General features: G+C 68.7%; 54 protein-coding genes and 1 tRNA gene (1 of these 55 running past the window's edge). 28 read left to right on the plus strand and 27 right to left on the minus strand.

Features of this window, described 5'->3' with window-relative positions; translation table 11 throughout:
* Positions 1-17: 17 nt before the first annotated feature.
* The gene (locus QWG60_RS16110) at positions 18-1,523 is read right to left on the minus strand and encodes a YifB family Mg chelatase-like AAA ATPase (protein ID WP_146909403.1); all 1,506 of its coding nucleotides are present in this window, start codon (positions 1,521-1,523) and stop codon (positions 18-20) included.
* An 85-nt stretch (positions 1,524-1,608) separates the two neighbouring features.
* Positions 1,609-1,968 (minus strand): accessory factor UbiK family protein, encoded by a 360-nt coding sequence (locus QWG60_RS16115; RefSeq protein WP_046078812.1) that lies wholly within the window; start codon positions 1,966-1,968, stop codon positions 1,609-1,611.
* A gap of 316 nt (positions 1,969-2,284) precedes the next feature.
* Here QWG60_RS16115 and QWG60_RS16120 point away from each other — a divergent pair, with 316 nt between their 5' ends.
* From QWG60_RS16120 to glnK, 3 genes are all read left to right on the plus strand, one after another.
* On the plus strand, positions 2,285-2,623 hold the full coding sequence (locus tag QWG60_RS16120) for a P-II family nitrogen regulator (RefSeq protein ID WP_016855902.1): 339 nt from the start codon (positions 2,285-2,287) through the stop codon (positions 2,621-2,623).
* 39 nt (positions 2,624-2,662) lie between these two features.
* Positions 2,663-3,985, plus strand: a complete 1,323-nt coding sequence (locus tag QWG60_RS16125) for an ammonium transporter (protein WP_107182182.1) — start codon at positions 2,663-2,665, stop codon at positions 3,983-3,985.
* Between the two features lie 146 nt (positions 3,986-4,131).
* Complete coding sequence (glnK, locus tag QWG60_RS16130) at positions 4,132-4,470, plus strand: P-II family nitrogen regulator (RefSeq protein WP_035594994.1); 339 nt, start codon at positions 4,132-4,134, stop codon at positions 4,468-4,470.
* A gap of 271 nt (positions 4,471-4,741) precedes the next feature.
* On the opposite strand, the gene QWG60_RS16135 is transcribed toward glnK, so the two are convergent.
* Positions 4,742-5,518 carry a ferredoxin--NADP reductase gene (locus QWG60_RS16135; RefSeq protein ID WP_016855905.1) on the minus strand — a complete coding sequence of 259 codons (777 nt, stop codon included), beginning with the start codon at positions 5,516-5,518 and terminating at the stop codon, positions 4,742-4,744.
* Positions 5,519-5,678: 160 nt separating this feature from the next.
* Here QWG60_RS16135 and QWG60_RS16140 point away from each other — a divergent pair, with 160 nt between their 5' ends.
* Positions 5,679-6,605: a LysR family transcriptional regulator gene (locus QWG60_RS16140; RefSeq protein ID WP_035594992.1), complete on the plus strand. Its 927-nt coding sequence runs from the start codon at positions 5,679-5,681 to the stop codon at positions 6,603-6,605.
* Between the two features lie 22 nt (positions 6,606-6,627).
* On the opposite strand, the gene QWG60_RS16145 is transcribed toward QWG60_RS16140, so the two are convergent.
* Positions 6,628-8,481: a methyl-accepting chemotaxis protein gene (locus tag QWG60_RS16145; protein WP_107181771.1), complete on the minus strand. Its 1,854-nt coding sequence runs from the start codon at positions 8,479-8,481 to the stop codon at positions 6,628-6,630.
* 226 nt (positions 8,482-8,707) lie between these two features.
* On the opposite strand from QWG60_RS16145, the gene ftsZ reads away from it, so the two are divergent.
* On the plus strand, positions 8,708-9,829 hold the full coding sequence (gene ftsZ / locus QWG60_RS16150) for a cell division protein FtsZ (RefSeq protein ID WP_046078814.1): 1,122 nt from the start codon (positions 8,708-8,710) through the stop codon (positions 9,827-9,829).
* Between the two features lie 37 nt (positions 9,830-9,866).
* On the opposite strand, the gene QWG60_RS16155 is transcribed toward ftsZ, so the two are convergent.
* From QWG60_RS16155 to QWG60_RS16165, 3 genes are read right to left on the minus strand one after another with little or no spacing between them, the layout of a single operon-like run.
* Positions 9,867-12,389, minus strand: coding sequence for an EAL domain-containing protein (locus QWG60_RS16155; RefSeq protein WP_146910089.1), 2,523 nt, complete (start codon positions 12,387-12,389; stop codon positions 9,867-9,869).
* 32 nt (positions 12,390-12,421) lie between these two features.
* Complete coding sequence (locus tag QWG60_RS16160) at positions 12,422-14,236, minus strand: bifunctional diguanylate cyclase/phosphodiesterase (protein WP_146910087.1); 1,815 nt, start codon at positions 14,234-14,236, stop codon at positions 12,422-12,424.
* A gap of 11 nt (positions 14,237-14,247) precedes the next feature.
* Complete coding sequence (locus QWG60_RS16165) at positions 14,248-15,867, minus strand: methyl-accepting chemotaxis protein (protein ID WP_161796803.1); 1,620 nt, start codon at positions 15,865-15,867, stop codon at positions 14,248-14,250.
* A gap of 255 nt (positions 15,868-16,122) precedes the next feature.
* Between QWG60_RS16165 and QWG60_RS16170 the strand changes: the two genes are divergently transcribed.
* Entirely contained in the window at positions 16,123-16,476 is a 354-nt protein-coding gene (locus QWG60_RS16170; RefSeq protein WP_046078818.1) for a flagellar protein FlaG, read from the plus strand.
* Positions 16,477-16,486: 10 nt separating this feature from the next.
* Here the strand turns inward: QWG60_RS16170 and fliE are convergent, their stop codons facing one another.
* A complete protein-coding gene (gene fliE / locus QWG60_RS16175) occupies positions 16,487-16,816 on the minus strand; it encodes a flagellar hook-basal body complex protein FliE (RefSeq protein WP_035599638.1) in 330 nt (109 codons plus the stop codon).
* A 247-nt stretch (positions 16,817-17,063) separates the two neighbouring features.
* Between fliE and fliF the strand changes: the two genes are divergently transcribed.
* The 13 genes from fliF to fliR all read left to right on the plus strand — a co-directional run bounded on the left by fliF (position 17,064) and on the right by fliR (position 28,187).
* Positions 17,064-18,806 carry a flagellar basal-body MS-ring/collar protein FliF gene (gene fliF, locus QWG60_RS16180; RefSeq protein ID WP_046078819.1) on the plus strand — a complete coding sequence of 581 codons (1,743 nt, stop codon included), beginning with the start codon at positions 17,064-17,066 and terminating at the stop codon, positions 18,804-18,806.
* A complete protein-coding gene (gene fliG, locus QWG60_RS16185) occupies positions 18,796-19,797 on the plus strand; it encodes a flagellar motor switch protein FliG (protein WP_035599633.1) in 1,002 nt (333 codons plus the stop codon). Before fliF ends, fliG begins: the two co-directional genes overlap by 11 nt.
* The gene (gene fliH / locus QWG60_RS16190; RefSeq protein ID WP_046078820.1) at positions 19,790-20,527 is read left to right on the plus strand and encodes a flagellar assembly protein FliH; all 738 of its coding nucleotides are present in this window, start codon (positions 19,790-19,792) and stop codon (positions 20,525-20,527) included. The genes fliG and fliH overlap by 8 nt, the downstream gene beginning before the upstream one ends.
* Positions 20,528-20,537: 10 nt before the next feature.
* A complete protein-coding gene (gene fliI, locus QWG60_RS16195) occupies positions 20,538-21,932 on the plus strand; it encodes a flagellar protein export ATPase FliI (RefSeq protein WP_146910084.1) in 1,395 nt (464 codons plus the stop codon).
* Positions 21,929-22,384 carry a flagellar export protein FliJ gene (gene fliJ, locus QWG60_RS16200; RefSeq protein WP_046078822.1) on the plus strand — a complete coding sequence of 152 codons (456 nt, stop codon included), beginning with the start codon at positions 21,929-21,931 and terminating at the stop codon, positions 22,382-22,384. Before fliI ends, fliJ begins: the two co-directional genes overlap by 4 nt.
* A 21-nt stretch (positions 22,385-22,405) precedes the next feature.
* The gene (locus QWG60_RS16205) at positions 22,406-23,770 is read left to right on the plus strand and encodes a flagellar hook-length control protein FliK (protein WP_222593878.1); all 1,365 of its coding nucleotides are present in this window, start codon (positions 22,406-22,408) and stop codon (positions 23,768-23,770) included.
* Positions 23,771-23,890: 120 nt separating this feature from the next.
* A complete protein-coding gene (fliL, locus tag QWG60_RS16210) occupies positions 23,891-24,370 on the plus strand; it encodes a flagellar basal body-associated protein FliL (RefSeq protein ID WP_046078823.1) in 480 nt (159 codons plus the stop codon).
* Positions 24,371-24,389: 19 nt separating this feature from the next.
* Entirely contained in the window at positions 24,390-25,433 is a 1,044-nt protein-coding gene (fliM, locus tag QWG60_RS16215; protein WP_106488171.1) for a flagellar motor switch protein FliM, read from the plus strand.
* Entirely contained in the window at positions 25,426-25,935 is a 510-nt protein-coding gene (fliN, locus tag QWG60_RS16220) for a flagellar motor switch protein FliN (protein ID WP_106488170.1), read from the plus strand. The genes fliM and fliN overlap by 8 nt, the downstream gene beginning before the upstream one ends.
* Positions 25,932-26,351, plus strand: a complete 420-nt coding sequence (fliO, locus tag QWG60_RS16225) for a flagellar biosynthetic protein FliO (protein ID WP_107181767.1) — start codon at positions 25,932-25,934, stop codon at positions 26,349-26,351. The genes fliN and fliO overlap by 4 nt, the downstream gene beginning before the upstream one ends.
* A complete protein-coding gene (gene fliP / locus QWG60_RS16230; protein ID WP_035594300.1) occupies positions 26,348-27,100 on the plus strand; it encodes a flagellar type III secretion system pore protein FliP in 753 nt (250 codons plus the stop codon). Before fliO ends, fliP begins: the two co-directional genes overlap by 4 nt.
* 16 nt (positions 27,101-27,116) lie before the next feature.
* Complete coding sequence (gene fliQ, locus QWG60_RS16235; RefSeq protein WP_146910082.1) at positions 27,117-27,386, plus strand: flagellar biosynthesis protein FliQ; 270 nt, start codon at positions 27,117-27,119, stop codon at positions 27,384-27,386.
* 6 nt (positions 27,387-27,392) lie between these two features.
* Complete coding sequence (gene fliR, locus QWG60_RS16240) at positions 27,393-28,187, plus strand: flagellar biosynthetic protein FliR (protein ID WP_146910080.1); 795 nt, start codon at positions 27,393-27,395, stop codon at positions 28,185-28,187.
* A gap of 80 nt (positions 28,188-28,267) precedes the next feature.
* On the opposite strand, the gene flgL is transcribed toward fliR, so the two are convergent.
* The 11 genes from flgL to flgB form a co-directional block, all read right to left on the minus strand.
* Positions 28,268-29,158, minus strand: coding sequence for a flagellar hook-associated protein FlgL (gene flgL / locus QWG60_RS16245; protein WP_146910078.1), 891 nt, complete (start codon positions 29,156-29,158; stop codon positions 28,268-28,270).
* Positions 29,159-29,176: 18 nt separating this feature from the next.
* Complete coding sequence (flgK, locus tag QWG60_RS16250) at positions 29,177-30,820, minus strand: flagellar hook-associated protein FlgK (RefSeq protein WP_146910076.1); 1,644 nt, start codon at positions 30,818-30,820, stop codon at positions 29,177-29,179.
* Between the two features lie 106 nt (positions 30,821-30,926).
* The gene (flgJ, locus tag QWG60_RS16255; protein ID WP_046078831.1) at positions 30,927-31,943 is read right to left on the minus strand and encodes a flagellar assembly peptidoglycan hydrolase FlgJ; all 1,017 of its coding nucleotides are present in this window, start codon (positions 31,941-31,943) and stop codon (positions 30,927-30,929) included.
* On the minus strand, positions 31,943-33,010 hold the full coding sequence (locus tag QWG60_RS16260; RefSeq protein WP_146910091.1) for a flagellar basal body P-ring protein FlgI: 1,068 nt from the start codon (positions 33,008-33,010) through the stop codon (positions 31,943-31,945). Before QWG60_RS16260 ends, flgJ begins: the two co-directional genes overlap by 1 nt.
* Positions 33,011-33,088: 78 nt before the next feature.
* Complete coding sequence (locus QWG60_RS16265) at positions 33,089-33,763, minus strand: flagellar basal body L-ring protein FlgH (RefSeq protein ID WP_082090855.1); 675 nt, start codon at positions 33,761-33,763, stop codon at positions 33,089-33,091.
* 37 nt (positions 33,764-33,800) lie between these two features.
* Positions 33,801-34,583 carry a flagellar basal-body rod protein FlgG gene (gene flgG, locus QWG60_RS16270; RefSeq protein WP_035594307.1) on the minus strand — a complete coding sequence of 261 codons (783 nt, stop codon included), beginning with the start codon at positions 34,581-34,583 and terminating at the stop codon, positions 33,801-33,803.
* A 25-nt stretch (positions 34,584-34,608) separates the two neighbouring features.
* Positions 34,609-35,361 carry a flagellar basal body rod protein FlgF gene (locus tag QWG60_RS16275; RefSeq protein ID WP_146910074.1) on the minus strand — a complete coding sequence of 251 codons (753 nt, stop codon included), beginning with the start codon at positions 35,359-35,361 and terminating at the stop codon, positions 34,609-34,611.
* 17 nt (positions 35,362-35,378) lie between these two features.
* Entirely contained in the window at positions 35,379-36,797 is a 1,419-nt protein-coding gene (flgE, locus tag QWG60_RS16280; RefSeq protein WP_146910072.1) for a flagellar hook protein FlgE, read from the minus strand.
* Positions 36,798-36,870: 73 nt separating this feature from the next.
* Entirely contained in the window at positions 36,871-37,584 is a 714-nt protein-coding gene (flgD, locus tag QWG60_RS16285; protein WP_046078835.1) for a flagellar hook assembly protein FlgD, read from the minus strand.
* 4 nt (positions 37,585-37,588) lie between these two features.
* A complete protein-coding gene (flgC, locus tag QWG60_RS16290; RefSeq protein ID WP_146910069.1) occupies positions 37,589-37,996 on the minus strand; it encodes a flagellar basal body rod protein FlgC in 408 nt (135 codons plus the stop codon).
* Positions 37,997-38,007: 11 nt separating this feature from the next.
* Positions 38,008-38,424: a flagellar basal body rod protein FlgB gene (gene flgB / locus QWG60_RS16295; RefSeq protein WP_046078836.1), complete on the minus strand. Its 417-nt coding sequence runs from the start codon at positions 38,422-38,424 to the stop codon at positions 38,008-38,010.
* A gap of 159 nt (positions 38,425-38,583) precedes the next feature.
* Between flgB and flgA the strand changes: the two genes are divergently transcribed.
* The 3 genes from flgA to QWG60_RS16310 all read left to right on the plus strand — a co-directional run bounded on the left by flgA (position 38,584) and on the right by QWG60_RS16310 (position 40,093).
* A complete protein-coding gene (flgA, locus tag QWG60_RS16300) occupies positions 38,584-39,264 on the plus strand; it encodes a flagellar basal body P-ring formation chaperone FlgA (RefSeq protein ID WP_146910067.1) in 681 nt (226 codons plus the stop codon).
* A 92-nt stretch (positions 39,265-39,356) separates the two neighbouring features.
* The gene (gene flgM / locus QWG60_RS16305; RefSeq protein ID WP_146910064.1) at positions 39,357-39,647 is read left to right on the plus strand and encodes a flagellar biosynthesis anti-sigma factor FlgM; all 291 of its coding nucleotides are present in this window, start codon (positions 39,357-39,359) and stop codon (positions 39,645-39,647) included.
* Positions 39,644-40,093, plus strand: a complete 450-nt coding sequence (locus tag QWG60_RS16310) for a flagella synthesis protein FlgN (RefSeq protein WP_046078838.1) — start codon at positions 39,644-39,646, stop codon at positions 40,091-40,093. Before flgM ends, QWG60_RS16310 begins: the two co-directional genes overlap by 4 nt.
* 15 nt (positions 40,094-40,108) lie before the next feature.
* On the opposite strand, the gene QWG60_RS16315 is transcribed toward QWG60_RS16310, so the two are convergent.
* Positions 40,109-41,824, minus strand: coding sequence for an EAL domain-containing protein (locus tag QWG60_RS16315; protein WP_046078839.1), 1,716 nt, complete (start codon positions 41,822-41,824; stop codon positions 40,109-40,111).
* A gap of 364 nt (positions 41,825-42,188) precedes the next feature.
* Here QWG60_RS16315 and QWG60_RS16320 point away from each other — a divergent pair, with 364 nt between their 5' ends.
* Complete coding sequence (locus QWG60_RS16320) at positions 42,189-44,282, plus strand: putative bifunctional diguanylate cyclase/phosphodiesterase (protein ID WP_290130907.1); 2,094 nt, start codon at positions 42,189-42,191, stop codon at positions 44,280-44,282.
* 9 nt (positions 44,283-44,291) lie between these two features.
* Here the strand turns inward: QWG60_RS16320 and QWG60_RS16325 are convergent, their stop codons facing one another.
* Positions 44,292-45,038, minus strand: a complete 747-nt coding sequence (locus QWG60_RS16325; RefSeq protein ID WP_146909556.1) for a sulfite exporter TauE/SafE family protein — start codon at positions 45,036-45,038, stop codon at positions 44,292-44,294.
* Positions 45,039-45,242: 204 nt separating this feature from the next.
* Positions 45,243-45,319 (minus strand) — tRNA-Arg (locus tag QWG60_RS16330).
* 209 nt (positions 45,320-45,528) lie between these two features.
* Between QWG60_RS16330 and QWG60_RS16335 the strand changes: the two genes are divergently transcribed.
* Positions 45,529-46,326, plus strand: coding sequence for a c-type cytochrome (locus tag QWG60_RS16335; protein ID WP_146909554.1), 798 nt, complete (start codon positions 45,529-45,531; stop codon positions 46,324-46,326).
* Positions 46,327-46,421: 95 nt separating this feature from the next.
* Here the strand turns inward: QWG60_RS16335 and rep are convergent, their stop codons facing one another.
* From rep to pyrE, 4 genes are all read right to left on the minus strand, one after another.
* Entirely contained in the window at positions 46,422-48,479 is a 2,058-nt protein-coding gene (rep, locus tag QWG60_RS16340; RefSeq protein ID WP_146909552.1) for a DNA helicase Rep, read from the minus strand.
* A complete protein-coding gene (trmL, locus tag QWG60_RS16345) occupies positions 48,476-48,997 on the minus strand; it encodes a tRNA (uridine(34)/cytosine(34)/5-carboxymethylaminomethyluridine(34)-2'-O)-methyltransferase TrmL (protein ID WP_146909550.1) in 522 nt (173 codons plus the stop codon). The genes rep and trmL overlap by 4 nt, the downstream gene beginning before the upstream one ends.
* 100 nt (positions 48,998-49,097) lie before the next feature.
* The gene (locus tag QWG60_RS16350) at positions 49,098-49,652 is read right to left on the minus strand and encodes a YfaZ family outer membrane protein (RefSeq protein ID WP_146909548.1); all 555 of its coding nucleotides are present in this window, start codon (positions 49,650-49,652) and stop codon (positions 49,098-49,100) included.
* A gap of 17 nt (positions 49,653-49,669) precedes the next feature.
* Positions 49,670-50,353, minus strand: a complete 684-nt coding sequence (pyrE, locus tag QWG60_RS16355; protein ID WP_046078844.1) for an orotate phosphoribosyltransferase — start codon at positions 50,351-50,353, stop codon at positions 49,670-49,672.
* A 91-nt stretch (positions 50,354-50,444) separates the two neighbouring features.
* On the opposite strand from pyrE, the gene QWG60_RS16360 reads away from it, so the two are divergent.
* Positions 50,445-51,212 carry an exodeoxyribonuclease III gene (locus QWG60_RS16360; protein ID WP_035594346.1) on the plus strand — a complete coding sequence of 256 codons (768 nt, stop codon included), beginning with the start codon at positions 50,445-50,447 and terminating at the stop codon, positions 51,210-51,212.
* Between the two features lie 99 nt (positions 51,213-51,311).
* On the opposite strand, the gene rph is transcribed toward QWG60_RS16360, so the two are convergent.
* Positions 51,312-52,049, minus strand: coding sequence for a ribonuclease PH (gene rph / locus QWG60_RS16365; RefSeq protein ID WP_035594347.1), 738 nt, complete (start codon positions 52,047-52,049; stop codon positions 51,312-51,314).
* A 111-nt stretch (positions 52,050-52,160) separates the two neighbouring features.
* On the opposite strand from rph, the gene QWG60_RS16370 reads away from it, so the two are divergent.
* The 3 genes in view from QWG60_RS16370 to QWG60_RS16380 are tightly spaced (at most 52 nt apart) and all read left to right on the plus strand, a layout consistent with a single transcriptional unit that may run on beyond the window.
* Positions 52,161-53,024: a YicC/YloC family endoribonuclease gene (locus QWG60_RS16370; RefSeq protein WP_046078845.1), complete on the plus strand. Its 864-nt coding sequence runs from the start codon at positions 52,161-52,163 to the stop codon at positions 53,022-53,024.
* A gap of 52 nt (positions 53,025-53,076) precedes the next feature.
* Positions 53,077-54,780: a transporter substrate-binding domain-containing protein gene (locus QWG60_RS16375; RefSeq protein ID WP_246124706.1), complete on the plus strand. Its 1,704-nt coding sequence runs from the start codon at positions 53,077-53,079 to the stop codon at positions 54,778-54,780.
* A protein-coding gene (locus QWG60_RS16380; RefSeq protein ID WP_146909544.1) for a sigma-54-dependent transcriptional regulator crosses the window boundary here: on the plus strand, positions 54,777-55,290 show its 5' end (the start). The gene runs 917 nt beyond the window's last position; 514 of the gene's 1,431 nt are visible here — the first part of the coding sequence; it begins with the start codon at positions 54,777-54,779; its stop codon lies beyond the right edge, outside the window. The genes QWG60_RS16375 and QWG60_RS16380 overlap by 4 nt, the downstream gene beginning before the upstream one ends.

Below are 55,290 nucleotides of genomic sequence, written 5' to 3' on the forward strand. Positions count from 1 at the left end.
CCGGGGGCCGTGCTTCGTCAACGCCCCTGCAGCAGCCGATCGAGCTGACGATAGCCGATCGCCTCGACCAGTTGCTCGCGCCCGGGGTGCGGCTCGCCGGCCAGGTCGGCCAGGGTCAGCGCCACCCGCAGCACCCGATGATAGGCCCGCGCCGAGAGATTGAGCCGCTCCAGCACCCCGGCCAGCCAGGCCCGATCCGCCCCGCTCAGTGCGCAGGCGGCCTCCAGCTCGCGACTGCCCAGCCGGGCATTGAGCGCCCCGCGCGCCCACTGCCGCTCCCGGGCCGCCTGTACCCGCTCGCGTACCGCCGCCGAGGGCTCTCCGCTCTCCCGGGCGGTCAGCTGCTCCGGCGCCAGCGCCGGCACCTCCACCTGCAGGTCGATACGGTCGAGCAGCGGTCCGGAAAGCCGCGCCTGATAGCGCTGGATCTGGGCGGCGGTGCAGTGGCAGGCCCGGCGAGGGTCACCGAGATGGCCGCAGGGGCAGGGATTCATCGCCGCCACCAGCTGGAAGCTCGCCGGATAGCGCCGCTCGTGGCTGGCGCGGGCGATGTGGATGCGCCCGGATTCCATGGGCTCGCGCATCACCTCGAGCACCTGGCGGGGAAACTCGGGCAACTCGTCGAGGAACAGCACGCCCCGATGGGCCAGCGAGATCTCGCCGGGCCTGGGCCGCGAGCCACCGCCGACCAGCGCCACCGCGCTGGCGGTGTGGTGGGGCGAGCGGAAGGGGCGCCGCCCCCAGTCCTCGTCGAGCGGCAGGCCACACACCGAACGCACCGCCGCCACCTCCAGGGCCTCGTTCTCGGTCAGCGGCGGCAGGATCCCGGGCAGGCGGCTGGCCAGCATGGTCTTGCCGGTGCCTGGAGGACCGGCCAGCAGGAGATTGTGGCCACCGCTGGCGGCGACCTCCAGGGCGCGCCGCGCCTGGTGCTGGCCACGTACCTCGGCGAGATCGGCACCCGTCGTCAGCGCCTCGGCGGGGCGCGACGCCCGATGGGGCTCGATCGGCGTCTGGCCCAGCAGGTGTGCGACCACCTCGAGCAGGTGATCGGCGGGCAGCACCTCGAGATCGCCCGCGAGCGCCGCCTCGTCGGCGTTGGCCCGGGGCACGATCAGACGCCGCCCGGCCCCGCGGGTGGCCAGCGCCAGCGGCAGCATCCCGGGCACCGGACGCAGCGCGCCGTCCAGGGCGAGCTCGCCCGCGCATTCGATCTCGGCCAGCGCCTCGGCGGCGATCTGGCCCGAGGCCACCAGCAACCCCAGGGCGATGGGCAGATCGAAGCGCCCGCCTTCCTTGGGCAGGTCGGCGGGCGCCAGGTTGAGGGTGATGCGACGCATCGGGAAGTCGAAGCCGGCGTTGACCAGGGCGCTGCGGACCCGCTCGCGGCTCTCCCGAACGGCGGTCTCCGGCAGCCCGACCAGGGTGATGCCGGGCAGGCCGTTGGCCAGATGCACTTCCACCAGCACCTCGGGAGCCTCGAGGCCGAGGCCGGCCCGGGTGCGAACGATCGACAGGGTCATCGGCGGTCCCTCGCGCGGTTCCTTTCCTCAGGTAAGTCCTAAGGCTAGTTCAGCGCGACGAGCCCCGCTCGGTGACGGTTCGGAATCAGCGCCCGGTCTCGCCGGCGCCGGCATCTTCCTCAGGGGTGGACGACTGCGCCTCGGCGGCCGCATCGACCGAGGCCTCGTCCGCCACGGCCGGCACCTCGCCGCCCGCGCGGTTGGCGTCCAGGGCCTCTTCCAGCGCGGCGACCTGCTTCTCCAGCGCCTCGACCCGGCCGCGGGTGCGCTGCAGCACGTCCATCAGGATGTCGAAGTCCTCCCGCGACACCAGCTCGAGCCGGTCGAAGGCGCCGCGCACCACCTGCTGAATGCCTTTCTGCACGTCTTCCGGCGCCTGGGAGGCGCCCTGCAGGCGCTCGCCGATCTGCTGGGCCAGGCGGCCGATGCGGTCTTGGCTGACCATGATGTCTCTCCTGAGTGGAATGGGCCTTAGGGGAATAGGGCTGACTCCAAGGATACGCAAGCCGCCCGGCGGGCGCATTCCCGGGTGGCGCGGGCCTCGCCCTCGGATGGTGCGAAGCGCTCGCTCACCAGCATCAATTCAGTGCACGGCGTCCATTCACGCCTGCACCAGCCTCTCTCTGCCGGGGCGCTATTGGCAATCAACGCCCTGAAAAATATGGCAAATCCAGTTCGATGGCACGGTTTAAGCAGATGCAGGGAAACCTGCACACACACCGCGCGGAGCAGCCCGCGCTCATCCAATGGGGAGATCCGGGATGAAGCTGATTACCGCCATCATCAAGCCGTTCAAGCTCGACGACGTGCGCGAAGCGCTCGCCGACAACGGGGTCCAGGGCATCACCGTCACCGAAGTCAAGGGCTTCGGCCGCCAGAAGGGCCACACCGAGCTGTATCGCGGCGCCGAGTACGTCGTCGACTTTCTGCCCAAGGTCAAGGTCGAGATCGCCGTGGACGACGGTCGCCTCGATACCGTGCTGGACGCCATCTGCAGCGCCGCCAACAGCGGCAAGATCGGCGACGGCAAGGTCTTCGTGACCCCCCTCGAGGACGTCATCCGCATCCGTACCGGCGAGCGCGGCGCCGACGCCGTCTAAGCCGACCGTCTCTCTCCCTTTCCTTCTGGAGTGACAGCCATGAACGAGTTGACCGAGCTGAGCTACGCGCTCGATACCTTCTACTTCCTGATCTGCGGCGTCCTGGTGATGTGGATGGCCGCGGGCTTCTCGATGCTCGAGGCCGGCCTGGTGCGGTCCAAGAACACCGCCGAGATCCTGACCAAGAACATCGCCCTGTTCGCCATCGCCTGCACCATGTACCTGCTGCTGGGCTACTACCTGATGTACTCCGGCGACGCCGGCGGCATCCTGCCCAACCTGGGCTTCCTGCTGGGCGACGACAATACCGTGGCCGCGGTGACCGCGGGCAGCGACGACGCGCCCTACTACTCCATGCGCGCCGATTTCTTCTTCCAGGTGGTGTTCGTGGCCACCGCCATGTCCATCGTCTCCGGTGCCGTGGCCGAGCGCATGAAGCTGTGGGCCTTCCTGGCCTTCGCCGTGGTGATGACCGGCGTCATCTATCCGGTCTCCGGCTACTGGACCTGGGGCGGCGGCTGGCTGGCCGAGGTCGGCTTCTCCGACTATGCCGGTTCCGGCATCGTGCACATGGCCGGCGCGGCCGCGGCCCTGGCCGGCGTGCTGGTGCTCGGTCCGCGCAAGGGCAAGTACGGCAAGGACGGCAGCATCTTCGCCATCCCCGGCGCCAACATGCCGCTGGCCACCCTGGGTACCTTCATCCTGTGGATGGGCTGGTTCGGCTTCAACGGCGGCTCCGAGCTGAAGGTCTCCGACGTGAGCTCCGCCAACAACATGGCCCAGGTGCTGGTGAACACCAACGCCGCGGCCGCCGGTGGCGTGATCGCCGCACTGATCCTGGCCAAGGCCTGGTTCCGCAAGGCCGACCTGACCATGGCCCTGAACGGCGCCATCGCCGGCCTGGTGTCCATCACCGCCGACCCGCTGTCGCCCAGCGCCCTGGGCGCCACCCTGATCGGCGCCTTCGGCGGCCTGCTGGTGGTGATCTCCATCGTCGGCCTCGACAAGCTGAAGCTCGATGACCCGGTCGGTGCCATCTCCGCCCACGGCGTGGTCGGCATCTGGGGCGTGCTCGCGGTGCCGCTGTCCAACGACGGTGCCTCCTTCGGCCCGCAGATCATCGGCATCATCGGCATCTTCGCCTGGGTCTTCATCGCCAGCCTGGTGGTGTGGCTGATCATCAAGGCGATCATGGGCGTGCGTGTCAGCGAGGAAGAGGAATACGAGGGCGTGGACCTGGCCGAGTGTGGCCTCGAGGCCTACCCCGAGTTCACCGTCTCCAAGGTGCACGGTGGTGGTGGCGCCTCCGGCCGTACCCGCAGCGAGGGCGCGAGCCAGGCCCAGGCAGCCGCCCGCTCCTGATCGCCCCGCCCTGCCGGCAACACGACATGGCCCCCTCGCGGGGCCATTTTTTCGTTCTTCTCTCCGTGGGTGTATGCTCTGGCACAATGACTCCGTCAGGGATGGCGAGTGGCGCCATCGGACACGAACAACGCGAGGAGAGACCCATGAAGCTGGTGACCGCCATCATCAAGCCATTCAAGCTCGACGACGTCCGCGAGGCGCTCTCGGACATCGGCGTCCAGGGCATCACCGTCACCGAGGTCAAGGGCTTCGGCCGCCAGAAGGGCCACACCGAGCTCTATCGCGGCGCCGAGTACGTGGTCGACTTCCTGCCCAAGGTGAAGCTCGAGGTCGCCGTGGACGAGACCATGGCCGAGCAGGTGATCGACGCCATCACCCAGGTCGCCAACACCGGCAAGATCGGCGACGGCAAGATCTTCGTCACCGCCCTGGAGCAGGTCATCCGGATTCGCACCGGCGAGACGGATAAGGACGCCGTCTAAGCTGCAAGCTGCAAGCTGCAAGCTGCAAGCTGCAAAACAGCAGCGTAAACGCCCGACACAAAGAAACCCCCGAAGGCATCAGCCTTCGGGGGTTTCTTGTAGCTCGGCGCTTGTAGCTCGGCGCTTGTAGCTCGGCGCTTGTAGCTCGGCGCTTGTAGCTCGGCGCTTGTAGCTCGGCGCTTGTAGCTCGGCGCTTGTAGCTCGGCGCTTGTAGCTCGGCGCTTGTAGCTCGGTGCTTGTAGCTCGGCGCTTGTAGCTCGGCGCTTGCCGCTTACTTCTCGACGAAGGCGCGCTCGATGACGTAGTCGCCCGGCTCGCCGAGGCGCGGCGAGATGTTGAAGCCCAGCTCGTCCAGCAGCGCGCTGGTCTCGTCGAGCATCGCCGGGCTGCCGCAGATCATGGCGCGGTCCTGCTTCGGGTCCAGCGGCGGCAGGCCGGTGTCCTCGGCCAGCTTGCCGCTGCGGATGTGGTCCGTCAGGCGGCCCATGGTGTGGAACTCCTCGCGGGTCACGGTCGGGTAGTAGACCAGCTTCTCGCTGATTTCCTCGCCCAGGTACTCGTGGGCCGGCAGCTCTTTGGTGATGAAGTCGGCATAGGCCAGCTCGCTGACGGTACGCACGCCGTGGATCAGCACGATCTTCTCGAAGCGCTCGTAAGCTTCCGGATCCTGGATCAGGCTCATGAACGGTGCCAGGCCGGTGCCGGTGGACAGCAGGTAGAGGTTGCGACCCGGCAGCAGGTCATCGGTGACCAGGGTGCCGGTGGGCTTGCGGCTGACCATGATCTGGTCGCCGACCTTGAGATGCTGCAGGCGCGAGGTCAGCGGGCCGTCCGGCACCTTGATGGAGAAGAACTCCAGGTGATCCTCGTAGTTGGGGCTGGCCACGGAGTAGGCGCGCATCAGCGGCTTGCCGTCGACTTCCAGGCCGATCATCACGAACTGACCGTTCTTGAAGCGCAGGCTGCGCTCGCGGGTGGTCTTGAAGCTGAACAGGGTGTCGTTCCAGTGATGAACGCTGAGGACTTCTTCCAGGGCGAACTTGCTCATGCCGGCTCCTATGTATCGCGAGGGCGCATATACCGAAAGCTCATAATTGCGCCGATTGATCTTTGCAGAGAATTCTAAGAGACGGCAGGATATCTGTTAAATGGGTTGTATGGATAAAGCTTATCTATACTCCAGATATACTAGCTCGGAGCCCCCTCCCATGCGCTATACCCTGCGCCAGCTCGAGGTGTTCGTGGCCGTGGCCCAGCACGAGAGCGTCTCCCACGCCGCCCGCGCCCTGGCGCTGTCCCAGTCGGCGGCCAGCACCGCCCTGGCCGAGCTGGAACGCCAGTTCGACTGCCGCCTGCTCGACCGCATCGGCAAGCGCCTCAAGCTCAATGCCCTGGGCTTCCAGCTGCTGCCCAAGGCCGTGGCGCTGCTCGACCGCGCCGAGGAGGTCGAGGAACTGCTGCGCGGCCAGCAGGGCATCGGCACTCTCGACGTGGGCGCCACCCTGACCATCGGCAACTACCTGGCCACGCTGCTGATCAGCGACTTCATGCAGCAGCACCCGGGCAGCCGCATCCGCCTGCAGGTGCGCAACACCCGCACCATCATCGACGGCGTGCGCCACCATGAGCTGGACCTGGGACTGATCGAGGGCCAGTGCGAGGACGAGGAGGTGATCACCCAGCCCTGGGTGGAGGACGAGCTGGCGGTGTTCTGCGCCCCGGGCCATCCGCTGGCCGGCCAGGGGCCGGTGGAGCTCGACCGGCTGCTGCGTGAGGACTGGATCATGCGCGAGGAGGGCTCCGGCACCCGGCTGACCCTGGAACAGGCCGCCCGGCACCGGCGCGGGCGCTTCAACACCCTGCTCGAGCTGGAGCACACCGAGGGCATCAAGCGCGCCGTGGAGTCGGGGCTGGGGATCGGCTGCGTCTCGCGCCTGGCGCTGCGCGACGCCTTTCGCCGCGGCAGCCTGGTGCCGATCCCCACCCCCGACCTGGACCTGAGCCGTCAGTTCGCCTTCATCTGGCATCGCCACAAGTACCTGGCCCCGGGCATGCGCGAGTTCCTCAAGCTGTGCCGGCAGATGACTGAAGGCATCCGCTGCAGCGACCAGATCGACCTGCCCCACCCCTCCTGAGGGTGAGGCAGCGGGCGAGCCCCTAGGCCGGCTCGCCGCGGCGGGCGCGGGCGTCCGGCAGCGCCGCGGTGGCGCCGTGCTGGCTCAGGGTGAAACCGCCCACGGCCTCGGCGAGGCGGTCGGCCTGCGCCTTGAGATGCTCGGCGGCGGTGGTCGATTCCTCCACCAGGGCGGCGTTCTGCTGGGTCATGTTGTCCAGCTCCGAGACCGCCACGTTGACCTGGCCGATGCCGTCGCTCTGCTCGCCGGTGGCGCTGGTGATCTCACCCAGCACGTCGGCCACGCGGGTCACGCTCTCGACCAGCTCCTCCATGGTCTCGCCGGCGGCCTGCACCTGGCGCTCGCCCTCCTGGGTGCGGGTCGCCGAGGTGTCGATCAGCTCGCGGATCTGCTTGGCGGACTCGGCGCTGCGGCTGGCCAGCTGGCGCACCTCGCCGGCCACCACCGCGAAGCCGCGGCCCTGCTCGCCGGCCCGGGCCGCCTCCACCGAGGCGTTGAGCGCCAGCAGGTTGGTCTGGAAGGCGATGCTGTCCATCATCTTCACGATCTCGGCGATCTGGCGCGACGACTCGGTGATGCCCTGCATGGTCTCGTGCACCTGGCCCATGGCCTCGCCGCCGCGGCGCGCCACCTCGCTGGCCGAGCTCGCCAGGCCGCTGGCCTGCTTGGAGGCATCCGCGGTGTGCTCCACGGTGCCGGTGATCTCCTCCATCGAGGCCGAGGTCTGCTGCAGGCTGGAGGCCGCGTTCTCGGTGCGCCGCGACAGGTCCTGGCCGCCCTGGGCGATCTCGGTGGCCGCCACCTTGACCGACTCGCTGCTGTCGCGGATGGTCAGCATCACCGACTCCATGCGCGCCACGAAGCGGTTGAAGGCGTTGGCAAGCTGGGTGACCTCGTCGTTGCCCTCCTCGGGCAGGCGGCGGGTCAGGTCGGCGTGACCGCTGGCCACGTGCTCCATGGCATCGCGGGTCGCCAGCAGGCGGCGGAAGGCGACCTTGAGCAGCGCGCCGAGGATCGCGGCGGCGCCCAGCGCCACCAGCACCAGAGTGATGGTCGAGGCGCTCATGACGCCACGCAGCCCGGCGGTGGCCTCGTGGTCGTCGAGGGCCACCACCAGCTGCCAGTCGGTGCCGCCGATGGGGCTGGCGAGCAGCCGCTTGTCGGCGCCGTCGAGATCGACGTGCTCGGGGATGTCGCGCTCGGCCAGCGCGGCGAGGCGGGCGGCGTCGAGCTCGGGAGAGAGACGCTCGACCGGCGCGAGGCTCAACGCCGGGTCGGGATGCGCCACCAGGGTGCCGTCGGCGCTGGCCAGGAAGGCCAGGCTCGAAGGCGTGGGCGCGATCCGGCCGACGATGTCGGCGATGGCATCGATCGCCACGTCGCCGCCGGCCACCGCCACCAGCTCGCCGCCGCGATGGAAGGGCGCGGCGAAGGTCACCACCAGCTTGTCGGAGGTGGCGTCTTCGTAGGGCGCGGTGACCACGACGTGACCGGCCTCCACGGCCTGCTTGTACCAGGGGCGCTGGCGCGGGTCATAGCCCTCCGGCGTCTCGCTGGCCGAGAACACCACGCCGCCCTCGGTGTCGCCGAGGTAGGTGTTCATGAAATCGCCGGACACGCGCAGCTGCTCCAGGGCCGGCAGCGGGTCGTCGGCCACGGCGGCGGCCTCCAGCGCCTCGAGCATGCCGCTGCGGGCATCGACCCACTCCTCGATGGCCTGGGCATTGCCCTCGGCCACCGCCTGCAGGTTCTGGGCGATCTGGTCATTGTTGTGGGAGCGGACGGTGAAGTAGCTGATCGCTCCGTTGAGGATCAGGGCCGCGACGATCACCGCCAGGGCGGCGAGCAGGATACGCGCGCGCAATGAAGTCAGCATGGTCACTCTCATGGGTAAGGGGGAGTTGGTCTTGTGCCGGTCCACGGGTGCCAGGAACCGGGAGCTACCCTGCTATCGGCCACGGCTCGCGTCGACTTTAGCCGTCGGCGCGAGCCGCCGATTTTCCCGCACCCTGCGGGGGGGCGCCCCAGACCTTTCAAGAAGGCGGCACTTTGGCCGATGATGGGGAGACGCCCATTTCCTCACCGATCCCGCGACAGGACGCATGAGCGACCCACAGCTTCCCCAGGAATATCCCGCTTCCCTCAAGGTGGTCGGCATCGGCGGCGGCGGCGGCAATGCCGTTCGCCACCTGATCGACACCACCGCCCTCGAGGGCATCGACGCCATCGCCGTGAACACCGACCGCCAGGCCCTCGAGCGGCTGCCACAGGGCGTGGCGATGCCCATCGGCAGCGCCACCACCCGCGGCCTCGGTGCCGGAGCCGATCCCGAGGCCGGCCGGCGAGCCGCCGAGGAGAGCCACGAGGGCCTGCGCGCGCGGCTGGCCGGCGCCGATCTGGTGTTCCTGATGGCCGGCATGGGCGGTGGCACCGGCAGCGGCGCGACCCCGGCCATCGCCGACCTGGCCCGCGAGATGGGCCTGCTGACCGTGGCCGTGGTGACGCGCCCGTTCGGCTTCGAGGGTCAGCGGCGCCGGCAGGCCGCCGACGAGGCCATCGCGGCACTGGACGGCCGGGTCGACTGCCTGGCGGTGGTGCCCAACGACCGCCTGCTGCCGACCCTCGGCCACGGCGCCTCGATGATGCGCGCCTTCGCCGCCGTCAACGACGTGCTGCGCGAGGCAGTGACCGGCATCGCCGAGGTCATCACCCGGCCGGGACTGATCAACATCGACTTCGCCGACGTGGCGGCGGTGATGCGCCGGCCCGGGCGGGCGCGCATCGGCACCGGCGAGGGCACGGGCGAGGGCCGCGCCGGCGCGGCGGTGCGCGCGGCCCTGGAGCATCCGCTGCTGGAGGCCACCGACCTGGCCGAGGCCGCCGGGGTGCTGGTCAGCATCACCGCCGGCGCGGACCTGAGCCTGGCCGACTTCGACGAGGTGGGGCAGCAGGTGGCCGAGCTGGCCGGCGAGGACGCCCTGCGGGTGGTTGGCACCGCCTTCGACCCCGACATGGAAGGACGCCTGCGGGTCTCGCTGATCGCCACCGGGCTGGAGGTCGCCCAGACGCAGGCGAAGCAGCCCCCGTCGCCGCGCCGATCAAGCCCGGCCGGCGAGCCGCGCCCGGCGCCGTCGTCGACCGACGCCCCAGAGCGAGAGGGAAGCGCAGAGCCGGAGGAACTGCTGGATCTCGACGACTTCCTGAACCGCCTCAAGCGCCGCTGACGCTCAGGGACGCGCTGAAGCGGCCGAGCGACGACGCCTAGGCGGTCGTCCGATCCAGGTAGCGCTCGCGGAAGGTCGCTCCCGGCACCGGCCGGCCGGTGAGGAAACCCTGGATCAGGGTGACGTGATAGGCGGCGAGCGCCTCGAGCTGGGCCTCGGTCTCCACGCCCTCGGCCACCACCCGCAGGCCGAGCTCCCGGGCCAGCCCGGTCACCGCGGCGAGGATGGCGCCGCTGCCCCGGGACTCCCCCAGGCCGCGAATGAAGCTGCGATCGATCTTCAGCGTCGTCACCGGCAGCTCCTGCAGATAGCTCAGCGAGGAGTAGCCGGTGCCGAAGTCGTCGATGGCGATGTGGCAGCCCAGGTCACGCAGGGCCGCCAGGGTGGCCACGGCCTGCTGGTGCTGGTCGATCAGGGTGCTCTCGGTCAGCTCGAAGCCGATCTGGCCCGGCGGCAGGCCATGCGCCTCGTAGAGCCGGCGCACCTCATCGACCAGGTCGGCCTGCCAGAACTGGCGCGCCGACAGGTTGATCGCCACCCGCGGCGGCGTCAGGCCGGCCTCGCGCCAGGCCTGCAGCTGGCCGGCCACCAGCTGCATCAGCCGTCGCCCCAGCGGCAGGATCAGCCCGGAGCGCTCGGCCAGCGGTATGAAGTCCCCCGGCGACACCTCCCCCAGCCCCGGCGCATGCCAGCGCAGCAGCGCCTCGGCGCCCTTGACCTCGCCGCTGTCGCGGTCGATCAGCGGCTGATAATGGACATCGAGCCCCTCGCCGGTCTCGGCGGTGTTGCGCAGCGCCGTCTCCAGCGCCAGGTGCTGGTGATCCTCGACATGCATCTCGGCGCGATAGAGCCGGTAGGTATTGCGCCCTTCCTCCTTGGCGCGGTACATGGCCGCATCGGCTCGCTTCACCAGCCGCTCGGGCGTGTCGCCGTCGTCGGGGTAGAGGCTGATGCCCAGACTGCAGCCGACCCGGAAGCGCTGCGTGCCCAGCTCGAAGGGCGCGCTGGTCGCCTCGATCAGCCGCCGCGCCACCCGGGTCACCTCGTCGACTTCCTTGACGTCGGGCAGCAGCACGATGAACTCGTCGCCGCCCAGACGCGCCAGGGTGTCGTCCTCGCGCAGGTGGTGCTGCAGGCGCTCGGTGAGCCGCACCAGCAGCTCGTCGCCCACGGCATGCCCCAGCGAATCGTTGACCTGCTTGAAGTGGTCCAGATCGAGGAACAGCACCGCCAGGCGCCGCCCCTGTCGATGGGCGTGGCGGATCGCCAGCGCCAGACGATCGTCGAGCAGGCGCCGATTGGGCAGGCCGGTGAGCGGATCGTAGTAGGCCAGGTGGCGCACCCGCTCCTCGTTCTCGCGGATATGGGTGATGTCGGTGAACAGCGCCGCGTAGTGGGTGACCTCGCCCCGCTCATCGCGGATCGCCGAGATCGTCAGCAGCTCCAGGTAGAGCTCGCCGCTCTTGCGCCGATTCCATATCTCGCCGCGCCAGAAGCCGCCCTGCTGCAGCGTGTCCCACATGTCCCGGTAGAAGACCGCGTCGTGGCGCCCGGAGGACAGCACCGCCGGCGTGCGGCCGACCACTTCCTCCAGGGAGTAGCCGGTCATGTGGGTGAAGGCCGGATTGACGAAGCGGATGCGCGTCTGCGGGTCGGTGATGATGATGCCCTCCAGCGAGGCATCGATGACCCGCTCGGCCAGCTGCAGGCTCTCACGCGACTCGGCCAGCGCCCGGTCACGCGCCTCGAGCGCCTCGCGCAGATCCTGCAGGTAGCCGTGCTCGACCCCGGAGAGCAGGTCCTGGAAGCCCAGCAAGCCGCTCACGCCGCCCGCCTCGTCGACAACCGCCAGGTGACGCACCCCCTCGCCGACCAGCGCATCGCGGGCGCGGATCAGCGGCTCATCGGCGCCGATGGTCAGCAGCGGACGGCTGGCCAGCTCGCCGACGCTCATCGAGCCCGGATGACGGGCGACGAAGCGCACCAGGTCGCGCTCGGTGAGGATGCCCAGCGAGCGCGAGTCGTCCTCCACCACGGCGGCCTCGGCGCCGGCGTCGCGCATCCAGCGCGCCGCCTCGGCCAGGCCGAGAGCGCTCGGCAGCACCACCGGCGAGCGGCGCATCGCGCCCTTGACCTCGCGGAACCGCAGATAGGGCTCGAGCCCCTGGTTCAGCGCCACGTCGCTCTGGGACACCATGCCCAACGGGCGTTCGTCGTCATCCACCACCAGCAGGTGGCGATAGCCCAGCTGAGCGAAACGCGCGGCGACCTCGCCCACCGACACGCCACGGTCGATGGTGACCACCGGCCGGCTCATCACCTCGCCGACCGGGCGGCGCAGCGACTCGGGGTCGGCGAAGTCGAGGGCCAGGCTGTCGCGCTCGGTCCAGATGCCGAGGGTCCGGCCCTCCTCGACCACCAGGATCGCGCTGCAGCGACGCTGACTCATGCGCGAGGCGGCCTCGCACAGCGGCGTGTCCGGCCCGCAGCTGAGCAGGCCGGTATGCATGATCCGTTCGACGGAGAGGGCGTGGGTGTTGAGCAGCTGATCCGAGTCCATTCGCTTACCGCATCGTGAGAGAACCTCTCAACCTAGCGCAGCGTTTCGTCTGGACGACAGTCAAGCCCGGCGCGTCCTTGACGACGATCAACAAACAGGCTGTTGCCCGGCTGACGCTTGGCCTCGGCCTTCAGTTCGGCCAGCACGTTGCCGATGTCCATGGCGGTTCTCTCTGCCCCGGGCGCGACGGCGTGATAGGCCAGCGACAGTGACATCAGCGGCACGAACCGTGCCCGCCCCTCACGGTCGTGGCCGTCGAAACCGCCGGCCTCGCGGTGCTCGAGCGAATAGAACTGCGGCGCGAAGTGGGCGAAACGCGCCAGGATCGCCTCACAGCGCGACTTCGCCGTCGCCTCCCCCAGCACCAGCATGAAGTCGTCGCCGCCCACATGGCCAACGAAACCATCGTCGCCAGATTCTTCCTGCAGCATGCGAGCCAGGGCCAGGATGACCTGATCGCCGCGGGCATAGCCGTAGACGTCGTTGTAGGCCTTGAAGGCGTCGAGATCCGCATAGACGGCGACGAAGGCCTCTCCGCGGGCCAGGCGCGCAGCCAGCGTATCGTGGATCGCCTCGTTGCCGGGCAGCCCGGTGAGAGGGTTGGCCTGGCGCGCCGCACGCACCTGGAGGGCGGTGATCTCGCGCAGCAGGTCGACGATCTGCCCCAGGCCGCGATAGCGGCCGTCATCGTCGACCACCACGAAGTCGTCGCGGCTGCCCTTGGCGGATTCGGTGACGCGCCGGCTCAGCGCCTCCAGCGGCATCGAGGCCTCGGCCACCAGCATGCGGCGATCCATCAGCTCGTCGATGGCCCGCCGGGCATGCAGCGAGTGGCTGAAGGGGTTGGCGAACACGCCCAGGAACTCGTGCTGGCGCACCACGCCCACCGGCCGGTCACCATCGTCGAGCACCGCCAGGCAGCGCAGCTCCGGGTCATGACGGAAGCGTTCCACCACCTCGGGCACCCGGGTGCCCTGACGAACCGGCGCCAGATGCCGGCACAGCATGGCGGCGGTGGTGCCGAAGGAACCGGAGACCTCACGTCGCGCCGGCAGTGAAGGCTCGAGCCGGGTCGGCGGCTTCGCCGCCGGGCGGGCGAAGTGATAGCCCTGCATCAGCGTGCAGTTCATCTCCCACAGGCAGCGCTGCTCACCCTCGGTCTCGATGCCCTCGGCGATGACCTGGCAACCGAGGCTCCGCGACACCTCGAGCAACGAGGTCAGGAACTGGCGCTTGCCCGGATCGTGATCGATACCCTGGGCGAAGTGGCGATCGATCTTGACGAAGTCGGGGCGCAGCTCCGCCCAGTGACGCAGGCTCGAATAGCCGGCGCCCAGGTCGTCCAGCGCCACCTGGAAGCCCATGCGCCGGTAATGGTCGACGGCCTGACGCATCAGCGCATAGTCGTGGATCGGCAGGTGCTCGGTCAGCTCGATCACCACCCGCTCCGGCGACAGCCCCACGCCGTCCAGGTAGGCACGGGTCAGGCCCTCGCGGAAGTCTCGCTCGAGCAGCGAAGCCGGCATGACGTTGAGAAACAGCCGTCCGGGCAGCCCGCATCGCGCGAAGGCCTCGATGGCCCGACGGCGGCAAAGCAGATCCAGCTCCAGCAGGCGTCCTGTCTCCCGAGCGCAGTCGAACAGCGCCACCGGCGAGTGCAGCGGCGACCCCGCGGGGCCGCGTGCCAGCGCCTCGTAGCCGAAGATCCCCTGGCAGCCGGCATCGACGATGGGCTGGAACAGCGGCGTGATCGCGCCCTCGTCGAGTATCCGCGCCAGCTCGTCGACCTGTTCGGCCGTCACCCGGTGTTCTGACACCGCCGCTGAAACGTCGTGGTCATCCTGCATGCAATGCCCCCTCAGGCCGGCATGGCCTCCAGTGCGCGAGGGTCGGACGAGGCCGGCTCCGTCGCGTCGTCCTCGGGCGTCGGCGCCTCCGCCGTCGCCAGGGTGAAGCCTGCCGTGAAGCCCCGCATGCGTTCGGCCTCTTCCTCCAGGGTCGCGGCGGTCCGCTCGGCGCGCTCGACCATGTCGCGGTTGCGCTGGGTCACGCTGCCCATCTGGTGCATGGCCTGATTGACCTGCTCGAGGCCCTGGCGCTGTTCGTCGGAGGCGTGGGCAATCTGGTCGACCCGTTCACTGACGCCCTGGATGGCGGCGACGATGCCGGTCATGTCCTCGCCGGCCCGGCGCGACAGGCCGTTGCCGCGCTCCACGCTGCTGCGCGAGGCCTCGATCAGATCGCGAATCTCGCGGGCGGCGCCCGCCGAGCGCGAGGCCAGCGAGCGCACCTCGCCGGCCACCACGGCGAAGCCGCGGCCATGTTCGCCGGCTCGCGCCGCCTCCACCGAAGCGTTGAGCGCCAGCAGATTGGTCTGGAAGGCGATGTCGTCGATCATGCCGACGATCTCGCCGATCCGCTGCGAGCGGGCATGGATATCATCCATGGTGGCGACGAAATCGGCCACCACCTCGCCGCCCTGGCGGGCCTTGCCGGTGGCCTGCTCGGCCAGCCGGTTGGCCTCGCCCACATGGGTGGCGTTGTCGGCCACCGAGGCGGTCATCTCGTCCAGGCTGGCGGTGGTCTGCTCCAGGGCGGCGGCCTGCTGCCGGGTCCGCGAGGCCAGCTCCTGGTTGCCTTCGCTCATGTCGCCGGCACCGTCCAGCACCCGGTCGCTGCCGTGGCGCACCCGTGCCACGGTGGTGGCGAGCGCCCGGCGCATGCCGTCGAGCTCGCGATACAGCTGGCCGATCTCGTTGTTGCTGCGCGCCTCCACCAGGGTGGCCAGGTCGCCGTCGGCGATGCGCCGGAAATGCGCGATCATCCGCGACAGCGGCCGGAGCACGTTGGCCCGCACGCCCCAGATCACCACCAGCACGATGGCCAGGGCGCCGCCCAACGCCGCCAGCAGCGCCAGGTTCAGCCAGCCGGCCACCGCCGAGAAGCGCTCGGCCAGACCGTCCCCACGCTCGACGGCACCGGCGAAGAAGGCATCGGCGCCGTCCATGAAGGCCTGGCTCATGTCGCTGACCCGGGACTGGCCGGAATCGTAGCCGCCCGCGTCCCCCTCCTGCAGCAGCATGAGCTGCAGCGAGAGCCCGGTACTGAACAGCGACTGGAAGCGTGAGGCCAGCGCCTCGCGGGCCTCCTGTTGCGACTCGGCCACTGGCAGAGCCTGGAAGCGCTCGAAGGCCGCCTTGGCCTGATCCATGTGGCGCTCGGCCTGTTCGAGGATGGGCCCCGGGCGGTCGAAGGAAGGCACCCGCACCAGGTGAGCGGCGCGATCCATCGCCACCTGGGCGCGCAGGGTGGCGATGTAGGCGCGGTTCAGTGCCCGGGACTGGGCGACCTGGACGTCGCGCAGCGTGTCGAAGGCACTGCGGCCGTGGTGGTTGGCGTAGAGGCCGAGGGCTCCGGTACCGAGGATGATCGCGGTGAAGGCGATCAGCACCAGGAACCAGCTGAATCGGATGGTCATTCGATCGAGGAGGCGCATCGGAAAACCTGTCGCTGATGAAGGGGCGGGCACCGGGCCCGCAGGAAGGCATGCCCGGCGTTATATCAGCGATTTATGACATTAAGATTTCGTCGACTTCTTCCATGAATGGCAGCGAAACAAAAGGCATCTCACGCTATCGCTGCCATTCAAGATATCTCGTCCGCAGCCGATAACTCGCTCCGTGTCCAACCCTCATGCTCAACGAGAGACCCTTATCGAGAAGGAGCGTCTTCCATGTCAGATGCCGTTAACGAAATCAGCGCGAGTCGCACGACCCAAACCCCCGACGGCAGCACGCCGCGCCGCCGGGTGGAGCAGGTCCTGGCCGGCTGGCTGCCGCCCGAGGAAACCGCCGCCACAGGATCGGTGAACCAGGGCGAGCTGGTCGCACCGGTGCAGCGGATCAATGAGGTGATGCGCCCCTACGGGGTGGAATTCGAGCTCAGCGAGACCACCTCGCGAGTGGTCACCCGCCTGGTGGACCGGGACACCCGCGAACTGATTCGCCAGATCCCTGCCGAGGAGGTGATGCGCGTCGCCGAGCATCTGGAGGAACTTCAGGGCAGGCTGATCGATCTGGAGGCCTGATCGAGCGCGATCAGACCTGCATGTTCATGATGTCCTTATAGGCCGTCACCAGGCGGTTGCGGACCTGGAGCCCCATTTCCGAGGCGACGCTGGCCTTCTGCATGTCGACCATGACGTCGTTGAGCTCGACGCCCGGCTCGCCAGCCTGGAAGGCCTTGGCCGAGTCGGCGGCCTGGAGCTTGAGCTCGTTGATGCGCTGGATCGAGGACTGAAGCTCGCCGGCAAAGCCGCCGTTGCCCACGGCGGTGTCGAGCTGCTGCCCCTTGGCGGCCTCACCGCCGGCCTGGGTGGCCAGCGACTGCATCTGGGCGAGCGCCGAGGCGAGAGCGGGTGAACTCATCGGGAACCCCTGTGATGGACATGGTGATCGATGGAAGCCAAGGCTAGCAGCGCGCCCTTGGCCACCATGCCGGCAATTGACGCGCAAAACTCGGGTTTTTCATACCTTTGGCGTGACACCCCCTGCGGATAATGGCCGTCATCACAGTTCCGCCCCGGACGGGCGGCGAATCGCGACGGACGGGAACGCAGTCGATGCCTTCATCTAGAGCCCAGGGTCCAGGCGTCATCTCCGACGGGAGGCCCGCATGAGCAGTGGCGCCTCCGCCACCGGCGGCCAACAGGCCCAGACCTCTCCCTTCGCGCAGCTGTCCCGGCAGCTGCGCGGCAGCCCCCTGATCGCCCTGCTGATCGTCGGCGCGGCCGTGGTCGCCATCGCGGTGGCGCTGCTGCTGTGGGCGCGCAGCCCCGACTATCGGGTGCTGTTCAGCAACCTCAGCGAAGCCGACGGCGGCAGCATCATCAGCGAGCTCGACAGCCGCGGCATCCCCTACGAGTTCAGCGCCGGCGGCCAGGCGCTGATGGTGCCCGGCGACCGGGTCCACAGCCTGCGCCTGCAGCTGGCCGAACAGGGCCTGCCACGCGGCGGCAACGTCGGCCTCGAGCTGATGGAGAACCAGGCCTTCGGCATCAGCCAGTTCGCCGAGCAGGTCAACTACCAGCGCGGTCTCGAAGGCGAGCTCGCCCGCTCCATGGAATCGCTCGGCCCGGTGGCCGGCGCGCGGGTACACCTGGCGCTGGCAAAGGACTCGGTCTTCGTGCGCCAGCGCGAGCCGGCCAAGGCCTCGGTGGTGCTCAACCTGCAGCCCGGCCGCACCCTCGGCGAGGGCCAGGTGGCCTCCATCGTGCATCTGGTCGCCAGCAGCGTCCCCGACCTGGCCGCCGATGCGGTCACGGTGGTCGACCAGAGCGGCCGACTGCTCTCCACGCCCGATGGCGGCGGCTCGGGGCTCGACGGCACCCAGCTCGACTACGTCGCCGAAGTGGAACGCGCCTACCAGCGCCGCATCGAGACCATCCTGGCGCCGATCCTCGGCCGCGGTAACGTCAAGGCCCAGGTCACCGCCCAGGTCGACTTCTCCCGACGCGAGGAGACCTCCGAACGCTACGGCCCCAACCAGCCGCCCAACGAGGCCGCGGTGCGCAGCCGCCAGACCAGCCTCAACGTCAACGGCAACGGCGATCTGGCCCAGGGCATTCCCGGTGCGCTCAGCAACACGCCCCCCGGCGCGGCCCCCTCCCCGATCGATGCCCAGGGCGAGGACGCCGAGCAGGACCAGGCAAACGACGAAGAGGGCGGCACGACGACCGAGCAGCGCCTGAGTCGTGATGACGTCATCAACTATGAGGTCGATCGCCAGGTCTCCCACGTCCAGCATCGCCGCGGCGGGGTCGAACGCCTCTCCGCCGCCGTGGTGGTCAACTATCGCGAACGCCTCGACGAGGACACCGGCGAGCTCGTTCCCGCGCCGCTCGACGAACAGGAGATGGCGCAGATCGAGCGTCTGGTACGCCAGGCCATGGGCTACTCCGACGCCCGCGGCGACCAGGTCGCGGTGGTCAACAGCGCCTTCGCCGCCGGGGACGACGCGGCCAGCGAGCCGGCCTGGTGGCAGCGCAGCGACGTCCAGCAGCTGGCCTTCGCCCTGGGCCGCTACCTGCTGGTGGGCATCGCCCTGCTGCTGCTCTATCTGCTGATCCTGCGGCCCTTCATCCGCCGTTACACCGAACAGCCCGCCCCGGCCAGCCTGCCGGCATCGCCCGGCTTCCAGGCCCGCGTGGGCGGCGACGAGGACGACGAGCACGACCGCGCGGCCGACGAGGATCACGACGATGAAGCGGCGAACGAAGAGAGCCCGGCCTCGCGGCGTCGCAAGCGTCGCGCCACGACCTACGAAGCCAACCTCAATGATCTGCGCGAGATGGCCCAGGAGGACCCGAGCATGGTGGCCATGATCGTTCGCGGCTGGATGAACAAACATGACGAGTAATGCGATGACCGGCCTGCGCCGCAGCGCCATCCTGCTGCTGGCCCTCGACGAGGACAGCGCCGCCGAGGTCTTCAAGCACATGTCCAACAAGGAGGTGCAGGCGCTGAGCATGGAGATGGCCACCATGAGCCAGGTCTCCCACGAGGAAATGCGCCAGGTGCTGCAGGACTTCAGCAACGAGACCGAGGAATTCATCGCGCTGAACCTCAACTCCAGCGACCATATCCGCTCGGTGCTGACCAAGGCGCTGGGCAGCGAGCGCGCCTCGAGCCTGATCGAGGACGTCATGGAGAGCGCCGGCAACAACTCCGGCATCGACGCGCTCAACCTGATGGAAGCCTCGATGGTGGCCGAGCTGATCCGCGACGAGCACCCGCAGATCATCGCCACGATCCTGATCCACCTGGAGCGGCACCAGGCCTCGGACGTGCTGGAAGCGTTCGACGACAAGCTGCGCAACGACGTGGTGCTGCGCATCGCCACCTTCAGCGGCGTGCAGCCGGCGGCGCTGCAGGAGCTCACCGAGGTACTCACCGGCATGCTCGACGGCCAGAACCTCAAGCGCAGCAAGATGGGCGGTGCCCGCACCGCGGCCGAGATCCTCAACCTGATGAACAGCAACCAGGAAGAGGCCGCCATCGAGACCGTTCGCTCGCACAGCGAGGACCTGGCGCAGAAGATCATCGACGAGATGTTCCTGTTCGAGAACATGGTCGACCTCGACGACCGCAGCATCCAGATGGTGCTCAAGGAGATCGATACCAACTCGCTGGTGGTCGCGCTCAAGGGCTCGCCCGAGACGCTCATGGACAAGTTCCTGCGCAACATGTCCCAGCGCGCCGCCGACCTGCTGCGCGAAGACATGGAGGGCCGCGGGCCGATCCGCGTTTCCCAGGTGGAGGCCGAGCAGAAGGCCATCCTCCAGGTGGTGCGCCGCCTGGCCGACTCCGGCGAGATCGTGCTGAGCGGCGGAGACGACACCTATGTCTGAGGCCGGCTGGAACGACGAGACGCCCTGGCGCCGCTGGCGCATGGGCGAGCTGCGTCAGCCCGAGCCGAAGGCGGCCTCGACACCAGACCCCAGGGCCGCCGCCCGACAGGCCCGCGAGGCGGAGGCCCGTCGCCAGCAGCAGGCCCTCGAGCAGCTGCGCGAGCAGGCCCGGCAGGAAGCCCGCGAGGAGGGCCTGCGCGAGGGACGCGAGGCCGGCCACGCCGAAGGACTGGCCCAGGGCCTCGAGGAAGGCCGCCGGCAGGCTCGCGAGGAGCTGGAGCAGCGCCTCGAGGAGTCGCTCGCGCCGCTGCTGCCGCTGGCCCGCCACTTCGAGGAAGCCCTGGCCGATCTGGACGAGGCCCTGTCCGAAGACCTGGTCGACCTGGCCCTGACCACCGGCCGCCAGCTCGCCGGCGACGCCCTCGAGGCGCGCCCCGAGCAGGTGCTGACGCTGATCCGCGAGCTGCTCCACAGCGAGCCGCCGCTGATCGGCCAGCAGCGCCTGTGGCTGCATCCCCGCGACCTCGAGCTGGTCACGCAACACCTGGGCGAGGAGCTGGAGGCCGCCGGCTGGCGACTCCAGCCCGACGACCAGCTCAGCCGCGGCGGCTGCCGGGTGACCAGCGAGCGCGGCGAGCTGGACGCCACCTGGGAGACCCGCTGGCAGGCGATCCAGGACCAGCTGCGCCGGCGCCAGCCGCCGACCGACACCGACGAAGACGAGGCGTGAGTCGACCGCGATGAACGACACCGCTCCCACCAACCGCCACCAGGCCAGCTGGCAGCGCGCCCTCCGCGGCGTGCGCCGGCGCATCGAGCCGCTGCCGACCAGCCGCGCCAGCGGTCGGGTGGTGCGGGCCACCGGCCTGGTGATCGAGGTGGTGGGCCTGCAGGTGGCGCTGGGCAACGCCTGCCGCATCGAGCTGCCCGACGCCCGGGGGCGGCTCGGCCGTCACTACGCCGAGGCCGAGGTGGTGGGATTCGACGGCGAGCGGCTGTACCTGATGCCGCTGGCCGAGATCAGCGGCCTGCGCCCCGGCGCCCGCGTCTTCCCGCTGGGCGACGGCAGCGACGGCGCCGCCCGCCGTTTCCCCCTTGGCGAGTCGCTGCTGGGCCGGGTGGTCGACGGCAATGGCGCGCCGCTGGACGACCAGGGCTCGCTGGACGAGGCACCCCGGGCGCCGCTGGCCACGCCGCCGCTCAACCCGCTGTCGCGGGCGCCCATCGATACCCAGATCGACGTCGGCATCCGCGCCATCAATGCCCTGCTCAGCGTCGGCCGCGGCCAGCGCATGGGCCTGTTCGCCGGCTCCGGCGTCGGCAAGTCGGTGCTGCTCGGCATGATGGCCCGCTACACCCGGGCCGACGTGATCGTGGTGGGGCTGATCGGCGAGCGCGGCCGCGAGGTCCAGGACTTCATCGACAACATCCTCGGCCCGGAGGGGCGCCGGCGCGCCGTGGTGGTGGCGGCCCCGGCCGACACCTCGCCGCTGCAGCGCCTGCAGGGCGCCGCCTACGCCACCCGCCTGGCCGAGGGCTTCCGCGATCAGGGCAAGAACGTGCTGCTGATCATGGACTCGCTGACCCGCTACGCCATGGCCCAGCGCGAGATCGCCCTGGCCATCGGCGAGCCGCCCGCCACCAAGGGCTATCCGCCCTCGGTGTTCGCCAAGCTGCCGAGCCTGGTGGAACGCGCCGGCAACGCCGAGCGCGGCGGCGGCTCGATCACCGCCTTCTACACGGTGCTGACCGAGGGCGACGACCAGCAGGATCCGATCGCCGACTCGGCCCGCGCCATCCTCGACGGCCACGTGGTGCTGTCGCGCACCCTGGCCGAGGCCGGCCACTATCCGGCCATCGATATCGAGGCCTCGATCAGCCGCGCGATGACCGCCATCGTCGACGCGCCGCAGCTCGAGCAGGCACGCCGCTTCAAGAGCCTGTTCGCGCGCTATCAGCGCAATCGCGACCTGATCAGCGTCGGCGCCTACCATCCCGGCCACGACCCGCAGCTGGACGAGGCGGTGAATCGCTATCCTGCCCTGGAGGGCTTCCTGCAACAGGGCATCGGGGAGTGCGCCGACCTCGATGCCTCGCGTCAGGCACTGCTCGGCGCCCTGGGAGGCAGGCCATGAGCCGCACCGCACTCGACAACCTCACCGAACTGGCCCGGGAGGCCCGCGACCAGGCCGGTCAGAAGCTCGCCGGCGACCGTCGCAGCGCCGACCAGATCATCGCCCAGCTGGAGTCTCTGCAGCGCTACCGAGCGGAGTACGCCGCTCGCCTCCAGACGGCCCTGCGTGACGGCATCGATCCGGCCAGCATGCACAACTATCAGCGCTTCCTGGCCTCGCTGGACGACGCCCTCGCCCGCGCCCGCCAGGCCCTGGTCGAACAGCAGCGCCGCGTCGAGCGCAGCCAGCGCCACTGGCAGCAGGAACAGCGCCGCCTGAGCGCCTACGACACCCTCGCCGAGCGGCGAGCCGATGCCATGCGCAAGGCAGAACAGCGGCGCGAACAGCGCGCCACCGACGAACTGGTGACCCAGCGCTGGCTGCGCCGGGACAGCGTACCGAGCGGCTACTAGGCGGCCGTCAAGGAGAACCACATGGACATTCAGCAGTTGCTCACCGCCCCCTCGGGCCAGACCGCGAAGGGCAGCGCCTCGGGCCATGCCGCCGGCCTGACCGGCGGCGACTTCGCCAAGGCGCTGGCCTCGCTGTCACCCCAGGCCGGCACCCAACCCGCTCCGGCCAGCGGGGCGGAGTCGTCACCGCTGGCCGCTCGACTGCCGCAGGAGACGGCCGCTGCCGACGGCGTGACCCTGCCCGAGCGCCTCCAGCATCTGCTGGCTTCCGCCGCCGAGGGTGACGACGTCAAAAAGGAACTGGAAACGCTGCTGGTCTCGGCAGGAGATGGCGCAGAGGCCTCGGCGTCGCTGCGTCAGGCCCTGGCCTCGCTCGCCAATGACGACGGTCTTCCCGAGAAACTGCAGACCCTGCTGGCCTCCGTGGCCGACGGCCAGGACCCCGCCATCGCGCTCCAGGAATGGAAGGCCGCCGCGGACGCATCCGAGGAGACTGTGCCCCCCGAGCTCGCCGCCGCCCTGCAGACGCTGATGACCCAGCTCACCCCGGGACAGAGCGCGGGCCAGGCCCGGGCGACGCCCGCCACGACTCCCCAGGCCCCGGCCAACGGTGCCCCGTCGCCTCTGCCCGGCCTCGCGGCCCCATCGACCAACCCCCTGCTCGAGGCCACCCAGCCCCGTGCCGACGCCGCCCCCAACGCGGCAACCTCGGCCGCGCTGGCCGCCGCCGAGGCGGTACGCCAGGCCGCCGGTGGCGCGCCGGCCACCCCCGCCACCACCTCGTCGCAGGCCATGATCGAGGCCCTGGCCGCCCGCCAGCAGAGCCCGGGTGGTAACGCTCAGGAGGCACCGCTGCTCGCGGGCGGTTCCGTTCCCGGCGGCCAAGGCACCCTGCCGCTGACGCCCTCGACGAGTCCCGGCAGTCTCGCCGCCACGGCCCAGCAGGCCAGCCTGAGCGCGCCGGTCGGCAGCCAGTCCTGGCCCCGCCAGCTCGGCCAGCAGCTGCTCCAGTTCGCCCGTCAGGGCGGCGAGCAGCGCATCGAGATGAGGCTGCACCCGGCCGAGCTGGGCCCGCTGTCGGTGACGCTCAAGGTCGGCGATCAGGGCGCCCAGGCGCACTTCCTGTCGGCCCACGGCCAGGTGCGCCATGCCCTCGAGCAGGCGATTCCGCAGCTGCGTGAGGCGCTGGCCGAACAGGGCATCTCCCTGGGCGAGACCTCGGTGGGCGAGCAGCGCCAGGGCGGCACCGAAGGAGAAGGCCGCCGATTCGCCGACGCGGCCGCCGGCACGAGCGGAGGCGAGAGCGACTCATCCGCAGAGACCGTCACGCCCGCGGCGGCTCCCGGCAGCATGATCCTGGACGGCCGCGTCGATCTCTACGCCTGATCGGGCAGGTCGCAAAATCCGGAGATGGCCCCGTTCATCGGGCCTGTTCGATTCATCGTGCCGCCCTCGCGGGCGGCATAATTCCCCGCTATCGGCAGAATATTCAGCATAGGAACGGTAATGGCGACATCCAGCGGAGGTTCCCGGAAACTGCTGTGGCTACTGGTGGTGCTGGTGGTGATCGCCTCCTCGGCGGCGGCCACGGCCCTGTTCATGGTCATGAGCGGCGACGGGGACGACGGCAAGGCCATGGCTCAGGAGCCCGAGACCATCGAGCACAAGGCCCCGATCTTCGTGGAGATCGAACCCTTCACCGTCAACCTGGCCGACGACGACTACGGGTCACGGCTGCTCTACGCCGGCATCTCGCTCAAGGTTGCCGACGAGCAGAGCCAGGCGCTGCTGACCGAACACATGCCCGAGGTGCGCAGCCGCCTGCTGATGCTGCTCTCCGGCAAGCAGGCCGCCGACCTCGCCTCGCAGGAAGACAAGCGGCGCCTCGCCGAACAGGTGAAGGCCACCCTCGAGGCACCGATGGTGGAGCCGCAGCCGGAACTGGCCATCGAGAACGTGCTGTTCACCGAATTCATCGTGCAATGACGCCGGGCCCGTAGCGACCATGTCTCAAGAAGATCTGCTCTCCCAGGACGAGATCGACGCCCTGCTCAAGGGCGTCAGCGGGGACGACGAGCCCGCGGAGGGCCAGGACGGCCAGCCGCAGGTCCGCCCCTTCGATCCGGCCAACCAGCACCGCATCATCCGCGAACGCCTGCATGCCCTGGACATGATCAACGAGCGCTTCGCCCGCTACTTCCGCATGGGCCTGTTCAACCTGATCCGGCGCAGCGCCGACATCACCGTGGATTCGGTGAAGTACCAGAGCTACAGCGACTTCTCGCGCAACGTGCCGGTGCCCACCAACATCAACATGATCGCCATGAAGCCACTCAAGGGCTCGGCGCTGATCGTGTTTCCGCCGAACCTGGTATTCATGGTGGTGGACAACCTGTTCGGCGGCGATGGCCGTTTCCTCACCAAGTCCGAGGGGCGCGAGTTCACCAACACCGAACAGCGCATCATCCAGCGCATGCTGCAGCTGGCCATCGAGGCCTACGGCGACTCCTGGAAGTCGGTCTATCCGCTGGACATCAGCTTCCTGCGCAGCGAGATGCAGTCGAAGTTCGCCAACATCACCAATTCGCCCAACGAGATCGTGGTCAACACCAGCTTCAATCTCGAGGTGGGCAACCTGGCCAGCAGCTTCCAGATCTGCATGCCCTACTCGATGATCGAACCGCTGCGCGACCTGCTGACCAACCCGGTCAACGAGGGCCATCAGGATCAGGACGGCAGCTGGTCGAAGCGCATGGCCGGCGAGCTGCGCCAGTCCGAGATCGAGCTGGTGGCCAACTTCGCCGACATCCCCTCACGCATCTCCCAGGTGCTGGCCCTCAAGGCCGGCGACGTGCTGCCGCTGGAACTGCCCGAGACCGTGACCGCCAGCGTGGACGGCGTGCCGGTGATGGAATGCGAATACGGCAGCCAGCACGAGCAACGTGCCCTGCGGGTGCGTCGACTGTTCGATCACGCGGCGGGCCACGCGCCGTCCAGCGCCTTCGTCAAGGGGGCTCAGCCGACATCCAAGGAAGCCAAGCATGACTGATCCCAACAAGCCCGACGATCAGAACCTCGACGACGAATGGGCGGCCGCCATGTCCGAACAGGAGGGCGATGCCACGCCGAGCGAGGAGGAGGATCCCTGGGCCGCCGCCATGGCCGAGCAGGCCGCCGCCGAGGAAGCCGAGGGTGACGATGCCCCCGCCGCGGACAGCGGCGCCGCAGCGCAGCCGGCCAGCGACAGCGTCTTCCAGCCGCTGGAGGGAGGCCAGGACAAGGCGGTGCCCCGCGATCTCGAGATGATCATGGACATCCCGGTCAAGCTGACCGTGGAGCTGGGTCGCACCAAGCTGACCATCAAGCAGCTGCTGGAGCTCGCCCAGGGTTCCGTGATCGAGCTCGAGGGGCTGGCCGGCGAACCGATGGACATCCTGATCAACGGCTACCTGATCGCCCAGGGCGAGGTGGTGGTGGTGGATGACAAGTACGGCATCCGCATCACCGAGATCATCACGCCCTCCGAGCGCGTCCAGAAGCTGAATCGATGAGCGAGAGCGCATCCGGTGCCGTCGCCGATGGCCTGGGCGGCGGCGAGGCGCTGATCGGCATGGCCACCCTGGGCAAGACCGCCGCGGCCCTGGCGCTGGTGCTGGCGATCATCGTCGCCTGCAGCCTGCTACTCAGACGGCTCAACGGTGGCGGGCGCGGCCAGGGCCAGCGTCCGCGCCTGGTGGGCAGCACCAGCATCGGCCAGCGCGAGCGGGTGGTGATCGTCGAGGTCGAGGGCACCTGGCTGGTGCTGGGCGTCGGCGGAGGCCAGGTGAACAAGCTCCACGAGTTGCCGGCCCCCGAGTCGCCGGCGACAGCTCCCGCCTTCTCCGAGGACGACGGCTTCGCCGCCCGCTTCGCCAAGGCCCTGCGTCACAACGCCGGGCTGGGCCGACACGACCGGGATCGCCCATGAACCGTTTCGCCACGCGTCACGCCCGCTGGTGGCTGCTGGCCCTGCTGCTGGTGCCGGGTCTGGCCCTGGCCCAGCAGATCCCCGGGCTGATCAGCCAGCCGATGGAGGACGGCGGCCAGCGCTGGTCGCTGTCGCTGCAGACGCTGCTGTTGCTCAGCTCGCTGGCCTTCCTGCCGGCGGCGGTGCTGATGATGACCAGCTTCACCCGCATCATCATCGTGCTGGGCCTGCTGCGCACCGCCATGGGCACCCAGGCCACGCCGCCCAACCAGATCCTGCTGGGCCTGGCGCTGTTCCTGACCTTCTTCATCATGGCCCCGGTGTTCGGCGAGGTGTACGACCAGGCCTGGGTGCCGCTGTCCAACGGCAGCATCGCCTTTCCCGAATTCCTGACCCAGGCCCAGGGCCCGTTCCGCGAGTTCATGATGGCCCAGACCCGCGAGCCGGACCTGGCGCTGTTCGCGCGCCTGGCCGACGTCGGGCAGATGCAGGGCCCGGAGGACGTGCCGCTGCGCGTACTGGTGCCGTCCTTCGTGACCAGCGAGCTGAAGACGGCCTTCCAGATCGGCTTCACCATCTTCATCCCCTTCCTGATCATCGACCTGGTGGTGGCCAGCACGCTGATGGGCCTGGGCATGATGATGGTGCCGCCGGTGACCATCTCGCTGCCCTTCAAGCTGATGCTGTTCGTGCTGGTCGACGGCTGGCAGCTGATCATAGGCTCGCTGGCGGAAAGCTTCTACGTGTGAACGCCCGGAGACTGCCATGACCCCCGAGACGGTAATGACCATCGCCTACCAGGGCATGCGCGTGACCCTGCTGCTGGCGGGCCCGCTGCTGCTCACCGCCCTGTTCACCGGCCTGCTGGTCAGCCTGTTCCAGGCCGCCACCCAGATCAACGAGATGACCCTGTCGTTCATCCCCAAGATCCTGGCGGTGTTCGCGGTGCTGGTCCTCGCCGGCCCCTGGCTGCTGAGCCTGATCACCACCTTCACCCGCGAGCTGTTCGACAATATCCCCAACATGGTGATGTAGGCCATCATGGTCGAGATCACGTTCGACCAGCTGCACGGCTGGCTGGTCGCCTTCCTGTGGCCCTTCTGCCGCATCACCGGGCTGATGCTGACTTCGCCGATCTGGGGCCACTCCGCCATGCCGCGCCAGGGCAAGATCGCCCTTGCCATGGCGCTGACCGTGGTGATGGCGCCGGTGCTGCCGGCGATGCCGGAGGTGCCGCTGTTCTCATGGGCCGGGCTCGGCATCATCGTCGAACAGCTGCTGGTCGGCGCCGCCATGGGCATGGTGATGCGCGTGACCCTGGTGGTGGTGCAGGCCACCGGCGAGTTCATCGGCCTCAAGATGGGCCTGGCCTTCGCCACCTTCTTCGACCCGGCGAGCGGCACCAACATGATGGTGCTGTCACGCTTTCTCTACATGATCACGCTGCTGATGTTCCTGGCCTTCAACGGCCACCTGATGGTGCTCGAGCTGCTGGCCTCGAGCTTCGAGACCCTGCCCATCGGCCTGGGGCGCTACGACCCTGCCGCCTTCGAGATGCTGGTCCGCTATGGCGGCACCATCTTCTCCTCCGGCATGCTGCTGGCCATGCCGCTGATCGCATCGCTGATGATCGTCAGCCTGGGGCTTGGCATCCTCAACCGCTCGGCGCCCCAGCTCACCGTGTTCAGCATCGGCTTCCCGGCCTCGCTGACCATGGGCGTGGTGCTGCTGATGGTGCTGATGACCGACCTGGACCGCTTCCTCGAACGCCTTTTCCGTCAGGGCCTCACCTTCCTCGGGGAATTCCTCGACGTCCTGTCACCGCTGGCCAACTGAGCGCGGCATCAAGCACAAGAACCGCCCTGCCGGGAAACAACAGGGCGGGACAAGGGGCCTTGGCCGGCAGGCAAAACGGATCAGAGATACTGGAAGAGCGACATGCCCTTCATGTTGGCGAAGGTCTGCTGGGACGCCTGCAGACCGACCTGACGCAGGCTGTATTCGGAGATCGCCTCGACGTAGTCGAGATCGACCAGATCGGACCGGGTCTGCTCGTAGTTCAGGGTGCGGTTGCTGCTGACGCCATCCACCACGTCCAGCTCGTTGAGACGCGCCCCCATGGAGGCCCGCTCCGTCAGGACGGTATCCAGATGGTCGTCCAGGCTGTCCATCTCGACGCCCAGATCGCCGCTTCCGGACTCCAGCTTGCCAATGGCCGACTCCAACGTGGTGAAGAGTGCGGCATCGTCGCCGTCGGCGCCGAAGATGTCGCCACCGCTGGCACCCACCGGCATCAGGCGAGAAGCATCGATGCGCTGCTCGCGCACCTTGTCGTCTCCTTCATAAGTGACCGTGCCACCGCCCTGAACGAAGGGCGCCTCGTCGTCCTTGTAGCCGCCGAACAGATAGTTGCCATTGCCGTCGGCGGCGTTGGCCTGGCCAAGCAGGGTGTTGTAGACCCCTCTCAACTCATAGGCCACGGACTGCCGGTCCGCCTCGCTGAGGGTGTCGTTGGCGCCCTGGATCAGCAGCGTCTTGGCGCTGGTGATCGAATCGCTGACGCTGTTGAGCACGCTCTCCGACTGTTCGAGGGCCGTTCGTGCACTGACTCGCGAATCGGTGTACTGCTCGGTAATGGCCAGCGACTGACTGACGCCCACGGCCCGAGCGGCCGCCTGGGGATCGTCGGACGGGCTCGTCACCCGGCGACCGCTGGCGATCTGCTGGCTGACGTCGTTGAACTTGGCCTGCTGCTGATTGAGCGAGCCGACGCTCTGATTGAAGATGGTGAGGGTACTGATGCGCATCTCGTGAGACTCTCCCTATCAACCGCGCAGACCGAGCACGGTGTCGAGCACCGAGGTGGCGGTATCGATGACCTTGGCGTTGGCCTGGTAGTACTGCTGGTAACGGATCAGGTTGGCCGCCTCTTCATCCAGGTTGACCCCGGACTCGGACTGCTGGACGGCCTCCAGCTGCTGGCTGAGCCCCTGCTGGGCCTCCAGATTGACCTGGACGATATTGGTCCGGTTGCCGACGTCGCTGACCAGGGAGGCATAGGCCTCGCTCAGCGAGGCCGAACCGCCCACCACGCTCTTCTGCTGAATATCCTGCAGGGCCAGGGCGTTCTCGTTGTTCCCAGAGCCGCCCCCCGGACCGGCCGCGGCGATCCTGTCGGTATCGCCGATGGCGCTCTCCAGGCCACCCGCGGCACGACGAACCGGCTGGACCACGAAGCGATCGTTGTCGGCCAGGCCGGCAGGATCGTCGAAGCTCAGGGTCAGGCCGCCGAAGCTCAGCTCGCCGCCGGCATAGTCGACGTCGGCGGCCTCCAGTACGGCCCCGGTGTCCTCGCGCATCACCTCGAAGGCCGGCGCCGCGGCGTCGGTGACGCGCACCGTATAGTCGGTGGCCTTGAGCTGATCGATGCTGTCGGCATCGAAGGCCGCCCCGGCGATCTCGGCGGTGCCCGTGTTGCGCTCGGCCGAGAAGGCTCGCGGCTCACCGATACTGAAGAACTCGCCGCCCGCGTCGCCGTTCAGGTCGATGCCTTCGGCATGCTGTCGGTTGACCGCCACCGCCAGCGAGACCGCCATCTGGCCGATCTGGTTCTGGGTCTTGTCCAGGGTCTCGGCTCGGAAGTCCATCAGCCCGCCCAGAGTCCCGCCGCTGATGGCGTCCTCGTCCAGGGCTCGGACGTTGCCGCTGGAGTCCGGATAGCCGACCACGGTGCGCTGAGGATCTTCCGGCGAGGCCATGGCTTCCAGCTTGAAGCTGCGATCGCCCATCACCAACGGCTGGCCATTGGGCAGGCTGACGTTGTAGGACTTGCCGTCCTGGATGTTGAGACGCAGGTCCATGCGCTCGCTGAGCTCGTGGACCAGCTGGTCGCGCTGGTTGAGCAGCGCATTGGGCGCCTCGCCCTGCTTGGCACGTGCCAGGGCGATCTCGCGGTTGATCGAGCCCAGCTGCTCGGTGGTGTTGTTGATCTGGGTGACCTCGTCCTCGATCTGGCCGTTGATGCCGTTCTGCATGTCCTGGAGGTAGCCGTCGAAGGAGCGGAACTGGGCGCTCAGGGTATCCGCCGAGCCGAGCACGCCCTGGCGGGCGGCCGGGTCGGAGGGTGCGCTGGCCAGGTCCTCCATCGAGGAGAAGAAGTCCTGCATCAGCGGCGAGAGCCCGGCGGCCTCGTCGGCCAGCAGGTTGTCGATCTGCTCCACCTGGGTGCCGTAGGTTTCCAGCGCGCTGGTCTTGCTGGTGGCGTCATTCAGCTGGTCGGCGACATAGCGGTTGAACTGGCGCTGGATATCGTTGACCTGCACCCCGCCCGTGCCCGTGCCGCTCTCCCCCAGCACGGTCACCTCGCGGTTGTAGCCGGGCGTGTAGACGTTGCTGATGTTGTTGCTGGTGGACGCCAGGGCGTTCTGGGCGGCGTTGAGGCCGCTGAGGCCGGTGGAGAAGATGCTCATGACAGATGTTCCCTTTTGCCGATTCTCTGGCTATCGGCCGCGGCGGGCCGGACTTGAGGCCGAATGTCCTTGAGCCGGGGACTGAAAGCCCCCGGGAAAATGCCGATCAGCGTGACGCCAGTCGCTGGCCCTCGGGCAGTGGCCCCAGGGTGTCCATGACCGCGATCAGCTTGTCGGCATAGGCCGGGTCGGTGGCATAACCGCCGCGCTGCAGGGCCCGGGCCGCCTGGTCGGGCGTCGCGGCCGAACTGACGCCGGCATAGCGAGGATTGTCGCCGATCAGACGGGCGTAGTCGGCGAACGCTGCCTGGAAGGAGTCATAGACGCGGAAGCGATCGCGCACCGCCTGGCGACGGCCGTCGATCACCTCATGGGTCAGGATCTCGGTGGTCTCGCCCTGCCAGCGGCTGCCGGCCTTGATGCCGAACAGGTTATGGCTGTTGCCGCCGTCGGCGGTGGGAATCTCGCGCCGCCCCCAGCCGGTCTCCAGCGCCGCCTGGGCGAGGATCAGCTCGGCCGGCACGCCGCTCTCGCGGCTGGCCTCACGGGCCGGGCCGGCGAGCCTGGCTAGGAAGGCCTGAACGTGCTCGGGCCGGTCCGCCATCGCGGCCGGATCCGCCACGGCGGACGCCGGCTCATCCACGCCGGTCTGAAGCGCCTCGAGGAAGGAGGTCGGCGCCGATGACGCGTCACCCTCGGCCCGCGCGCCAGTGTCCGGCTCGGCCATCAGCGCATCGGTCAGCGGGCGCGGCGTGCCGCGGGGAATCCCGGCGATCAGCGCCTCGATGTTGCGGTGACTCGAGGCCGAGGCATCGCGCCCGCCGACCGAGCCCTCGAGCTGGGCCACCAGCTGGTCGGCCAGCCCCAGGCCACGCTCGGCCACGCTCTGCGACCACTGCTTGTCGAGCATCTCCTGATACATGTCGCCGGCCTGGCTCTGGAGCAGCCCCGAGGTCGGCACCGCCTCGCGCATGCTCTTGACCATCATCTGCACGAACAGGGCCTCGAACTGCTGGGCGGCGCCCTTCAGGCCCTCGCCGGAATCATTGTGCTTGAGGCGCTCCAGGCCCTGGATGTCCAGGGCGAACTGGCCGCGGGCGGTGTCGGGAGCATCCAGGCTCATCAGATGATCTCCAGTTCGGCGCGCAGCGAGCCCGCTTCCTTGAGGGCCTCGAGGATCGACATCAGGTCGTTGGGCGTGGCACCCAAGGAGTTGAGCGCGTCGACCACCTCCATCAGGTCCGCGCCCTCAACGACCTTGAGGGTGCCGGGCTGCTGCTGGATGCTGATCTCGGCATCCTGGGTCACCACGGTCTGGCCGTTGCCGAACGGGTTCGGCTGGCTGACGTCCACGTCGCTGTCGATGACGATCGACAGGTTGCCCTGGGCCACCGCTGCCCGGCGCAGGGCCACCTGGCCGTTGAGCACCACCGACCCGGTCCGCGAGTTGAGTACCACGCGGGCCGGTTCCTCGGTGGGCGTGACCTGGACGTTCTCGACCCGGGCCATGAAATTGACCCGCGCGTTGGGATCGAGTGGGCCGTCCAGGGCGATCACCCGGGCGTTGCGGGCCGAGGCCACGACACGACCGAACTCCTGGTTGATGGCGCTGACCGCCCGCTGGGCGGTGCCGAAGTCGTCGGTCTGGAGCTGCAGCTCGAGCAGTCCGCCGTTGGCGCCCAGGTCGAGGGGCACCTCGCGCTCCACGGTGGCGCCGTTGGCGATGCGCCCCCCGCCTTGCTGGTTGACCTGCACGCTGGAACCGCCGGCCGCCGCCCCCGCACCACCGACCAGCAGGTTGCCCTGGGCCAGGGCGTAGACGCTGCCGTCGGCGCCCTTCAGCGGGGTCATCAGCAGGGTGCCGCCGCGCAGGCTGTCGGCGTTGCCCACCGAGGACACCACCACGTCGAGGTTCTGCCCGGGGCGGGCGAAGGCCGGCATCTCGGCCGTGACCATCACCGCCGCCACGTTGCGCAGCTGCATGTTGGTGCCCGCCGGCACGGTGATGCCGAGCTGGGAGAGCATGTTGGTCAGGCTCTGGCCGGTGAAGGGCGCCTGGGTGGTGCGGTCGCCGGTGCCGTCGAGCCCAACCACCAGGCCGTAGCCGACCAGGGCGTTGTCGCGCACGCCGGCGAAGCTGGCCAGCTCTCGCAGTCGCTCGGCCTGGGCCGGCAGTGCCAACAGGATCATCGCCACGAAGGCCAGCCCGGAGGCCAGCCGCGGAAGTGCGCCCAGCGCGCGTCGAGTGCCGGTCATCATGCCACTCTCCTAGAAGGGCGAGACGTTGAGGAAGAAGCGCTGCAGCCAGCCCATGTGCTGCGCCTCGTTGATGTAGCCGTCGCCGACGTACTCGATGCGGGCGTCGGCCACCGAGGTCGAGGGCACGGTGTTCTCGCCGGTGATGTCGCGGGGATTGACCACCCCGCCGAAGCGGATGAACTCGGTGCCCTGGTTGATGGCGATCTGCTTCTCGCCGCGCACCCGCAGGTTGCCGTTGCCCAGCACGTCGATCACGGTCACGGTGATGGTGCCGGTGAAGGAGTTGTTGGCCTGGGAGCCACCGCCGCCCTGGAAGTCGCTCTCCCCGGAGACATCGAAGCCGTACTCCGCCAGGGTATCGAGGGCATCCGGCAGCTGGGCCAGCTCGAGGCTGGACGAGCCGTTGCGGTCGGCGTTCGAGCGGGCGTTCTTGCTGGCGCTGACCTGTTCGTCCAGCACGATGGTCAGGATGTCGCCGATCATCCGCGGACGACGATCCTCGAACAGCGGCTGATAACCGCTGCGCGGCTGGTAGATGGCCCCGTTGGCGCGCGCCATCGGCCGCTCCGGAATCTCGATCCGCTCCTGCTCGCCGACCACCGAGGCGTGGGGAATCTGCGCACAGCCCCCCAACACCGCCAGTGCCACGACCAGCAGCCAGCGCCATGCACCACCCGGAATCATCCCGCTCATGCCCTCGCCCTCCGGTCCATCACTCGCCTCACAGCTGGGCCAGGCGCGAGAGCATCTCGTCGCTGGTCTGCACGGCCTTGCTGTTGATCTCGTAGGCACGCTGGGTCTGGATCATGCTGACCATTTCCTTGACCACGCTGACGTTGGAGGTCTCGACGTAGTTCTGCATGATGCTGCCGGTGCCGTTCATGCCGGGAATATCCTCGGTGCGCGGCCCGGAGGCGGTGGTCTCGGCATACAGATTGCCGCCGAGGCTCTCCAGCCCGGTGGGATTAACGAAGGTGGAGAGGGTGACCTGGCCGACTTCCTGAAGCTCGCTGTCGCCCGGCACCTTGACCGACACGATGCCATCCTCGCCGATGTTCACCGACAGGGCGTTCGGCGGGATGACGATGCCCGGCTCCAGTGGATAGCCGTTGGCGGTGACCATCTGGCCGTTCTGGTCCAGCTGGAAGCTGCCGTCACGGGTGTAGGCGGTGGTGCCGTCCGGCATCATCACCTGGAAGAAGCCCCGGCCCTCGATGGCCAGGTCACGGCTGTTGCCGGTCTGCTCGAGCCCGCCCTGGGTGTGCAGGCGCTCGGTGGCCACCGGACGCACGCCGGTACCGACCTGCATGCCCGACGGCAGCCGGTCCTGGGCGTTGGTCTGAGCACCGGGCTGGCGCAGGTTCTGATACAGCAGGTCCTCGAACACCGCCCGGGACTGCTTGAAGCCGTTGGTGTTGACGTTGGCCAGGTTGTTGGAGATGACGTCCAGCTTGGTCTGCTGGGCCTCCAGGCCGGTCTTGGCCGTCCATAGTGACTTGATCATTCTGGTTCCCTCATGTTCGTTCGGCTCAGCTCAGCGAGAGCAGGCTGTTGGCCCGCTGATCGTTCTCGTCGGCGGTGCTCATGACCTTGGTCTGCATCTCGTAACGGCGCGCCACGTCGATCATCGACACCATGGTCTCCACCGGATTGACGTTGCTGCCCTCGAGCGCACCGCTGATCAGCTTGGCATCGTCATCCGCCGGCAGCAGGCCGGGCTGGCCGTCCTGGCCGGGGGGGCGAAAGAGGCCATCGACGCCGCGCTCCAACCCATCGGGCCCCGGCGTGGCCAGCTTGAGGCGACCCACCGGCACCAGGGCGTCGGGCCCCTGGCCGGGGGCGATGGCACTGATCGTGCCGTCGGCGCCCAGCGAGACCTGCGCGCCCAGGGGCACCTGGACGGGGCCGCCCTCGCCGATCACCGGATGGCCGGCGCTGCGCAGCAGACCGTCGCCATCGACCTGGAGGTCGCCGCGGCGGGTGTAGGCCTCGGTGCCGTCGGGGGCCTGGACGGCGAGCCAGGCATCGCCCTTCATCGCCACGTCCAGGGTGCGGCCGGTGCGGGTCATCGGGCCAGACGAGGTATCGGCGCCCGGCGTGGATGCCGCCACCGAGGCGCGAGTGTCCAGGCGCCCGTCGCCCTCCACCGGCACCGCGCGCATCGCATGCAGCTGGGCGCGAAAGCCGGTGGTCGAGGCGTTGGCCAGGTTGTGGCTGACCACCGCCTGCTGCTCCATGCTCTGGCGCGCGCCGCTCATGGCGGTATAGAGGATGCGATCCATGACTCAGCCTCCCGGGCTTAGCGGCTCAGGTTGATGGCGGCCTGCAGGACCTCGTCCTGGGTGGAGATGGTCTGGGAATTGGCCTGGTAGGCCCGCTGGGTGACGATCATGTCGACCAGCTCGCTGGCCAGGTCCACGTTGGAGGTCTCGATCGCTCCCGAGGTGATGGTGCCCAGCACGCCGGTACCGGCCTCGCCGACCAGCTCCTGGCCCGACGCCGCGGTGGAGCGCCAGGCGTTGTCGCCGACCGCCTCGAGCCCTTCCGGGTTGCGGAAGTTGGCCAGGGCGATCTGGCCGGCCGGTATCGACTGCTCGTTGGCGTAGTTGCGCATCACGGTTCCGTCGTCCTGAATGGAGATGCCCACCAGGGCCCCGGAGGTGTAGCCATCCTGGGTCAGGGAGTTGGTCGCGGAGGTATTGCCGAACTGGGTGGAGCCGGTGATATCGAGAGCGAACGCCATATCGGCCGGGCCGGCGCCAAGCGGCGTCGTATTGTCAGCGGTCACGTTGATGGCCGGCATGTTGCCCACGTTTGCCGCTGCGCCATTGATGGTCTCCAGCTGACCATTGGTGTCGAAGGCCACCGTGAAGTCGTTGGCGGCGTTGTAATGGCCATCCATGGCCACCTTGGCGTTCCAGGTATTAGCTTCTTCGACCGGCGAGAGGTCAGCCGCGGCAGGCTGTGGTGTCAAGGCCGTCCCCCCTTGGTCCTCGTACGTACCACCGTTGTCATAGACACGATTGCCGGTAGAAGCATCGAGGAACACATCGCGAGGGGTAGCCTGGCTGTTATCGACCAGCTGCGCCTTCTGGTAGTAGACGGTGACGTTGCGCGGATTGCCCAGCGAGTCGTAGACCGCGAAGTTGTTCGAGAACTGATAGTCGAGGGTCTGCTCGGTGCCCGCCGGGTCCGTCATGTCGGTCGAGACCGTGGCCTGGCTGAGTCCTTCACCGACCGTCTCACGCGCATCCAGGTTGAAGGAGGTCGCGACATTGGCCGTCGCACTGGCCGGCATGTCGTCGGCGGGCACCTGAATCACCTCGGGCTGGCCGCCGGCCTGGACCTCATTCGCGGCATTGAGCCCGTAGCCCATGATCCGTGCGCCCTGGGCATTTTCCAGGTAGCCGTCGGCGGTCATGGACAGCTGACCGTTGCGCGAGTACACCACTTCGCCTTCCTGCTGGAAGCGATAGAAGCCGTCGCCGCTGATCGCCAGGTCCAGGTTGCGGCCGGTGTTCTCTATATTGCCGTCGCTGAAGTCCTGCAGCACGGCCGAGACCTGTGTACCCAGGCCGGTGGAGCCGGCATAGATATCGGCGAACTGGGCGCCGGAGCTCTTGTAGCCCACGGTCTGGGAGTTGGCGATGTTGTTGCCCAGCACGTCGAGGCTGGAGGAGGCGGCGTTCAGGCCGCTGAGCGCTTGTGAGAAGCCCATGTCGTGTTATCCCTGCGTTATCGAATCATGAAAGGTGCTGAGCCGACCCGCCCCTCGAACCGGCCCCGACGCATCACAGAATCTGCTTGATGTCCCCAAGCCCCACCTGGCCGTAGACGGCGCCGAGGTCGAGCCGGACATCACCGTCCGGGGACGGCGTGACGCTGTTGACCATGGCGTAGTTGAGCGACTCGACCGATACCGGGCTGTCGCCCTGGCTGGCTTCGACGCGGAACTGGTAGGCACCATCGGCGGCGACCTGGCCGTCGCTGGTCTTGCCGTCCCAGCTGAAGGACTGCACGCCGGCGTCCATGGCCCCCAGGTCATAGGCATTGACCACCTGACCGGCGCCGTTGGTGACGGTCACCTTGACCCGGTCGGCCGGGGCGGCCAGCTCGACGCCCATGGGCGTGGTGGTCACGTCACCCGCATCGTTCTGGTCGAGCAGCACCCGGTTGCCGGGCACCATCACGCCCTGCCCGATCAGCGCCGTGGCCTGCAGCGTGCGCCCGGCGTCGATCTGGCTGGTGATCTCGGACAGCGAGTCGTTGAGCTTCTCGATGCCGCTGACGGTGTTGATCTGCGCCAGCTGGGAGGTCATCTCCTCGTTTTTCATCGGATCCATCGGATCCTGGTTCTTAAGCTGGGTCACCAGCATGGTCATGAAGTTGTTGCGCAGCTCGTCGGACTGGGCAGACGTCAGCCCCGAGCCGCCGCCGGCCCGGTTCGCCCCGGAGGCGCCGCCATTGAGGCCGTTGAGCACGCCGGAATCGATGGTGGATGCCATGGGATCAGCCCTCGCCCAGGGTCAGGGTCTTGAGCATCAACTGCTTGTTGGTGTTCATGACCTCGACGTTGGCCTGATAGGAACGGGAGGCGGAGATCATGTTGGCCATCTCCGCCACGGGATCGACGTTGGGCAGGCTCACGTAGCCCTGCTCGTCGGCCAGCGGGTGCTCGGGGCGATACTCCCGGCGCAGCGGCGCCGGGTCCTCGACCACCTCGCGCACCCCGACGCCACCCACGCCACGGCGCGAGGCGGCTTGGCTCTCGAACATCACCTGCTTGGCGCGATAGGCCTCGCCGTCGGGGCCGGCCACGCTGTCGGCGTTGGCCAGGTTGCTGGCGGTGACGTTCATGCGCTGCGACTGGGCGCTCATCGCCGAGCCGGAGATATCGAACACGGAAAACATCGACATGCCACCGCTCCTTATTCGGGTTGCATGGCCTTCTTGAGGCCCTGGATACGACTGTTGAGGAGCGTCAGCGAGGCCTGATAGCGCACCGAGTTGTCCGCGAAGGCGGTGCGCTCGCGGTCCATATCGACGGTGTTGCCATCGAGGCTCGGCTGGTCCGGCACCCGATAGAGCAGCTCCCCGCGCGGCGACGGCATGCCCTGGCCGGCCAGATGGCCGCCGTCGGTGCGCGCGAGCGACAGCCCGCCGCCCGCACCGGCACCGCCCTGACGGGTCGCCTTGGCCAGTTCGGCACCGAAGTCCATGTCGCGGGCCTTGTAGCCCGGGGTATCGGCGTTGGCGATGTTGCTGGCCAGCACCTTCTGTCGCTCATGGCGCAGGCTCAGGGCCTGCTGGGAGAAGTTGAGGGAGGCTTCGAGCTGATCGATCATCCGGCACGCTCCGGAAAAGGAAATTCGTCGACGATGGAGAATAGCCACGGTGCTGTCAGCCCAAAGGATCGAACAGCCTTCGATAGCCGGGCCATTTCACGGCATCCCCCGTCGAAGCGAGCGCTAGACTGCCGTCAGGAACTTCCTCCGAGCGTGCCCATGTCCCGATTGATCCGCCGCTGCCTGCTACCGCTGTTGCTGCTGGCCGCCCTTCCGGCGTCGGCGGAGGACACGGCGATGCTCGACGCCGTGCGCGCCTTCCTGACCGCCGAGGCCGCTCCGCTGGGCGACGAGGTCAGCGTGACGCTCTATCCGCCCGCCGCGCACTTCCCGACCTGCCATCAGCCGACCCCCTTCCTGAGGGACACGTCTCGCGCGCCGCTGGGGCGGCTGTCGGTGGGCGTACGCTGCTCGGGCGAAGACCGCCGGACGCGCTACCTGCAGGCCGAGGTCAGCGTGATCGGCCGCTATCCGGTCACGGCGCATGCCATCGAGGCCGGCACGCGGCTGACGCGCGACGATCTGGAGGAACGGCGGGGAGAGCTCGATCGGCTGCCCAGGCGGGCGCTGCGATCCGTCGAGGCGATCGTCGGCCAGGAGGCGCGCCGCTCGCTGGCGGCGGGTCGTGCGATCCAGTCCCACCAGGTGCGGGCACCACGGCTGGTCGAGCGCGGCGCGAGCGTGATCCTGGAGGCCGGCGGCCAGGGCTTTCGCGTCACCCGCCAGGCCGAGGCGCTCGGTGCCGGCGGTCGCGGGGAGCGTATCCGAGTGCGGCTGGACGACCGCCGCATCCTCGAGGGGCGCATCATCGGTCGCAACCGGCTGGCCGTGGAGGGCTGACCCGGACTGGCCGTTACCCCCGGCCGGGCATTAAAGTGTCGGCTTCGAGTGCCGATAGCTCGAATAACGCACCGCTCACGAGGCCTTTCACCGTGAAAGTCGACAATCACCATCCCCTGCGCCCCGGACAGGTCGAGTCACGCGACACGACGCGCCAGACCCGGGAAACGCCCGCGGCGGGGCAGGACGCCCCGGAACCGGCCACCTCGACGCACCTGCGCCAGGGCGCCACCGACCCGAGCCGTGACATCGACGCCGCCCGGGTCAACGAGCTGCGCGAAGCCATTCGCGACGGCCAGCTGGAGATCAAGCCGGAGCGCATCGCCGATGGCCTGATCGCCAGCGTGCAGAATCTGCTGGCCGACGAGGGCGAGACTCAGTGAGCCTGCAGCGACTCCTCGACGGCCAGGCCGAACGCCTGGCACGCCTGGGGCGGCTGCTCGAGGAAGAGCAGGGCCTGCTGGTGGCCGGCGAGATCGACGGCCGGCGCCTCAATGCCCTGGCCGAGGAAAAGACCGCCGTCCAGCAGGACCTGGAGGAGACCGAGCAAACCCGCGCCCGGGTCCAGCGCCAACTGGGCTACGCCGAGGGCACCGAGGGCGCCCGCCAGGCCGCCGCCGACGCCGGCTGTCTCGACGGCTGGCAGGCCATGCTGAACCAGGCACGCCACATCGCCCGGCTCAACGAGCGCAACGGACGTCTGCTGGAACTGCGCATGCGCCACAACCAGCAGATGCTCGACACCATCCACCGCCTCGCCGACCCCGACACCTACTCCGCCGACGGCCGCACCGGCCTCCAGTCGCGCCGCCTCGACGCCCGGGCCTGAAACGAGCCGTTCGTCTCAGGCCGTCGTCGGGCGCGCCTCCCACCAACCCGCCAGGTCGGCCGGCGCCTGGGGCGTGCCCAGCAGGTTACCTTGCCCCAGCGATACCCCCAGCGCACGCGCGGCCTCCAGCTGGGCCAGTGTCTCGATGCCGATCAGCACGACCTCCACACCGAGTGCCTGAAAGCAGCGCAGCAAGGCCTCGAGCACGCCACCCCGCTCCAGCGAGTCGATCATCCTGGGATTCAGCTTGATCCGCGATATCGGCAGCGTCGACAGACGCGGTAAATCCAGCGGCGCGGCGCCGATATCGTTGGCCACCAGGCCGACGCCGAGACGTTCCAGACGCCGCAGCAGATGGGTCTGGCTGGCGGCATGCTCGATCAGCCCCTGCTGCCCCAGCTCGAGGGACAGCCAGCCACGCTCCAGCCCCTGCTGCCTGAGGAAGAGATCCAGCGGACGACGATCGAACACCGCCTGATCGAGCAGGTCGTCGTCGACGTTCACCGCGACGTCGAGCTCGGCCAGCGGCGAGCCCTCGGCCTGCCAGGCGGCATGCTGGGCGATCACCGTGGCGATCACCCAACGATCCAGACGCACCTGTTCGCCCAGTTCGTTCACCACCGGCAGGAAATCGGCAGGCAACAGCGGCCCCAGGGTCGGATGATGCCAGCGCAGCAGCGCCTCCAGCCCCAGGCAGCGACCGCTGTCCAGTGCGATCAGCGGCTGGTAGAGCAGTCGGAAATGCGCTTCCGGATTCAGCAGCGCGTCCTGCAGCCGCTGACGAAACGCCAGCTGCGCGTCCAGGTGGTGGCGCAGGGCTTCATCGAAGAAGGCGTGCCCCGAGGGCCCGGCACGTTCCAGCGCCGTCTCGGCACTGCTCAACAGCTGCGAGGGCAGCTCCCCGTCCTCGGGATAGATGGCGACCCCGGCGGAGAGGGTCAGCAGGGTCGGGTGCGTCTCCTGGCGGAAGGGCGGCTCCATGGCCTCGAGGCAGCGCATCACCGTGGCCTGGAGCCCGCCGGGCGTGAGCGGCGGCTCGATCAGCACGCCCCAGCAGCCGGGCCGCAGCTTGACGAGGCTGTCCTCGCGGCGCAGGGTGCGGGCGAGACGCTGCTCGACACGACCGGCCAGCGCCTCGAACGCCGCAGCGCCCAGCGTCTCGCGCAGCGCCGCATGGCCGTCGAGCCGCAGCATGATCAGCCCGACACACCCTTCGGTGCGATCGGCACGCTCCAGGGCATGCTCCAGGCGGTCCTCGAACAGCCAGACGTTCGGCAGGCGCACGGGCAGCCTCTGCCAGGCGCCGGGCTCCAGGGCGGCGGAGGATTCCCCGGGGTCGATGACGCTCAGCAGGCGCAGCCGATCGCCCTGCTCCCGCTCCACCGGGGTCGCGCTCACCAGCACCAGATGGCCATCGTCCTGGGGATCGGCGGCGAGGCGCGCCGGCTCCCAGCCCTCTTCCAGCGCAACCCATTCGTCATGACGGTCGTGCAGGAAACCGGAGTAGCGGATCAGGCCATCGACCGGACGCCCCATCAGCTCTTCTTCGTCGAGCTCGAGCAACGCCCGGAAACCGGCGTTGGCCCACCGGACCCGGCCCGCGTCATCCACCAGCACCAGCCCGAACGGCGCCTGCTCGACGACCAGACGCGACAGGGGAGCGGGCAGAGACTGCACCCGTGTCTGCTTGCCGTTGCCCTGTGTATTTTCCCCGCCACCGTCGCCCGCCATCGCGCCCGTCCCGTAAGTATCTATTTGCGTCACGCCATCGGATGTCGGCCGTGGCCGGGCGTTCTTGAGCATTTCATCGGCGCAGACCACCGTATCGCGGCACTCCTGGGCTCGCCCGAGAGCCCTCGACGCTTCCAGTCTCCAGTGTAACAACGGTTCGTGACCTGATCGTCGCGAAAAGCACCGCGAAATGCCGACATCTTGGCGATATCTCAAGAAATGAGACGCCTTCTCGCTGCGTGTCGAGCGACCGGCGCCACCCGGCACGCCAGCGTCGCGCCCTCCCCCCGTGAGCGCACACCGCTTGCCTTCGACAGACCGCTTCCCCAGACTCGTTCCCCTTGCCATCACCGCGGTTCATGCAATGAGCGCCTCCTACAACCTCACCCTGGTCGCCCTCTCCTTCGGTGTCGCCGCCATCGCCTCGCTGACCGCCCTCGATCTGGCCGGCCGTGTCCGCGCCAGCACCGGCGCCCTCGGCCATGCCTGGCTGGCCGGTGGCGCCTTCGCCATGGGCACCGGCATCTGGGCGATGCACTTCATCGGCATGCTGGCCATGGAGATGGCCGCGACGGTGGGCTACGACGTCCCCATGACCGTACTCTCGCTGATGGCGGCGATTCTCTCCGCCGCACTCGCCCTGGGCGTCGTCCATACCGGCCGGCTGAGTCGCCGACGCCTGGGTCTCGGTGCCCTGGTCATGGGACTCGGCATCTGCCTGATGCACTACCTGGGCATGGAGGCCATGGAGATCCAGGGAGCGCTGCGCTATCGGCCGACCCTGTTCCTGCTCTCGCTGGCCATCGCCGTGTCGGCGGCGGGCCTGGCCCTGTGGCTCGCCTTCCACCTCAACCCGGCCGCCGACCGGCAGCCGCCGCTCTGGCAGAAGGGCCTGGCCGCGCTGGTCATGGCCGTGGGTATTTCCGGCATGCACTACACCGGCATGGCGGCGGCCCTTTATCCCGAGGGCGGCATGCCGACGGCGAGCGGCGGCCTGTCGCCCCACCAGCTCGCCGTCACCGTGGCCCTGGTGTCGACCTGCATCATGGTATCCGCGCTGCTGATCTCGCTGTTCGACGCTCACCTGTCATCGCGCAACGCCCGGCTCGCCGCCTCGCTGCGCGAGGCCAACCGGGAACTCAAGGGCATGGTCTATCGCGATGCGCTGACCCAGCTGCCCAACCGGCTGCTGCTCGAGGAGCGCCTGGACGCCCTGCTCACCGCCCCGCCTTCGATGTTCGCGGTGTTCTTCGTCGACCTCGACCGCTTCAAGCAGATCAACGACTCGCTGGGTCACCATGTCGGCGACGCGCTGATCCAGCAGGCGGCCAGCCGACTGCAGGCCGCGGTGCGCGACATCGACACCGTGGCCCGGGTCGGCGGCGACGAGTTCATGGTGCTGCTGGAGAGCGAAGTGACACCTGACGTGGCCGCCGCCCTGGCCCGACGCCTGGTCAGCACCCTGGACAAGCCCTTCCAGATCGAGCACAGCGTGGTGAAGGCCTCGACCAGCGTCGGCATCAGCCTCTATCCCGACCATGGCGGCGACAAGCACGCGCTGATGATCCACGCCGACGCGGCCATGTACGACGCCAAGCAGAGGGGCCGCAACACCTTCCAGTTCTTCGAGCCGGACATGACCTCGCACGCCGAGCGGCGCAGCCACCTGGAACGTCGGCTGCGCCGAGCGATCGAGGAAGGCGACCTGAGCCTGGCCTATCAGCCCAAGGTCGATGTCGACTCGGGCCGCATCACCGGCGTGGAGGCGCTGCTGCGCTGGCACGATGCGGAACTCGGCACGGTGACACCCGACGAGATCATACCGCTGGCCGAGGATACCGGGCTGATCCAGCCGCTCGGCGAATGGGTGCTGCGCACCGCCTGTCGCTACGCCCGGAAGTGGGCCGACGAGCACGGCCAGGCCCTCGACATGGCGGTCAATATCTCCGCCGTGCAGCTCAACGACCGCCACTTCGTCGACAGGGTCAAGCGCGTGCTGGCTGACACGGGCCTGCCCCCTTGCCACCTCGAACTCGAACTGACCGAGAGCACGCTGATCCGGGATCCCGACCACGCCCTGGAGGTCCTCAACGCGCTGCGCGAGCTGGGCGTGATGCTGTCCATCGACGACTTCGGCACCGGCTATTCGAACATGGCCCAGCTGCGTCGCTTCCCCATCGATCGCCTGAAGATCGACCGCACCTTCCTGGCCGAGGCGGTCACCAACCCACAGGACATGGCGATCGTGACCGCCGTGATCGCCCTGGCCCGCAGCCTCGACCTGCGAGTGGTCGCCGAGGGCATCGAGAGCGAGGAGCAGCTGGCGCTCATCCGCCGGCTGCAGAGCCACGAGTACCAGGGATTCCTGTGCAGCCAGGCCTTGCCGGGCGATGCGCTCGAGTCCTTCCTCGCCGACCGCCCGCAGTTCGACGAGCCTCGGCCGGCCACCTCGGCCTGAATCGCCGCTCTACCCCAGCGCCTTGACGATCAGCTGCACGCCGACGAGCGCCATGGCCAATACCACCAGCCGGTAGAAGAGCCGCTCGTCGACCCGATGCTGCAGCCACAGGCCGCTGCGAACCCCGGCCCAGGCCACCGGCACCAGCAGCAGCGAGGCGCCGATGCTGGTCAGGTTGATCTCGCCGAGCACCAGATAGGGCGGCAGCTTCATCAGGTTGACGGCGGCAAACGCCAGGGTGGTGGTGGCGATGAAGGTCATCTTGGGCAGATGGCGCGGCACCAGATAGAGGTTCATCGGCGGCGCCCCGGCATGGGCGATGAAGCTGGTGATGCCGGTGGCGATCGCCGCCGGCCAGGCCCAGAAGGCGCGGATCGGCCGCGACGCGGCGGGCCTGGCGACCATGTAGGCGACGAACAGCAGCGAGATCACGCCGAGCAGCAGGCGCACGTGATCCTCGTCCAGTCGCCCCGCCACCAGGGTCGCCGCCGCCACGCCGATGGCGAGCCCCGGCAGCAGCCGCATGACCTCGGCCATGTCCCGGTGTCGCCACCAGGCCTTCACCGCCAGCGCATCCATCACCAGCAGCAGCGGCAGCAGCAATCCCGCCGCCTCGATGGGGCCGATGGCCAGCGCCATCAGTGGCACCGAGAGGGTGCCGAAGCCGCCGGCGAACCCGCCCTTGGACACGCCGGTGAGATAAGTGGAAAGCACGATCAGCGTCCAGGCGAGCCAGGAGTAGTCGGGCAGGGTCATGTGCGCATCCTTGTGCCCCGCCGTTTGCGGGTTACCGTTGCAGTGAGCCTGGCGGAGAGCATACCGGGGCAAACAGGCATCTTTCACCTCGCGCGGCAGGCAAAGGGGGATGTGGATAACGAGGCGCTGTGGAAAACTGTGAGGAGTAGGGTGACGCAAACGAGAAAGGGCCCACGGATGACCGTGGGCCCTTCTGATATCCTGTGGCGCGCCCTAAAGGATTCGAACCTTTGACCTTCGCCTCCGGAGGGCGACGCTCTATCCAGCTGAGCTAAGGGCGCGCGAGGCCCGATGGCTATCGCTATCAGGCGAGCGACATCCTACCGTGCCGCCCAGGCACTGTCCAGCCGCGATGCCCGAGTGCGGCCGGCCCTGTTCGCCGTACAGTTGACCGGCGACATTTTCCGGGCGGGGGACTGTCGCTATACTGCGCCCATCACGCCGCCGTCCGTGATCCGCCAACAAGACCGTCAATGAAGAGGTGGTGAGAGTGAATGCCAGCAAGCTGATACCGATGGGCCTGCTTTTCCTCGGCCTCATGGCCGCCTCCACGGCCCACGCCCAGCAAGAGGCGGATCACGAGGCCATCGCCGAGCGCCTGGCCCCGGTCGGACAACTGTGCCTGGAAGGCGAGGACTGCGGCACCGCCATGGCCTCGGCCAACGCCGGAGGCGCGAGCACCGCCGGCGACGCGATCGACGGCGAGGGCATCTACGGCAGCATCTGCATGGCCTGCCACGAAACCGGCGCCGCCGGCTCGCCGGTACGCGGCGACGAGGCCGCCTGGGCCGAGCGCACCGAAAAGGGCTTCGCGACCCTGCTCGATCATGCCATCAACGGCTTCAACGCCATGCCGGCCCGCGGCGGCAACCCCAACCTCTCCGACGCGGAGGTCCGCGCCGCGGTCGCTCATCTGGTCGAGCCGGTGATGGACGTGCCGGCCACGGACGAATCCGCCGCCGATGCCGGCGACACCGCGGTCGCCGAGGGAGAGAGCACCCCCACGGAAGAGACCACCGGCGACGACACCGCCGCGGCCGAGGGCGGTCCGGACGGCGAGGCGCTCTATGCCAGCGCGCCTTGTGCGGCCTGCCATGCCAGCGGCGTCGCCGGCGCCCCGGTACTCGGCGACGCCGAGGCCTGGGGGCCGCGCATCGACAAGGGCATCGAGACCCTCTACGCCAACGCCATCAACGGCATCGGCACCATGCCGCCCAAGGGCGGGGCCGGCCTGCCCGACGCGGAGATCAAGGCCATCGTCGACTACATGGTCAGCGAGGCACAGTAACGCTCGCACCAGTCCGGCGCCGCCGGAAACGCTGTCAACACAAAGCGGGGCGCCCAGTGGCGCCCCGCTTTGTGTTGCGCTGGTCTCGAACGAGGTCAGTTCAGCAGCGAGCGCAGCCCGGCGATGGCGTCCTTGCCGCGGGCCTGCTTCTTCTCCGGATCCTCGCGGTCGGCCCGGCCTTCCCACTCCAGGGCATCTTCCGGCAGCTCGTCGAGGAAGCGGCTCGGCGTGCAGTCCATCAGCTCGCCGTAGGCCTTGCGCTGGCGCGCCAGGGTCATGGTCAGGGTGCGCCGCGCCCGGGTGATGCCCACGTAGGCCAGTCGTCGCTCCTCCTCGACGGTGCCGACCTCGATGGCGTTGCGGTGCGGCAGCAGCTCCTCCTCCAGCCCCATCAGGTAGACGTGGGGAAACTCGAGGCCCTTGGAGGCGTGCATGGTCAAGAGCTGCACGCGGTCGGAGTCGTCCTCCTCGGCCTGCTGTTCGAGGATGTCGCGCAGCACCAGCCGCGAGATCGCCGCCTCCACGCCGTCAGTCTCGGTGGCCGTGCTGGCGGTATCCTCGTCGGGATCGCGATCCATGGACTTCTCGAGCTGGTCGATCAGTGTCCAGACATTGGCCATGCGCCGCTCGGCGATGGTCGGCGCGCTGGCGTTCTGGTAGAGCCAGGCCTCGTAGTCCATCTCGCGCAGCATGTCGCGGATGGCGTCGATGGCATCGCCGCCGTCCATGCGCCGGCGTACGCCCTCGATAAAGTGCGTGAAGCGACCCAGACGCTCCACCGCACGGGTCGGCAGCAGCTCGGCCAGCCCCAGCTCCTGGCAGGCGGCGAACAGCGAACCGCCGCGCTCGGTGGCGTAGTTGGCGAGCTTCTCCAGGGTGCTCGGGCCGATCTCGCGGCGCGGCACGTTGACGATGCGCAGGAAGGCGTTGTCGTCGGCCGGATTGATCAGCAGCCGCAGGTAGGCCATCGCGTCCTTGATCTCGTTGCGAGAGAAGAAGGAGGTGCCGCCGGAGAGCTTGTAGGGAATCTGGTAGTGCTGCAGCTTGAGCTCCAGCAGCCGGGCCTGGAAGTTGCCGCGGTAGAGCACCGCGAAGTCGCGCCACTCGGCGCGCTCCTTGATGCGCCGGGTGAGGATCTCGCTGGCCACCCGCTCGGCCTCGGCCTCCTCGTGGCGATTGACCACCACCCGGATCGCCGCGCCCTGCCCCATGTCCGACCACAGGGTCTTCTCGTAGACGTGGGGGTTGTTGGCGATCAGGGTGTTCGCCGCGCGCAGTATGGTGCCGGTGGAGCGGTAGTTCTGCTCGAGCTTGATCACGTTCAGGCGCGGGAAGTCCTCGCCCAGGGTCACCAGGTTCTCGGGCCGCGCGCCGCGCCAGGCGTAGATCGACTGGTCGTCGTCGCCCACCACGGTGAAGGTCTGGCGCTCGGCCATCAGCAGCTGCACCAGCTGGTACTGGCTGACGTTGGTGTCCTGGTACTCGTCCACCAGCATGTAGTGAATGCGTTTGCGCCACCGGGAGAGTGCCTCCGGATCGTCACGCAGCAGCGTCACCGGCAGCAGGATCAGGTCGTCGAAATCCACCGCGTTGTAGGCCTTGAGGTGGCGCACATAGGCCTCGTAGACCCGAGCGGCGAACAGCTCGTCCTCGCTATCGGCATGGGACAGCGCCTGGCCGGGCAGCACCAGGTCGTTCTTCCAGTTGGAGATGGCCGCCTGGACCTGGTTGATCTGGTCCGCGTCGACATGGGCATCCTTGTTCATCAGGTCACGCAGCAGCGCCTTGGCGTCCTCGGGGTCGAACAGCGAGAAGCCCGGCTTGTAGCCCAGCGCCTTGAGCTCGCCACGGATGATGTTGAGGCCCAGGGTGTGGAAGGTGGACACCGTCAGGCCGTGGCCCTGGCGACCCTGGAGCATGCTGCCCACCCGCTCCTTCATCTCGCGAGCGGCCTTGTTGGTGAAGGTCACCGCGGCGATGCGCCGGGCGCTCATTCCGCACTCCTGCACCAGGTAGGCGATCTTGGTGGTGATCACGCTGGTCTTGCCCGAGCCGGCGCCGGCCAGCACCAGGCAAGGCCCGTCGATGGCGCGCACCGCCTCCTGCTGGCGCGGGTTGAGCTTGGCGATGCGGCTGGCGATGCTCTGGGTCATGGCTCGTTCCTCGGTGCGGCGATCGACTCGCTGTCGGGAAGACCGGCCCCCGGAAGCCCGGCGCCCACGAACTCGAGCTGGCGCCAGGCCTCGAAGACCAGCACCGCGGCGGCATTGGACAGGTTAAGGCTGCGGCTCTCGGCCAGCATGGGGATGCGCAGGCGCTGGGTCTCGGGCAGGGCATCGAGCATTGCCTGGGGCAGGCCGCGGGTCTCGGGCCCGAACACCAGGGCGTCGCCCTCACGGTAGGCGGGCTCGTGATAGCCGGTACGGCCGCGGGTCGAGACCGCGAACACCCGCCTCGGCGCCACCTCGGCGAGGAAGGCCGCCCAGTCGGCATGCACCCTGACGCGGGCCCACTCGTGGTAGTCGAGGCCGGCACGGCGCAGGCGCTTGTCATCCAGGGCGAAGCCCAGCGGTTCGATCAGGTGGAGTCGGAAGCCGGTGTTGGCACACAGGCGGATCAGGTTGCCGGTATTGGGCGGTATCTCGGGCTGATAGAGCACCACGTCGAGCATCGATCACTCCGGAAGAAGGCTGGGCCGATGAAGGACAGGGCCGACAACGGCCTCGGGCCCCGAAACGGGGCCCGAGGCACGACCGAACGCGACATCGCCCCTAGAAGACCAGCCGCACGCCGGCATGGGCGCCACTGTCCAGGGTCCGGGTACCGCCGGGCCGGTCGAGGTCGGCGCGCAGGCGACGATAGCCGACATAGGCATCCACGTTGCGCGTGACGCCATAGCGTGCCCGCAGGCCATACTCCAGGCCTCGTTCGAGGTCGCCGGCGCTCACCACGCCCGGGGTATAGAAGCCATAGCCGCCCAGCGAAAGCGCCGGCACCTGCGGCACATAGGCATAGCCGTAGCCCCCCAGGCCCAGGCCACCTCCGTCGCCGGCATCGGTATCCAGCTGGGCCCAGCGGGCGCCGACGCCGATGTCATAGCGACGAGTGCGCTCGACCCCCAGCACCTCGGCATGCACGGCCTGGGTATCCACGCGATCCTCGCTGTCGAGGAGACCGCCACCCACGGCGATGCCCGGAGCGACCTCGCCGCTGGCGGCGAACTGCACGGCCTCGTCGCTCAGGTTCAGATCCAGGCTGCCCGCCTGGCAGTTCAGGGTTGCCAGGGCCAGACCGAGGCCGCCCAGCCACGCCATCATCGCTTTCATGATCACATCTCGTCTCGTCAGGAGCGGTTCTGCACGCCGTAGCGATCGCGGTAGGCGCGGATTGCCTCGGCGTGGCCGCGCAGTTCGTCGCCGGCGTGGACCTCGAGGTACTCGAGCACCATGTCCAGGGTGACGATGCTCACCACCGGCATGCCGTAGGCGGCCTCGACCTGCTGGATGGCGCTGCGCGGATCGCGGTCATCGCCGCCGCGCTCCTGGCGGTCCAGGGCCACCACCACGCCGGCGGCTTCGGCGCCGGCGGCCTCGATCAGCCCCATCACCTCGCGGATCGCGGTGCCGGCGGTGATGACGTCGTCGATGATCAGGATGCGGCCGGCAAGCGCCGCACCGACGATGTTGCCGCCTTCACCGTGGGCCTTGGCCTCCTTGCGATTGAACGCATAGGGCAGGTCGCGGTCATGATGATCCGCCAGCGCCACCGCGGTGGTCGCGGCCAGGGGAATGCCCTTGTAGGCCGGACCGAACAGCACGTCGGTCTCGAGGCCGCTGTCGGCGATGGCCTGGGCGTAGAAGCGGCCCAGCTGCGCCAGGGCGCGACCGCTCTTGAACAGGCCGGCATTGAAGAAGTAGGGGCTGGTGCGCCCGGACTTGAGGGTGAACTCGCCGAAGCGCAGCACGCCCTGCTCGATGGCGAACTCGATGAAGGCCTGCTGATACGGTTGCAGGGTCGATGCGGCCACGGAGCCTCCTATCACGTCTATTGGCGGACGCCATTTACCCAAACGTCGAAACGTCGGGTATCATACACGCGCGACGCAAAAGGGACCATGTATGAAAATCGCCACCATCAATGTGAACGGCATCCGAGAGGCGGTGGGTCGGGGCTTTCTCGACTGGCTGGCCAACCAGGATGCCGATGTCGTCTGCGTGCAGAATCTCAAGGCCAAGAGCTTCGAGCTCGACGACAGCATCCTCTATCCGGAGGGCTACGAGGGCTACTTCCTCGACGCCGAACAGGACGGCTTCTCGGGCGTCGGCCTGTACTGCCGCAAGATCCCCAAGGCGATCATGTATGGCCTCGGCTTCCCCCAGTGCGACCATGAGGCGCGCTTCCTGCAGGCCGACTACGACCGTTTCAGCATCGCCAGCTTCCTGATGCCCGACGGCAGCGATCCGGCCGCCAAGCAGGCCTTCATGGCCCAGTACCAGGAATACCTGTCGAAGATGGCGCGCAAGCGCCGCGAATACATCATCGCCGGCACCTGGCACATCGCCCACAAGACCATCGACCTGGAGAACTGGGCCGACAACCAGACGACCCCCGGCTTCAAGCCCGAGGAGCGCGCCTGGATGGATCAGGTGCTCGGCCCGACCGGCTTCATCGACACCTTCCGCGAGATCAACCGCGACGCCGGCGAGTACACCTGGTGGCCGGCGCTGGACCAGGACCAGCCCCGCGAACGCCAGGAAGGCTGGCGCGTCGACTACCAGCTGGTCGGCCCCAACTTCCGCCGCCACGTGGTGGACGCCTGGATCGACTACGACGCGACCTTCTCCGAGTACGCGCCGCTGATCGTCGAGTACGACCTGCCGCTGTAACGCGCCTCCCTTCGTCGCCGTCATGCCCAGGCATGACGCAGCACGCCGGCCCGAGGGCCGGCGTGCTGCGTTTGTGGGCGACGCGTCTGACGAAAACCGTCAGCCGCGGATGCCCAGCGCCTCGCGCTGATGCGCGAACAGCGAGGCGCCGGCCTGCTCGGCCAGGTCGAGCATGGCGTTGAGCTCGGCGCGACTGTAGGTGCCGGACTCGGCGGTGCCCTGCACCTCGATCAGCCCGCCGCCCTCGGCCATCACCACGTTCATGTCGGTGCCGGCGCGGGAGTCCTCGGGATAGTCCAGGTCGACCACCGGCACGCCGTTGTAGATGCCCACCGAGACCGAGCTGATCAGCTGATGGAAGGGATCGCCCTTGATCAGCTTCTCGCGCTGCAGGTAGCGCACGGCGTCGATCAGCGCCACGCAGCCGCCGGTGATCGAGGCCGTGCGGGTACCACCGTCGGCCTGGATGACGTCGCAGTCCACGGTGATGGTGTACTCGCCCAGCTTTTTCAGGTTCACCGCCGCGCGCAGCGAGCGGCCGATCAGCCGCTGGATCTCCAGCGTGCGGCCGCCCTGCTTGCCGCGGGTCGCCTCGCGACCGCCGCGGGTGTGGGTGGCGCGAGGCAGCATGCCGTACTCGGCGGTCACCCAGCCCTGCTTCTTGCCGCGCAGCCAGCGCGGCACGCCGGCCTCGACGCTGGCGTTGCACAGCACCTTGGTATCACCGAACTCGACCAGCACCGAGCCCTCGGCGTGACGGGTGTAGTCGCGGGTCAGGCGGATCTCGCGGGGCTCGTCGGGGGCGCGTCCGCTGGGACGCCGGAAGTCCTCGGCCATGGCAGCTCTCTCGCAGTCGAAAATGGATGGCCCGCCATTCTACACGGCTTGCCGGAGGAATCGGTTACACTGACTCGCCCCGACCTCGACCGACCCACAAGGAGCCCCGCCATGGTGTACAGCATGACCGCCTTCTCGCGGCAGGATCGCGATGCCGACTGGGGACGGCTGCAACTGGAGCTGCGGTCGGTCAACCAGCGCTATCTGGACCCGCACTTCCGCCTGCCCGAGGCCCTGCGCGACCTGGAGCCCGGCTTCCGCGACGCGCTGCGAAACCGCCTGGCCCGCGGCAAGGTCGAGTGCACGCTGCGCTTCGAGCCCGCCGAGCGCCGCGCCGAGGCCAGCGTCGATCACGCCAAGCTTCGTGCCCTGGGCGCGGCGCTGAGCGAAGTACGCGAGGCCGTGCCCGAGGCATCGATGCCCGACGCCCTGGCGCTGCTCGACCACCCCGGCGTGCTCGAGACGCCCGGGCTCGACCTCGAGGCGATCAAGGCCGAGGCCAACGCCCTGTTCGAGGCGGCCCTGAACGACCTGATCGCCGGCCGCGCCCGGGAAGGCGAACAGCTCGCCGAGCTGATCCGCGAGCGGCTGATCGGCATCCGCGCGCAGATCGCCGAGGTCCGCGGCCTGCTGCCGACGATCCTCGAGCGTCAGCGCACCCAGCTGCTCGAGCGGCTGGCCGAGATGCGCACCGAGCTCGAGCCCCAGCGCCTGGAGGCCGAACTGGTGCTGCTGGCCCAGAAGGCCGACGTGGCCGAGGAGCTCGACCGGCTGGAGACCCACGTCGGCGAGGTCGAACGTCAGCTCGCCCAGAAGGGCCCGATCGGCCGCCGCCTGGACTTCCTGATGCAGGAGCTCAACCGCGAGGCCAACACCCTGTCGTCGAAATCGGTGGTCGCCGAGACCACCCGCTGTGCCGTGGAGCTCAAGGTGCTGATCGAGCAGATGCGCGAGCAGATCCAGAACATCGAGTAGCTTCGCGATGCCCGTGCTATCGAGCGCCTCCCCCCTGTCGACGGGCCTCGGATTGGCCCTGCTGGTCTCACTATGCCTCGTCGCCTGGCCGGTCGCCGGCCAGGGCACGGCGGGAGACCCGCGTGGCAACGGGGACGTGATCGTGGTCGGCGGCGACCACTACCACCCGCCCTACGAGTTCCTCGACGAGGACGGTCGCCCCACCGGCTATGCCGTCGAGTTGACCCGAGCCATCGCCGAGGTAATGGGCATCGAGGTGCGCATCGAGCTGGGCCCCTGGAGCGAGATGCGCCGCAAGCTGGAAAGCGGCGAGATTGACGCCCTGGAGGGCATGTCCTACTCCGAGGGCCGTGACGCCAGCTTCGACTTCGCCCCGCCCCACGCCATCGTCCACCAGTCGATCTTCGCCCGTCGCGGAACGCCTCCCGTGGAACGCCTGGAGGAACTCCGCGGCAAGGCGGTCATCGTCCAGCGCGGCGACATCATGCAGGACCTGCTGATAGAGCAGGACGTCGGGGCCGAGCTGTTCACCACCGACACCCATGCCGATGCCCTGCGCGCCCTCGCCGCCGGCCAGCACGACTACGCCCTGGTGGCCAATCTCCCGGCGCTGTACCTGAGCCGCGAGCTGGGGCTGACCAACCTGGTGCCGGTCGCCCGTCCCTTCTCGCTGCGCTACGGCTATGCGGTCAAGGAGGGAAACGCCGACGTACTCGCCCAGTTCAGCGAGGGACTGGCGATCCTCAAGAACACCGGCCGCCATCAGGCCATCTACGACAAGTGGCTGGGGCCCCTGGTGCAGGGGCAAGGCCTGCCGTGGAAGCGCCTGGGCCTGATCGGGGCGATCGCCTCGGCGCTGCTGCTGCTGATCCTGGGCGGCATCGTGGTCTGGAATCGCATGCTCAAGCGCGAGGTGGCCAGCCGCACCGAGGAACTCCAGCGCCAGCAACAGCAGCTGATCCAGGCCGACAAGATGTCCTCGCTGGGCGTGCTGGTCTCGGGCGTGGCCCACGAGATCAACAACCCCAGCGGCCTGCTGCTGCTGAATCTGCCGGTGCTGCGGGATGCGCACGACGACGCCCGCCCCATTCTCGAGGCCCACTATCGCGAGCACGGCGACTTCCCGTTCGGCGGCCTGCCCTACTCGCGCATGCGCGACGAGGTGCCCTTGATGCTCGACGAGATGCTGGAAGGCACCCAACGCATCAAGCGCATCGTCGGTGATCTCAAGGACTTCGCCCGTCAGGGCAGCCGCGATCTCGGCGAACGCCTCGACCTCGACGAGGTGACCAGGACCGCGGTGCGGCTGGTCGACAACTCGATCCGTCAGGCCACCGACCGCTTCGAGGCGCACTATGCGGGCGACCTGCCCGCCGTGCGGGGCAATGCCCAGCGCATCGAACAGGTGGTGATCAACCTGGTGCTGAACGCCTGCCAGGCTCTCGAAAATCGCGATCAGGGCATCCGCCTGACGACCCGTTTTCTCCCTGGCGACGGGACCGTGACCCTGGAAGTGCAGGATGAAGGCCGGGGCATCGACCCGGCGGCGCTGTCCCGGCTGACTGATCCCTTCTTCACCACTCGGCGGGAGTCCGGTGGCACCGGCCTGGGGCTATCCGTCTCCGCCGGCATCGTCCGCGAGCACGACGGCGACCTGGCCTTCGCCTCGCGCCCAGGCGCGGGCACCATCGCCACCTTGACGCTGCCCGTGGCCCCGCCTGACGACGCTGCCACTCCCCATCAGAACGAGCGATGAGCATGAACCTCTATCCCGCCTTCGGCCTGCTGCTGGTCGACGACGAGCCCTCCTTCCTGCGCAGCCTGAGCATCGCCCTGGAGCGCAGCGGCGGTATCAATCACCTCCATCGCTGCGAGGACAGCCGCCAAGTGATGGACATCCTGGCGCGGGAGAACATCGGACTGGTGACGCTGGACCTCACCATGCCCCACCTGTCGGGCGAGACACTGCTGCGGCAGATCGTCGAGGAGCATCCCGACGTCGGCGTGATCGTGATCAGCGGCCTGAACCAGGTGGAGACCGCCGTCGACTGCATCAAGCACGGCGCCTTCGACTACTTCGTCAAGACCGACGAGCAGAGCCGGCTGATCGAGGGCATCAAGCGGGCCATCCGCCTGCAGGAACTGCGCCAGGAGAACCAGGAGCTGCGGCGTCGCTTTCTCAACGACACTCTGGAGCACCCCGAGGCGTTCGCCGACATCGTCACCGATGACAAGGGCATGCGCTCGGTCTTCCAGTATCTCGAGT

It is taken from the genome of Halomonas halophila, from assembly GCF_030406665.1.
GTDB classification, from domain to species: Bacteria; Pseudomonadota; Gammaproteobacteria; order Pseudomonadales; family Halomonadaceae; genus Halomonas; species Halomonas halophila.

Bases quoted from the DNA above. Each gene is read 5' to 3' on its own strand.
- QWG60_RS16110 (WP_146909403.1), bottom strand. From the start codon at position 1,523: ATGACCCTGTCGATCGTTCGCACCCGGGCCGGCCTCGGCCTCGAGGCT.
- QWG60_RS16115 (WP_046078812.1), bottom strand. From the start codon at position 1,968: ATGGTCAGCCAAGACCGCATCGGCCGCCTGGCCCAGCAGATCGGCGAG.
- QWG60_RS16120 (WP_016855902.1), top strand. From the start codon at position 2,285: ATGAAGCTGATTACCGCCATCATCAAGCCGTTCAAGCTCGACGACGTG.
- QWG60_RS16125 (WP_107182182.1), top strand. From the start codon at position 2,663: ATGAACGAGTTGACCGAGCTGAGCTACGCGCTCGATACCTTCTACTTC.
- glnK (WP_035594994.1), top strand. From the start codon at position 4,132: ATGAAGCTGGTGACCGCCATCATCAAGCCATTCAAGCTCGACGACGTC.
- QWG60_RS16135 (WP_016855905.1), bottom strand. From the start codon at position 5,518: ATGAGCAAGTTCGCCCTGGAAGAAGTCCTCAGCGTTCATCACTGGAAC.
- QWG60_RS16140 (WP_035594992.1), top strand. From the start codon at position 5,679: ATGCGCTATACCCTGCGCCAGCTCGAGGTGTTCGTGGCCGTGGCCCAG.
- QWG60_RS16145 (WP_107181771.1), bottom strand. From the start codon at position 8,481: ATGCTGACTTCATTGCGCGCGCGTATCCTGCTCGCCGCCCTGGCGGTG.
- ftsZ (WP_046078814.1), top strand. From the start codon at position 8,708: ATGAGCGACCCACAGCTTCCCCAGGAATATCCCGCTTCCCTCAAGGTG.
- QWG60_RS16155 (WP_146910089.1), bottom strand. From the start codon at position 12,389: ATGGACTCGGATCAGCTGCTCAACACCCACGCCCTCTCCGTCGAACGG.
- QWG60_RS16160 (WP_146910087.1), bottom strand. From the start codon at position 14,236: ATGCAGGATGACCACGACGTTTCAGCGGCGGTGTCAGAACACCGGGTG.
- QWG60_RS16165 (WP_161796803.1), bottom strand. From the start codon at position 15,867: ATGACCATCCGATTCAGCTGGTTCCTGGTGCTGATCGCCTTCACCGCG.
- QWG60_RS16170 (WP_046078818.1), top strand. From the start codon at position 16,123: ATGTCAGATGCCGTTAACGAAATCAGCGCGAGTCGCACGACCCAAACC.
- fliE (WP_035599638.1), bottom strand. From the start codon at position 16,816: ATGAGTTCACCCGCTCTCGCCTCGGCGCTCGCCCAGATGCAGTCGCTG.
- fliF (WP_046078819.1), top strand. From the start codon at position 17,064: ATGAGCAGTGGCGCCTCCGCCACCGGCGGCCAACAGGCCCAGACCTCT.
- fliG (WP_035599633.1), top strand. From the start codon at position 18,796: ATGACGAGTAATGCGATGACCGGCCTGCGCCGCAGCGCCATCCTGCTG.
- fliH (WP_046078820.1), top strand. From the start codon at position 19,790: ATGTCTGAGGCCGGCTGGAACGACGAGACGCCCTGGCGCCGCTGGCGC.
- fliI (WP_146910084.1), top strand. From the start codon at position 20,538: ATGAACGACACCGCTCCCACCAACCGCCACCAGGCCAGCTGGCAGCGC.
- fliJ (WP_046078822.1), top strand. From the start codon at position 21,929: ATGAGCCGCACCGCACTCGACAACCTCACCGAACTGGCCCGGGAGGCC.
- QWG60_RS16205 (WP_222593878.1), top strand. From the start codon at position 22,406: ATGGACATTCAGCAGTTGCTCACCGCCCCCTCGGGCCAGACCGCGAAG.
- fliL (WP_046078823.1), top strand. From the start codon at position 23,891: ATGGCGACATCCAGCGGAGGTTCCCGGAAACTGCTGTGGCTACTGGTG.
- fliM (WP_106488171.1), top strand. From the start codon at position 24,390: ATGTCTCAAGAAGATCTGCTCTCCCAGGACGAGATCGACGCCCTGCTC.
- fliN (WP_106488170.1), top strand. From the start codon at position 25,426: ATGACTGATCCCAACAAGCCCGACGATCAGAACCTCGACGACGAATGG.
- fliO (WP_107181767.1), top strand. From the start codon at position 25,932: ATGAGCGAGAGCGCATCCGGTGCCGTCGCCGATGGCCTGGGCGGCGGC.
- fliP (WP_035594300.1), top strand. From the start codon at position 26,348: ATGAACCGTTTCGCCACGCGTCACGCCCGCTGGTGGCTGCTGGCCCTG.
- fliQ (WP_146910082.1), top strand. From the start codon at position 27,117: ATGACCCCCGAGACGGTAATGACCATCGCCTACCAGGGCATGCGCGTG.
- fliR (WP_146910080.1), top strand. From the start codon at position 27,393: ATGGTCGAGATCACGTTCGACCAGCTGCACGGCTGGCTGGTCGCCTTC.
- flgL (WP_146910078.1), bottom strand. From the start codon at position 29,158: ATGCGCATCAGTACCCTCACCATCTTCAATCAGAGCGTCGGCTCGCTC.
- flgK (WP_146910076.1), bottom strand. From the start codon at position 30,820: ATGAGCATCTTCTCCACCGGCCTCAGCGGCCTCAACGCCGCCCAGAAC.
- flgJ (WP_046078831.1), bottom strand. From the start codon at position 31,943: ATGAGCCTGGATGCTCCCGACACCGCCCGCGGCCAGTTCGCCCTGGAC.
- QWG60_RS16260 (WP_146910091.1), bottom strand. From the start codon at position 33,010: ATGATCCTGTTGGCACTGCCGGCCCAGGCCGAGCGACTGCGAGAGCTG.
- QWG60_RS16265 (WP_082090855.1), bottom strand. From the start codon at position 33,763: ATGATTCCGGGTGGTGCATGGCGCTGGCTGCTGGTCGTGGCACTGGCG.
- flgG (WP_035594307.1), bottom strand. From the start codon at position 34,583: ATGATCAAGTCACTATGGACGGCCAAGACCGGCCTGGAGGCCCAGCAG.
- QWG60_RS16275 (WP_146910074.1), bottom strand. From the start codon at position 35,361: ATGGATCGCATCCTCTATACCGCCATGAGCGGCGCGCGCCAGAGCATG.
- flgE (WP_146910072.1), bottom strand. From the start codon at position 36,797: ATGGGCTTCTCACAAGCGCTCAGCGGCCTGAACGCCGCCTCCTCCAGC.
- flgD (WP_046078835.1), bottom strand. From the start codon at position 37,584: ATGGCATCCACCATCGATTCCGGCGTGCTCAACGGCCTCAATGGCGGC.
- flgC (WP_146910069.1), bottom strand. From the start codon at position 37,996: ATGTCGATGTTTTCCGTGTTCGATATCTCCGGCTCGGCGATGAGCGCC.
- flgB (WP_046078836.1), bottom strand. From the start codon at position 38,424: ATGATCGATCAGCTCGAAGCCTCCCTCAACTTCTCCCAGCAGGCCCTG.
- flgA (WP_146910067.1), top strand. From the start codon at position 38,584: ATGTCCCGATTGATCCGCCGCTGCCTGCTACCGCTGTTGCTGCTGGCC.
- QWG60_RS16315 (WP_046078839.1), bottom strand. From the start codon at position 41,824: ATGGCGGGCGACGGTGGCGGGGAAAATACACAGGGCAACGGCAAGCAG.
- QWG60_RS16320 (WP_290130907.1), top strand. From the start codon at position 42,189: ATGAGCGCCTCCTACAACCTCACCCTGGTCGCCCTCTCCTTCGGTGTC.
- QWG60_RS16325 (WP_146909556.1), bottom strand. From the start codon at position 45,038: ATGACCCTGCCCGACTACTCCTGGCTCGCCTGGACGCTGATCGTGCTT.
- rep (WP_146909552.1), bottom strand. From the start codon at position 48,479: ATGACCCAGAGCATCGCCAGCCGCATCGCCAAGCTCAACCCGCGCCAG.
- trmL (WP_146909550.1), bottom strand. From the start codon at position 48,997: ATGCTCGACGTGGTGCTCTATCAGCCCGAGATACCGCCCAATACCGGC.
- QWG60_RS16350 (WP_146909548.1), bottom strand. From the start codon at position 49,652: ATGAAAGCGATGATGGCGTGGCTGGGCGGCCTCGGTCTGGCCCTGGCA.
- QWG60_RS16360 (WP_035594346.1), top strand. From the start codon at position 50,445: ATGAAAATCGCCACCATCAATGTGAACGGCATCCGAGAGGCGGTGGGT.
- rph (WP_035594347.1), bottom strand. From the start codon at position 52,049: ATGGCCGAGGACTTCCGGCGTCCCAGCGGACGCGCCCCCGACGAGCCC.
- QWG60_RS16370 (WP_046078845.1), top strand. From the start codon at position 52,161: ATGGTGTACAGCATGACCGCCTTCTCGCGGCAGGATCGCGATGCCGAC.